The 47819-nt window shown below is 48.5% G+C and carries 40 protein-coding genes and 1 tRNA gene (1 of these 41 cut by a window edge); 24 read left to right on the top strand and 17 right to left on the bottom strand.

What is annotated here, in order from left to right:
* Positions 1 to 1954, top strand: partial view of an SLBB domain-containing protein gene (locus tag U9S71_RS07880; protein ID WP_326326544.1) — the 3' portion only. The gene continues 557 nt to the left of window position 1, outside the view; the window shows 1954 of its 2511 coding nt (coding positions 558-2511); its start codon lies off the left edge, out of view; it ends in the stop codon at positions 1952 to 1954.
* Between the two features lie 15 nt (positions 1955 to 1969).
* The gene (locus tag U9S71_RS07885) at positions 1970 to 3067 is read left to right on the top strand and encodes a Wzz/FepE/Etk N-terminal domain-containing protein (protein WP_326326546.1); all 1098 of its coding nucleotides are present in this window, start codon (positions 1970 to 1972) and stop codon (positions 3065 to 3067) included.
* Here U9S71_RS07885 and U9S71_RS07890 read toward each other — a convergent pair.
* Genes U9S71_RS07890 through U9S71_RS07900 form a run of 3 tightly spaced genes read right to left on the bottom strand, consistent with a single transcriptional unit; the run spans position 3045 to position 6235 of the window.
* Positions 3045 to 4265, bottom strand: coding sequence for a bifunctional 3,4-dihydroxy-2-butanone-4-phosphate synthase/GTP cyclohydrolase II (locus U9S71_RS07890; protein ID WP_326326548.1), 1221 nt, complete (start codon positions 4263 to 4265; stop codon positions 3045 to 3047). The two genes, U9S71_RS07885 and U9S71_RS07890, sit on opposite strands and share 23 nt — an antisense overlap.
* 35 nt (positions 4266 to 4300) lie before the next feature.
* Positions 4301 to 5812 (bottom strand): LptF/LptG family permease, encoded by a 1512-nt coding sequence (locus U9S71_RS07895; protein WP_326326549.1) that lies wholly within the window; start codon positions 5810 to 5812, stop codon positions 4301 to 4303.
* Positions 5813 to 5857: 45 nt separating this feature from the next.
* Positions 5858 to 6235 (bottom strand): START-like domain-containing protein, encoded by a 378-nt coding sequence (locus tag U9S71_RS07900; protein WP_326326550.1) that lies wholly within the window; start codon positions 6233 to 6235, stop codon positions 5858 to 5860.
* Positions 6236 to 6332: 97 nt separating this feature from the next.
* Here U9S71_RS07900 and U9S71_RS07905 point away from each other — a divergent pair.
* The 5 genes from U9S71_RS07905 (at position 6333) to U9S71_RS07925 (ending at position 11672) form a co-directional block, all read left to right on the top strand.
* A tRNA-Met gene (locus U9S71_RS07905) sits at positions 6333 to 6406 on the top strand.
* A 461-nt stretch (positions 6407 to 6867) separates the two neighbouring features.
* Positions 6868 to 7590, top strand: coding sequence for a hypothetical protein (locus U9S71_RS07910; RefSeq protein WP_326326552.1), 723 nt, complete (start codon positions 6868 to 6870; stop codon positions 7588 to 7590).
* 3 nt (positions 7591 to 7593) lie between these two features.
* Positions 7594 to 8355 carry a methyltransferase domain-containing protein gene (locus tag U9S71_RS07915; RefSeq protein ID WP_326326553.1) on the top strand — a complete coding sequence of 254 codons (762 nt, stop codon included), beginning with the start codon at positions 7594 to 7596 and terminating at the stop codon, positions 8353 to 8355.
* Complete coding sequence (locus U9S71_RS07920) at positions 8316 to 10511, top strand: sensor histidine kinase (protein ID WP_326326554.1); 2196 nt, start codon at positions 8316 to 8318, stop codon at positions 10509 to 10511. The genes U9S71_RS07915 and U9S71_RS07920 overlap by 40 nt, the downstream gene beginning before the upstream one ends.
* 75 nt (positions 10512 to 10586) lie before the next feature.
* Positions 10587 to 11672 carry a hybrid sensor histidine kinase/response regulator gene (locus tag U9S71_RS07925; RefSeq protein WP_326326556.1) on the top strand — a complete coding sequence of 362 codons (1086 nt, stop codon included), beginning with the start codon at positions 10587 to 10589 and terminating at the stop codon, positions 11670 to 11672.
* Between the two features lie 26 nt (positions 11673 to 11698).
* On the opposite strand, the gene U9S71_RS07930 is transcribed toward U9S71_RS07925, so the two are convergent.
* The 5 genes from U9S71_RS07930 to rplM all read right to left on the bottom strand — a co-directional run bounded on the left by U9S71_RS07930 (position 11699) and on the right by rplM (position 15144).
* Positions 11699 to 12160 carry a response regulator gene (locus U9S71_RS07930; RefSeq protein WP_326326557.1) on the bottom strand — a complete coding sequence of 154 codons (462 nt, stop codon included), beginning with the start codon at positions 12158 to 12160 and terminating at the stop codon, positions 11699 to 11701.
* A 287-nt stretch (positions 12161 to 12447) separates the two neighbouring features.
* The gene (tsf, locus tag U9S71_RS07935) at positions 12448 to 13287 is read right to left on the bottom strand and encodes a translation elongation factor Ts (protein ID WP_326326558.1); all 840 of its coding nucleotides are present in this window, start codon (positions 13285 to 13287) and stop codon (positions 12448 to 12450) included.
* A 127-nt stretch (positions 13288 to 13414) separates the two neighbouring features.
* The gene (rpsB, locus tag U9S71_RS07940; RefSeq protein WP_326326559.1) at positions 13415 to 14281 is read right to left on the bottom strand and encodes a 30S ribosomal protein S2; all 867 of its coding nucleotides are present in this window, start codon (positions 14279 to 14281) and stop codon (positions 13415 to 13417) included.
* Between the two features lie 21 nt (positions 14282 to 14302).
* The gene (gene rpsI / locus U9S71_RS07945; protein WP_262249355.1) at positions 14303 to 14689 is read right to left on the bottom strand and encodes a 30S ribosomal protein S9; all 387 of its coding nucleotides are present in this window, start codon (positions 14687 to 14689) and stop codon (positions 14303 to 14305) included.
* A gap of 11 nt (positions 14690 to 14700) precedes the next feature.
* Positions 14701 to 15144, bottom strand: coding sequence for a 50S ribosomal protein L13 (gene rplM / locus U9S71_RS07950; RefSeq protein WP_326326560.1), 444 nt, complete (start codon positions 15142 to 15144; stop codon positions 14701 to 14703).
* Positions 15145 to 15236: 92 nt separating this feature from the next.
* On the opposite strand from rplM, the gene U9S71_RS07955 reads away from it, so the two are divergent.
* From U9S71_RS07955 to U9S71_RS07975, 5 genes are all read left to right on the top strand, one after another.
* The gene (locus U9S71_RS07955) at positions 15237 to 16985 is read left to right on the top strand and encodes a tetratricopeptide repeat protein (protein WP_326326561.1); all 1749 of its coding nucleotides are present in this window, start codon (positions 15237 to 15239) and stop codon (positions 16983 to 16985) included.
* On the top strand, positions 16963 to 17754 hold the full coding sequence (lolB1, locus tag U9S71_RS07960; RefSeq protein WP_326326562.1) for a lipoprotein insertase outer membrane protein LolB1: 792 nt from the start codon (positions 16963 to 16965) through the stop codon (positions 17752 to 17754). Before U9S71_RS07955 ends, lolB1 begins: the two co-directional genes overlap by 23 nt.
* 87 nt (positions 17755 to 17841) lie before the next feature.
* Positions 17842 to 19128, top strand: a complete 1287-nt coding sequence (locus tag U9S71_RS07965; protein WP_326326563.1) for a murein hydrolase activator EnvC family protein — start codon at positions 17842 to 17844, stop codon at positions 19126 to 19128.
* Between the two features lie 109 nt (positions 19129 to 19237).
* Positions 19238 to 19447 (top strand): Sec-independent protein translocase subunit TatA/TatB, encoded by a 210-nt coding sequence (locus U9S71_RS07970; RefSeq protein ID WP_326326565.1) that lies wholly within the window; start codon positions 19238 to 19240, stop codon positions 19445 to 19447.
* 243 nt (positions 19448 to 19690) lie between these two features.
* On the top strand, positions 19691 to 21127 hold the full coding sequence (locus U9S71_RS07975) for a LysM peptidoglycan-binding domain-containing protein (protein ID WP_326326566.1): 1437 nt from the start codon (positions 19691 to 19693) through the stop codon (positions 21125 to 21127).
* Between the two features lie 21 nt (positions 21128 to 21148).
* On the opposite strand, the gene U9S71_RS07980 is transcribed toward U9S71_RS07975, so the two are convergent.
* On the bottom strand, positions 21149 to 21661 hold the full coding sequence (locus U9S71_RS07980; protein WP_326326568.1) for a phosphoribosyltransferase family protein: 513 nt from the start codon (positions 21659 to 21661) through the stop codon (positions 21149 to 21151).
* 22 nt (positions 21662 to 21683) lie between these two features.
* Positions 21684 to 22253 (bottom strand): C40 family peptidase, encoded by a 570-nt coding sequence (locus tag U9S71_RS07985; RefSeq protein ID WP_326326570.1) that lies wholly within the window; start codon positions 22251 to 22253, stop codon positions 21684 to 21686.
* Between the two features lie 128 nt (positions 22254 to 22381).
* Here U9S71_RS07985 and U9S71_RS07990 point away from each other — a divergent pair, with 128 nt between their 5' ends.
* Positions 22382 to 23920, top strand: a complete 1539-nt coding sequence (locus U9S71_RS07990) for a sulfatase family protein (RefSeq protein ID WP_326326572.1) — start codon at positions 22382 to 22384, stop codon at positions 23918 to 23920.
* 13 nt (positions 23921 to 23933) lie between these two features.
* Positions 23934 to 24221: a CBU_0592 family membrane protein gene (locus U9S71_RS21010; protein ID WP_436410308.1), complete on the top strand. Its 288-nt coding sequence runs from the start codon at positions 23934 to 23936 to the stop codon at positions 24219 to 24221.
* Here U9S71_RS21010 and U9S71_RS07995 read toward each other — a convergent pair.
* Complete coding sequence (locus U9S71_RS07995; RefSeq protein ID WP_326326574.1) at positions 24177 to 24800, bottom strand: TetR family transcriptional regulator; 624 nt, start codon at positions 24798 to 24800, stop codon at positions 24177 to 24179. The genes U9S71_RS21010 and U9S71_RS07995 overlap by 45 nt on opposite strands.
* 332 nt (positions 24801 to 25132) lie before the next feature.
* Here U9S71_RS07995 and U9S71_RS08000 point away from each other — a divergent pair, with 332 nt between their 5' ends.
* The 4 genes from U9S71_RS08000 to U9S71_RS08015 are packed head-to-tail and all read left to right on the top strand — an operon-like array spanning position 25133 to position 32073.
* Positions 25133 to 28411: a SusC/RagA family TonB-linked outer membrane protein gene (locus U9S71_RS08000; RefSeq protein WP_326326576.1), complete on the top strand. Its 3279-nt coding sequence runs from the start codon at positions 25133 to 25135 to the stop codon at positions 28409 to 28411.
* 19 nt (positions 28412 to 28430) lie between these two features.
* Positions 28431 to 30221, top strand: a complete 1791-nt coding sequence (locus U9S71_RS08005; protein WP_326326578.1) for a RagB/SusD family nutrient uptake outer membrane protein — start codon at positions 28431 to 28433, stop codon at positions 30219 to 30221.
* Positions 30222 to 30253: 32 nt separating this feature from the next.
* A complete protein-coding gene (locus U9S71_RS08010) occupies positions 30254 to 31111 on the top strand; it encodes a metallophosphoesterase family protein (RefSeq protein ID WP_326326580.1) in 858 nt (285 codons plus the stop codon).
* An 11-nt stretch (positions 31112 to 31122) separates the two neighbouring features.
* On the top strand, positions 31123 to 32073 hold the full coding sequence (locus U9S71_RS08015; RefSeq protein ID WP_326326582.1) for an endonuclease/exonuclease/phosphatase family protein: 951 nt from the start codon (positions 31123 to 31125) through the stop codon (positions 32071 to 32073).
* On the opposite strand, the gene U9S71_RS08020 is transcribed toward U9S71_RS08015, so the two are convergent.
* Entirely contained in the window at positions 32070 to 32849 is a 780-nt protein-coding gene (locus U9S71_RS08020) for an MBL fold metallo-hydrolase (RefSeq protein ID WP_326326584.1), read from the bottom strand. The two genes, U9S71_RS08015 and U9S71_RS08020, sit on opposite strands and share 4 nt — an antisense overlap.
* 155 nt (positions 32850 to 33004) lie before the next feature.
* On the opposite strand from U9S71_RS08020, the gene recJ reads away from it, so the two are divergent.
* The 4 genes from recJ to der all read left to right on the top strand — a co-directional run bounded on the left by recJ (position 33005) and on the right by der (position 38437).
* Positions 33005 to 34705, top strand: a complete 1701-nt coding sequence (gene recJ / locus U9S71_RS08025) for a single-stranded-DNA-specific exonuclease RecJ (RefSeq protein ID WP_326326585.1) — start codon at positions 33005 to 33007, stop codon at positions 34703 to 34705.
* 61 nt (positions 34706 to 34766) lie between these two features.
* Positions 34767 to 35501, top strand: a complete 735-nt coding sequence (gene lptB, locus U9S71_RS08030; RefSeq protein WP_326326587.1) for an LPS export ABC transporter ATP-binding protein — start codon at positions 34767 to 34769, stop codon at positions 35499 to 35501.
* Between the two features lie 79 nt (positions 35502 to 35580).
* Positions 35581 to 37098, top strand: coding sequence for a GH3 auxin-responsive promoter family protein (locus U9S71_RS08035; RefSeq protein WP_326326588.1), 1518 nt, complete (start codon positions 35581 to 35583; stop codon positions 37096 to 37098).
* A 37-nt stretch (positions 37099 to 37135) separates the two neighbouring features.
* Complete coding sequence (der, locus tag U9S71_RS08040) at positions 37136 to 38437, top strand: ribosome biogenesis GTPase Der (protein WP_326326590.1); 1302 nt, start codon at positions 37136 to 37138, stop codon at positions 38435 to 38437.
* A 406-nt stretch (positions 38438 to 38843) separates the two neighbouring features.
* Here the strand turns inward: der and U9S71_RS08045 are convergent, their stop codons facing one another.
* The 5 genes from U9S71_RS08045 to U9S71_RS08065 all read right to left on the bottom strand — a co-directional run bounded on the left by U9S71_RS08045 (position 38844) and on the right by U9S71_RS08065 (position 44884).
* Positions 38844 to 39128: an addiction module antidote protein gene (locus U9S71_RS08045; RefSeq protein ID WP_326326592.1), complete on the bottom strand. Its 285-nt coding sequence runs from the start codon at positions 39126 to 39128 to the stop codon at positions 38844 to 38846.
* Positions 39129 to 39133: 5 nt separating this feature from the next.
* A complete protein-coding gene (locus U9S71_RS08050) occupies positions 39134 to 39463 on the bottom strand; it encodes a type II toxin-antitoxin system RelE/ParE family toxin (protein WP_326326594.1) in 330 nt (109 codons plus the stop codon).
* Between the two features lie 198 nt (positions 39464 to 39661).
* Entirely contained in the window at positions 39662 to 42019 is a 2358-nt protein-coding gene (locus U9S71_RS08055) for a PAS domain-containing protein (protein WP_326326595.1), read from the bottom strand.
* 148 nt (positions 42020 to 42167) lie between these two features.
* Entirely contained in the window at positions 42168 to 42809 is a 642-nt protein-coding gene (locus tag U9S71_RS08060) for a response regulator transcription factor (RefSeq protein WP_326326597.1), read from the bottom strand.
* A gap of 137 nt (positions 42810 to 42946) precedes the next feature.
* Positions 42947 to 44884: a sensor histidine kinase gene (locus U9S71_RS08065; RefSeq protein ID WP_326326598.1), complete on the bottom strand. Its 1938-nt coding sequence runs from the start codon at positions 44882 to 44884 to the stop codon at positions 42947 to 42949.
* A gap of 471 nt (positions 44885 to 45355) precedes the next feature.
* Between U9S71_RS08065 and U9S71_RS08070 the strand changes: the two genes are divergently transcribed.
* Both U9S71_RS08070 and U9S71_RS08075 read left to right on the top strand, forming a co-directional pair.
* Entirely contained in the window at positions 45356 to 45775 is a 420-nt protein-coding gene (locus U9S71_RS08070; protein WP_326326600.1) for a hypothetical protein, read from the top strand.
* A gap of 7 nt (positions 45776 to 45782) precedes the next feature.
* A partial coding sequence (locus U9S71_RS08075) for a DUF7507 domain-containing protein (protein ID WP_326326602.1) occupies positions 45783 to 47819 on the top strand: 2037 nt, incomplete at its 3' end.

Here is a 47819-nt window from a genome sequence, read left to right on the forward strand (position 1 = left end):
CCCTGAAGGCACAATTAATATCCCTTATATCGGCGTCATTTCGGTGGCGGGGATGACAATGGAACAGGCGACGGCACGCATAAAGTCATCGCTGGCGACCGTATATTCGGCTATCCGCACCGGCGATACCAAGGTGAGCGTGGCGCTGGGCGACATCAGAAGTATACAGATTACGATTACCGGCGAGGTGGTGCGCCCCGGTTCCTATACACTGCCTTCGGTTGCGAATGCTTTTAATGCACTGTATTTCTCGGGCGGCCCCACGGAGAACGGCTCGTTCCGCGATATCCGGGTGATTCGGAACGGAAAGGAGGTTGCCGTACTCGATATCTACGACGTGCTGATGAATGGCTTTTTTTCGACCAACATCCGATTGGAAGATCAAGACGTGCTCATGGTGCCACCCTATCAAAATAGGGTCTCCATACGCGGGCAGGTGAAGCGCCCTGCCATTTTTGAGCTGAAAGAAGGTGAAACATTCGATGAGCTTTTGGCTTACGCGGGCGGTTTTACGGAAGACGCTTATCGCGCCCGCATCAAGGTGACGAGGCAGACCGACAAGGAACGGCGTATTGAGGATCTCTTGCAAACTCAATTTGCGCATTACACACCGCAACTGGGCGACCGATACGAGGTGGCACCCATATTGAAGCGTTTTGAAAACAGGGTGCGGATTGAAGGGGCAGTATTCCGGCCGGGTGATTACGAGTTGAGCGCCGGACTCACACTGTCTATGTTAATCAAAAAGGCCGATGGGCTGAAAGAAGATGCCTTCTTGAACCGCGGATATATTCTTCGATTGCAGGACGACATGCAAACCGAGCAGTTATCTTTCGACGTAGCTGGGATCGTTGCAGGAACCACGCCCGATGTGGAATTGAAACGTGAAGATGTGGTGACCATCGCTTCAATTTTTGACCTCCGCGAACAATATACGGTGGACATCGATGGTGAAGTGCGGTTCCCCGGGCAATTTTCATTTGCGGAAGGGATGACCCTGCAAGATTTGATTGTCAAAGCTGGCGGCTTCCGCGAAAGCGCCACAAGTAGCCGGATAGCGGTATCCAGGCGTGTAAAAAATGCCGACGCCATGTCGCAGTCTGCTCAAACGGCCGAGGTCTTTCATGTGGCTACCGGGAGCGAATTGAGTAAGGCCGACCAAGATTTTGTGCTGATGCCGTTTGATCAGGTGGTTGTTCGAACAGCTACTGGCTATGAAACCCAAAAAACAGTGTGGGTGGAAGGCGAAGTGCTTTACCCGGGCGAATATACCCTTACGCGAAAAGACGAACGCATTTCTGATATCATTAAACGGGCAGGTGGCTTTACACCTTTTGCCTATGTTGACGGAGCTTCATTGAAACGTGCGGGTGCGCCAGATACATTGAGACCGGCAGAAACGGGTGCTGAAAGAGCCAAGAAGGAACGGGCACAACAAGAGGAGAGTAAGCGGATGCTTACCTTAAGGCAATTGCAGAATGACGAAAGCGCAATCGATGAGTTGGCTATAAATAGGAATACCAATAACGAGTTTGTAGGCATTAACCTGGAACGCATCATTGAGAACCCAGGCTATCGGGGCGACCTGATCCTGCAAGAAGGTGACGTGATTAGGGTGCCCAAAGAGTTGCAGACGGTCAAAATTTCGGGGGAGGTGCTTGCGCCGTCTACGGCCGTATATGCGCCATCTAAGGGCTTTAAGCAGTATATCTCGCAGGCCGGCGGCTTCTCGTCGCGCGCACTGAAGAAAAGCGCTTATGTATTGTACGCCAACGGCTCGGTGAAAAGTACCAACCGATTTTTGTTTTTCAATAATTATCCGCCGATAAAGCCGGGGGCAGAGATTTTTGTTCCCCAGAAGGAAATGAAAGACCCGCTTACTCCGCAGCAATTGCTGGGTATCGGATCGGGCGCTGCCTCGCTTGTAGCGATTATACTAACCATGTTGCGCTGATTATAAAAAAAGTAAATGGGTGATAATAACATGAAAGCCGGGCCGGGGCCGCATAACGGGGTCAGTTTAAGGGAACTGATCATAAAAATGGTTGCGTTAATTCGGTATCTGCTACACAAATGGCTCATCATCGTGGTGGTTGTGCTATTGGGTGCTGTGCTCGGCCTTTGTTATTCCTTGTTTAAAAAGACCAACTATACGGCAACGCTAAGTTTCGTTATGGATGAACCCAGCGGATCCCAGGGCGGTTTAGGAGCAGCTGCGACGATCGCAGAACAGTTTGGATTCAGCTTAGGCGGTATCGGTAGTGTGGGCGGCTTTTTTCAGGGCGACAATATCATTGAGTTTCTGAAATCGCGGTCAATGGTCGATGAGACACTGCTTACGGAAGTAGAGATAGCTGGTGAAAAAGTCTTAATAGTCGACCGATACATTGCGTATAATAATCTTCGGGAAAAATGGGCGTCGAAAGACCCGAAATTGGCTGATTTGCAGTTTCGAGATACCATCGGTGTATTTCGGCAGGACAGTCTGATGGCCACGTTTTACAAAGCCATTTTACGGGAAAACCTGGTTATTGAAAAACTGGATAAGAAGCTTAATGTCATTACCATTGAGGTAGAAACGGCAAGTGAAGTGTTTTCGAAAGTATTTGCCGAGGCGTTAATCAAAAATGCCACGGATTTTTACATTCAAACGCGCACACAAAAGGCAAAGGAGAATTTGGACGTATTGACCCACCAGGTAGATTCGGTGCGGCGGGAGCTCAATGAAGCCATTAGCGGCGTAGCCGCCGCCACGGACGCTAATCCCAATCCGAATAGGGCATTCCAGAGTCTGCGTGTGCGCTCGCAGCTGCATACGGTAGATGTTCAAGCCAATACGGCAATCCTAACCGAGTTGGTGAAGAACCAGGAGCTTGCAAAAATTACCCTCCGCAATGAAAAGCCGGTTATCCAGGTGTTGGATAGGCCGATTCTGCCGTTAGAGAACGACAAACTGGGGAAACTGAAAGCCCTTGTCATTGGTGGCTTCCTTGGTGGTTTCCTGGCCTGTTTGGCATTGGTGTTGATTCGGCTTTACCGTCAAATCATGAGTGGGGATCTCGCATAATGGTATGCCCCATGCGGTCCCGTTTGGCACGGAGATACTGCTCGTTAAAGGGGTTTGCGGCAATTTCAATCGGCACGTTTTCTACGATTTCCAGTCCGTAACCAACCAGCCCTGCCCGCTTCGTTGGGTTATTGCTCATTAAACGCATTTTCGTAATGCCCAGGTCTCTCAATATTTGAGCGCCGATACCGTAATCCCGATGATCGGGTTTAAAACCGAGCTCCAGATTGGCATCCACGGTGTCTAAGCCATTTTCTTGGAGATTATAAGCATGGAGCTTGTTGACCAGGCCAATGCCCCGCCCTTCCTGGTTCATATAGACTACTACGCCCTTACCTTCCGCTTCGATCATTTGCATAGCGCGGTGCAGCTGGGGCCCGCAGTCGCACCGGCAAGATCCAAAAATATCGCCGGTTACACATGAACTGTGCACCCGTACCAATATGGGCTCATCGGGCTCCCACTCGCCCTTATAAAGAGCGATATGCTGCTCATTGGTGTTTTTCTGCGTATACGCCGTCAGGTTGAACTGACCCCATTGGGTAGGTAAATTGACAGATACCTCGCGGGTAATCAACGAGTCTTTCGTGAGCCGGTATTCAATCAGATCTTGGATGGAGATGATTTTCAGGTCAAACCGTTTCGCTACCTCAAGCAGGTCGGGCAACCGGGCCATTTCGCCGTCGTCTTTTAAGATTTCGACCAACACACCAGCCGATTCGAACCCCGCGATCCGGGCCAGATCGACGGCCGCTTCAGTGTGCCCCGCGCGGCGAAGCACGCCACCGTCCTTTGCAATCAACGGAAAGATGTGTCCCGGGCGACCGAACTCTTCGGGTTTGATGTTTGGATTAATAAGCGCTTTGATGGTCTTAGAACGATCCGACGCCGATATCCCCGTTGTGCAGCCATAGCCCTGCAGATCTACCGATACCGTGAAATTCGTTTCGTAAACAGCGGTGTTGTTTCCCACCATGAGATTCAGGTCGAGGGCCTTGCAACGTTCTTCGGTAAGCGGTACACAAACTAAACCGCGCCCGTGGCTGGCCATGAAATTGATCACTTCGGGGGTGGCGTTGCGAGCTGCGGTAACGAAATCCCCTTCATTCTCACGGTCTTCATCGTCTACCACGATAACCACTTTTCCCAGTTGTATATCTTTGATAGCTTCTTCTATGGTATGTAACTCGCTACTCATTTATTTGCTTTTTTACGATACAAAGGTATCTTTTCTTAAGACGACTTCATATAATCGTCATGTAAAGATTTGGGTTGCGCAGGTTGTGCTTTGCCGGCCATGCCAAGCCGCGTCTTGATCCAACCAAATGCTTTGTTTATTTTAAGGCGATACTGCTCAATATCAAATAAAGCCGAATCCGTGGCTGCTTTGTAAGCGAGGAAAATGGCCAATGGCGATAAGACGAAGATGGCCATCCACATTCCCCAAAAGGTATCGATATTGCCCTCTTTGGCCGATTTCTCACTAACCGTGGAAATGATATGGTAAATAAGGAAAAAGATGATGGCAACCACGACGGGTAAGCCTAACCCACCCTTGCGGATTATCGCCCCCAGCGGGGCACCGATGGAAAACAGCAACAAGCACGATACGGCCAGTGTAAATTTGCGCTGAAACTCGACGTTGTACAAGATGTTTTTATTGCTGTAAAAAGCATCTTCATCCGCTTTAAGCACCACGACATCCTTGATGTAGCGTACCTGGCTCAGGGCGCTGGTGATCATCGTGCTGCGCTTTTCTGTTGGGATGGTTGAGATAAAGTCTTTCTGGTAATGTATTGGTTCGGCGAGCGTGATGGTTGTATCTGTCGCTTTATAATAGTCGTTGAAATAATAGTAGTACGATTTGATTTCTGGGAATACCGTATTCCGCAGGCTATCCATCTGCTTCGCGTTGGAATCTGTATAATGCTTTAGTTGCTTCAGGTTCAGCATGGCATGATGGCTTTTGAACAAATTTTCATCGGTTCGTTTCATCTGGAAAGCAGACATGTCAAACTTCTGTTCGGTTTCTTCGAAATAAAATCGGGTAAACTGTTGCCGGGGGTTATATACGCGGGCTTTCTCTGCCCGGCTATCCTCGTAGCGCACACCGTTTTTCAGCTTGAGGATCATCGTATTATTATCTGGCGAATTATAGATGTACCCCTCTTCGGCCAACAGTACATTATTAGCGGTACTGTTCCTGCTGTGGTCGTAAATCATTAAATCGTACAGGATTTTCCCGTCGTCGCTTTTACCCTTGGCACGAATGGAGTACCCCGGAATGGTATTGTTGAAGATGCCGGGTTTGATAAAGAAGTCGGCTTGTTTGATCCGCACATCATAAAGTAGCGACCCCATTTTAAGGTTAGCGACGGGCATGATGTAATCGCTGAATAGGAATCCGCCAACACTGAAGAGGCCAACAAGGACAAATAACGGGGCCATGGCTTTCCGTAGCGATACCCCCGCGGCTTTGATGGCCACCAACTCATAGCTTTCGCCCAAGTTGCCGAAGGTCATGATGGACGACAGTAACATGGAAAGCGGTAGCGCCATGGCTACATTGGTGGCAGCTGCGTACCAAAGCAATTCCAAAATCACATACCATTCGAAGCCTTTGCCGATCAGGTCATCGATATACTTGAAAAGAAAAAGCATAAGGAGGACAAACATCACGATGAAGAACGTGACGATGAATGGCCTGATGAAAGACTTCAGGATGAGAAGATGGATTTTTTTCATTAAAATACGTACCCCAGACTGCCTCAGACGCAAAGGTACGATTTTTTAAGCACCTATAACGCTTTGGAGATATTCGATCTGATTGTCCCAGATGAGCTTGCGGTCATCGAGGGTTTCTTCCCACGAAAAATCGGTGATGGCGAGCGCAACATCGTTGGTGAGTTCATCCTGTACGATTTCCATTTCGAAATGATAAGGCTCATCATCCAGCCATTTGTACTTAACCAACTTATTTTCCCTTAGGCTGATGAGTTTGGCAACGTGCAGTTCATCGTCCCAGCTGAACTCATAAATGCCATCCTTGAAGTTTACATCGTCAGCAAACCACTGAGCCAGCGCATTGGGCTCGTGCAAGAAAGAAAATAGAATTTTCGGGGAGGATTTGATTTCGTATTCCAAATGGAATTTGATTTTTTCTGCCATGCCTATGATGATAATTAAGCGGTTATGTCGTTTCTACAGCTTTAACAACTTTTTTTCTAAAGAAAGGGAAAATAAACTATATTTGCAAACAATTTTTGGCGGGGTAGCTCAGATGGTTAGAGCGCAGGATTCATAACCCTGAGGTCGGCAGTTCGATCCTGCTCCCCGCTACGATAGATAGGATGGGTTGCTTTTTTTGGCAACCCTTTTTCTATAATGAAATGGCTGGGGCTAACTTGTCGGTTAGGGTTCAGGATTACCTAGCTATGATTCAACATTTTCCCGCTTTTACGACGGGAAAATGTTGAATCATATAAGATATGTAGTTAATACACTACATCAAGTGCAGAAAGGGTTTTATTTTCTATTCTTAAATGCTACCTTTATTCCATTGTGGAATTAGCGGTCTCACTCAGTAGTTTACGGAACTTAATGTATGGCATTTACCCGTTGGGTGAAGTTGGTTGACTTGGGTTGATTAATTTGGCAACAGGTATGGTGAAATTATTTCGATGTTATAGCTGTAGAACAAGGGGTGCGCGAAGAAATCTATTTTTAACTTTATGGTCGAAATCTATATATGCTACACTAATCCGATTGACCTGTATGACCCTATTCGTCAATATTGATACATGATTCAGATCCGCACATTTGTAGCTCCACACGATAAGGAAGCTTGCGAGAAGTTTATTATTGGTCATCAAAAGTTGCTGGAAATATTTGGTATCACCAAGATTACCTCAAATCGACAGGATTGGGTAGATGACGAAAATACCATCGTGATATTGGTTGAGCATGTTGAAACTAAGGCTGTATATGGCGGGGCCAGATTGCAGATTGCAACGGGTGAATATGAATTACCTATTGAGATTGCTCTGGGCAAGTATGACCCCCAGATATATGACATGGTGCGGGCCGATCGCGAGCGGGGGGGGACTTGTGAATTGTGCGGGCTTTGGAATTCGAGAGAGGTGGCTGGTATGGGAATAGGCAGCTATATCTTAGCGCGGATTGGTGCAGTTGTGGCCACACAGCTACCGGTGAACAGTATTTTTGTACTTTGTGCGCCCATTACGGTGCGGATGGGTAAACGCGTGGGTGCAGTAGTCGAATCGAGCTTGGGCAATGATGGGCTTTTTTATTACCCCAAAGACGACTTGATCGCGACCGCGATGAGACTGAGGGATATTCATGATTTACAACATGCTGATAGGACGGAACAAGAAAAAATCATGTCGTTACGTGCTAACAACCATCAGAAACTTTTCGAACGCGGACCTCGGGGCACGTTCGAGGTGGAATATGATTTGGAGATTGCTAGCGCTGAAAAATGGAAATCGATTCGTAACCGTTAACTTATGAACACACACCTTTACAATCCGGACTATTTGCGGGAAACGCAAAAATTACTGGAAAACATGAAACGGGATTCGTATAGCCCGTTGCTAAGCCGTTCCGGCAAAATTGCAGACATAGGCTGCGGCGTGGGGGCGGATGTCAATAATATGGCCCAATTAGGTCATAAGGATTGCAAATTTGTTGGCGTTGATGCCGATCAAGGGATGATTGATCAGGCAAACCTCAATAAGGGGGAGCGCGGCAATGTTGAGTTCTTGGTCGGAAATGCCAATGCTCTCCCGTTTGCCGGTGGTGAACTGTCGGGATTGCGGGCGGAGCGCTTGGCGCAGCATTTAGCTAACCCTGCGCAGGTATTTGACGAGTTTCATCGTGTTTTGAAAGATGGTTCGCCGGTAGTGATTGTTGAAACGGACTGGAATAGTGTGTCTTTTTACAACGGCGATAACCAGACCGTTCAGCGGCTCAGGGAATATCTTGTCGCACATCAGGTAAAGAATGGGGGTGCGGCCACTAATTTAATCCATTATTTGGAGACCGCGGGTTTTACTCACGTCAGTATCCGATTATATCCGTTAGCCACGCACATACTTGAGCAGTGCATAGCGACCCTGCGTATAGATTATGCCCTAACAATGATGGAGCAAAATGGCTATATTACCCAAGAAGCACATCGTACATTCCTTAATACCTTGCGGCAGGCCGATAGTAGCGGCTGCTTCGTTTGTTCAATCAATTTAGTTGTCGTTACAGCCCTGAAATAAGACTATCTATGTGGAGATATGTTGGTGCGACTTTCCTTTTCATACAGTTTTTTGCTGTTGGGGTGGCACAGACCATTCATATGAATGGGGTAACGCCACGCATGTTGGAAAGTAACGACTTGCTGGTGTTAAAAACAACTACGCGTATTTCTATCGATTCCGCAACGAAGGCAGCGTTTTTCCGACCCACTGCGAAGATTCCGAATTTAGGTGTAACCAAAGGGGAGGCATGGGTTAAATTTTCGGTAACCAACGCCGGCGGAGGCTCCGACAACTTATTTAAATTGACCAACCCAAATTTTGATGAGGTAACCTTATATTCGTTCTCCGGCCAATCTGTTTTGGTAGATAGTGTATTAATTACCAAAGACAAGCCATTCAGCGATCGGAAGTATCTTGATGTTAATTATTTGTTCGATCTAAACGTGCCATCGGGTGAAACCAGGGATTTCTATGTTCGTATTAAGAGCAAGATGCCCTTAATTATACCGATATATATCGTAACCCCGCAACAGCACGTCAGCTCGGTAACCAGGGAGTATTTGATTTCTGGGATATATATAGGCATCGTATTAATTATGGGGATTTATAATTTTTGTTTATATCTATCTACTCAGGATAAGAACTATCTTTATTATATATGCTATGTTTTCGGGGCCGGGTTTACACAAATGGGAATAAAGGGGATGAGCTTTCAGTTCTTTTGGCCCAATAACCCCGAATTCGAAAATTATAATATCGTACTGTTTGGTTCACTTACGGGGATAGCGGCATTACTTTTCACCATTAATTTTTTGGATGTAAGAAGGAATTTCAAGGGGATTTATTTTATCCTACTTGGATTTATTTCGCTATTTATCGGTGCGCTTATCGCGCTGTTTTTTGATCGCTATATTGCTTTTTCTATTATGCAGTCATCGACGACCCTGTCTTCGGTAGGTGTACTTTTGATTTCAGCATACGTAGTTTACCGGCAGCCAAACATATCGTCGTCAACGATATTCCTTGGCGCGTGGTCGATACTTTTGCTGGGCTCCCTGGTTTTCTTATTTAAAGATTACGGGATCCTCCCTTATAATATGTTTACGGTGTATTCGGTACAAGCCGCGTCGGGAATTGAAATGGCATTGTTGTCCCTTGCGTTGGCAAACAAGATCAATATTTATAAGAAGGAGAAAGAAGAGTCCCGGGCTAGGGAATTGGTGATGATTGAAGAGAATGCAAAACTGGTCCGGGAGCAGAACATAGTTCTTGAACAACGTGTCGAAGAACGTACCCACGCACTGAAAGAATCGAATGAGTCGCTCGAACAAACGTTAACGCATTTAAAAGAAACACAAACGCAATTAGTTGAATCAGAGAAAATGGCTTCCCTGGGCCAATTGACGGCGGGCGTAGCCCACGAAATCAATAACCCCATAAATTTTGTGACATCCAACGTCGCGCCGCTCAAGCGAGACATTAACATGATTTGGAATGTGCTGGACGAAGTGGAACGTATTGCGTTGGCTGATGATATACCGTTTGAAGAAAAAGAACAGCGTATTCAAGCATACAAAGAAGATCTTGATGTGCCTTACCTAAAAACTGAAATAGACTTTCTCCTTAAAGGAATGCATGAGGGGGCTACCCGAACCGCAGAGATCGTTAAAAGCCTGCGCATATTCTCACGTGTGGATGAAGAATCATTGAAATTTGCTGATATCAATGAGGGGCTTGAATCAACATTGGTTATTCTCAACAGCGTTATTAAAGAGGGTATTACAGTTGTAAAGGAATTTGGCGACTTACCACCGGTAGAATGCTATCCGGGGAAATTAAACCAAGTATTCCTGAACATCATTACAAATGGTATTTATGCCATCAATAAGAAATTCGATGGGAATCCGGGCGGTGTTCTGGAAATCCAAACAAGGGTTGATGCTGAAAATGCTTTGATAACGATCCGTGATAACGGGGTAGGTATGCCCGATGAGGTCATAGAGAAAATGTTCGAACCTTTTTTTACCACCAAAGAGGTGGGCGAAGGTACCGGCTTGGGCATGTCGATTGTCTATAATACCATCAAAAAGCACGCGGGTGAAATCAAAGTCGACTCGTCGGTGGGTGAAGGGGTCTCTTTTTTAATCATCATCCCGCTCAAACAACAGATGTAATAAGTTTACGTTATTAAATCAATTATGCTATTTTTGCTAAATAGAACATTCACCATATAGACTTTTCCTTGTGTGATGCTCCAATCTCCGGAAATACTTTACATTGACGACGAAGCCAATAACCTGATTAGTTTCAAGGCGACTTTCAGGTATCGGTATCCAATTCATACGGCAATAAGCACGGATGAGGCCAGGGAAGTGCTGCATTCAAATCCGAATATCCGGGTGATTTTCTGCGACCAGCGCATGCCGGGAGAAACGGGCATTGAATTTTTACACGCCATTAGGAATGATTTCCCGCTGCCTGTACGGATCTTATTAACCGCCTATGCTGATCTGGATACCGTGGTAGATGCCGTAAATAAGGGGCATATTTTCCGGTTTGTGCGCAAGCCGTGGGTAGAAGAAGAGATTATTTCGTCCATTGAGGAGGCCAATAAATTTTTTATTACGGATTCCATGTTGGCGATGCGGAATGAGGAGCTTCAGCAGGCCTATGATGAGCTCGATAAGTTTGCATATAGTGTAAGCCACGACCTACGCGACCCGTTAACAGGTGTATTGTCTGCCATAAAGCTAGGGCTGGAGTTCGATTCAGTAGAGCGGATCCACGAAATCCTTGCGCTGATGGAGAGCTCGGTATTGAGATTGAATACCTACATCAATAGCCTGCACGATTATTACCTGTTGAAGCGGGGCGAACTGACCATTACCGATATTGATTTTGAAAACTTATTCGAGTATTTGAAAAGTTTTTACAGCATTTATACGCAGAATAATAGCGTGGCTTTCTCGATTGCAAGTAATCAAAAAGAAGAATTCAAGAGCGATGAAACGACGTTGAAACTTATTTTGCATAACCTGCTGTCGAATGCGTTCAAGTACCAAAAGAAGGCAAATGATAATAAGACCGTCCGGTTATCGGTGGTTGTGACGGGCGGGAAAGCAACGATCAGTGTAACGGATACGGGGATAGGCATCGCCGCCAAAGACATTACGGATATTTTTAAGCTATTCTTCAGAGGAAGTGATCAGGCCGAAGGTACCGGTTTCGGGCTATATAACGTGAAGAGCGCGTTGGCGAAGCTCCGCGGTGAGATTGAAGTCAAATCGGTAGAAGGAGAGGGGACAACATTTATCGTAACCATCCCCAGTAAGTAGAAACGACAGCACCACCCGATATCAGCTTACGATAGTAATTTTTGCCGAAGCAAGAACTCGAGTTGCTCGTTCGTGATCTCAAGTTGTGAAAATGACTCTTTAATTTTTTTTCGCTCGGAAAATATGCCGTAGGCCCTTTGTATGGTGTCGTCCAGCTCCTCCTCACTCCAAGGCTTGCTCAGGTAGTGAAATATCTTCCCTTTGTTTACCGCTTCTACCACCGCGCTCATATCAGCATAGCCGGTAAGCAATATCCGCATGGGGTCCGGACAAACCTTAATCACCTCTTCAAGAAACTCAACCCCGGTCATTTGTGGCATTCGCTGATCGGTAATGATGATATCTATAGGATGCTGTTCAATGATTTGCATGGCGTCGATACCACTTAAAGCGGTATATATCTTGTATTTCAGACGGAAAGTGGCTTTGAAAGAAATCAAATTGTTCTCTTCATCGTCTACATATAGAACGGAAATTTTCGTTTCCATGTTTCAGCGGATTTAAACCCAGGATGTATTTTTGACAAACAGCATCGTAACACCTTGTCGGATGCCTTTTAAAGGAAATAGTTAGTCATTTCAACAACCCAAGTTAGTAATTTTTACGCGCAAATAGTCAAAAATCAATAATATTTTAAAAAGCCCCGGCCAGCATGGGAGCATCTGGTGGTTAAACCAAAATGCCGCCTCCCGTTATGGAACCGGAGGCGGCATCAATAATGGTATCGGCGGCAACGGCAGAAGGACGTGTTGCAGTCGATCGGATACTGTTGGGATTATGCACCCAATTGAACCCGTTTGAAGACGGTAACCGTCAATCCTTTCGAAACGCTATCCAAGAATTGGGCAATGTTTTTCGAGGAATCCTTCACGAATTCTTGATTCAAGAGGGTGTTTTCCTTATAAAATTTGTTGAGCTTACCTTGGGCAATCTTTTCAACCATCTCTTCCGGCTTGCCTTCTGCACGGATCTGCTCTTTGGCAATCTCCAATTCGCGCTCAATAGTATGGGTGTCTACGCCGCTTTTGTCTATAGCTACCGGATTCATTGCAGCAATCTGCATGGCTACGTCTTTGCCGGCTTCATCTGCGCCGTCGGCTGCATTGCTGAGGCCAACCAATACGCCCAAGCGGTAATTGCCGTGGATATAAGCAACTACTTTTTCTGCTTCCACCGTTTCGAATTTCGATACATCGATTTTTTCACCGATTTTGCCGGTTTGATCAAGCAGTAAGTCGGCGATTTTAACACCGTCTATTTCCAGTTGCTTCAGTGCATCGAGCGATGCCGGCGCATGGGCTACCGCTTGATCCGCAATGCTTTCACCGAAAGCAATGAAATCCGCATTCTTCGCTACGAAGTCGGTTTCGCAGTTGAGTTCGATAACGACGCCTTTTTTTCCATCGGCGGTGGTTTTTGCAATCACAACACCTTCGTTGGAATCGCGGTCCTGGCGGCTGGCGGCCACCTTAGCCCCTTTTTTGCGCAAGTAATCGATGGCAGCTTGGAAGTCGCCATTCGCTTCAATTAGTGCTTTTTTACAATCCATCATGCCGGCACCGGTTTGTTGGCGCAGCTTATTGACATCTGATGCTGAAATTTGTACTGTGGACATACTATTTTCCTTATTTGTTATAAACGATCTATTGGTCTCTAAACCGATAAAAAAACCGGATGGTATATGGGTTGACGGAAGTTGATATCCCTTCCAGCGCCCGCTCCATCCGGCTTTCAATATGCGATTATTCTCCGTCTTGGCTGCCTTCTGCTTCGGCAGTTGCTTCAGCTTTGGCTTTACGAGGGCGTTTTCCGTCGGTATCTGCCTTAGCTTCCTCTTTGCTTTCTGCTTCGGGTTCTTCGCCGTTGTCTATCTTGGCTTTTGCAGCAGCGGCTTCTTTTTCAGCCTCTTCTTCTTTGTCGCGTTTACGCTCCTCGAGTCCTTCCTGAATCGCCTTTCCAATGATTTCCGTAATGAGGGTGATCGATTTCGATGCATCATCGTTGGAAGGAACCGGGAAATCGATGTTCGAAGGGTCCGAATTGGTGTCTACCATAGCAAACGTAGGGATGTTTAGCTTCATGGCCTCACTTACGGCAATGTGCTCTTTCTTCACGTCGATGATGAAAAGGGCAGCCGGCAACCGGTTCAAATCGGCAATACCTCCCAAGAGGTTTTCCAATTTGATACGTTCGCGCTGTATCATCAATTTCTCTTTTTTCGATAATACATCGAATGTGCCGTCCTTGGTCATTTTGTCAATGTTTGACATTTTTTTGATTGACTTGCGGACCGTGGCGAAGTTAGTGAGCATCCCGCCCAGCCAACGTTCGGTCACAAACGGCATGTTTACAGCCTTGGCTTGTTCGGCAACAATTTCTTTTGCCTGCTTTTTGGTGGCTACGAATAGCACCTTTCTTCCCGATTTCACCACCTGCTTGATTGCAGAAGCTGCTTCTTCCAGTTTGGTGAGGGTTTTATTTAAGTCAATGATATGGATGCCATTGCGCTCCATGAAAATGTACTTGGCCATTTTCGGATCCCATTTGCGGGTAAGGTGACCGAAGTGTACACCTGCATCCAATAACTCTTGATATGTAGTTCTTGCCATTTTTTTGTTCTCCTTAAAAGATTAACGTTTACTGAATTGGAACTTCCTACGTGCTTTGCGGCGTCCTGGTTTCTTACGCTCCACCATACGGTCGTCGCGCGTTACCAGTCCTTTTGCACGTAAGGCAGGTTTCACCTCGGGGTCTAGCGTAATCAACGCTTTGGCTATCGCTAGGCGAACAGCTTCCGCTTGCCCTTTGATGCCACCACCGGCTACGTTAACCTTTACATCATAGTTGCCGGTTGCGCCGGCTACTTCTGTACTTTGGGTCACAATGTATTGTAATGGCAAGGTAGGGAAATATTCCTTGTAATCTTTGCCGTTTACGGTTATGTTACCGCTGCCAGCGCTTAGGTAAATGCGGGCTACTGCGGTTTTTCTTCTTCCTGAAGTGTTAGTTGTCGACATTTCTTTGCTCCTTAGAATTTAACAGTTTTTGGATTTTGCGCTGCATGCGGGTGCTCGTTGCCTGCATAGATGTACAGGTTCTTGAACAGGGCCCGACCCAGACGGTTCTTGGGCAGCATGCCGCGAACCGCTTTTTCCACGATACGTGTGGGGTGCTTTGCCAATAATTCTTTCGGAGAACTGAAACGCTGGCCACCCGGATAGCCGGTATACCGCTGGTACACTTTGTCTTCGAGCTTGTTGCCAGTCAACTTTACTTTGTCTGCATTGATCACGATCACGTTGTCGCCGCAGTCTACGTGTGGGGTGTACGAAGGCTTGTGTTTCCCCCGGATCACCTTAGCGATCTGAGATGACAAGCGCCCCAAAATCTCGCCCTCAGCATCAACAACAATCCACTGTTTGTTGACGGTGTTTTTGTTGGCAGAGACAGTTTTGTAACTTAACGTATTCACTTGCTTTGTTTTGAAATAATTAATAAATATATTTAACCCCTTTATTTTAAGGGACTGCAAAGGTACGACAATAAAATTTATTTTTCAAAGTTATGTGGCGAGTAATAGTTAAGATATCCCGGCTTTTAGTTATGGTAGGTGGCGTATGGTGTACGGTAGGGGGCGCTTTCGCCCAGCAAACCACCGTGCCCGCTGCAGGGAGAACCACCGATAGTTTGGCGGTTAAAAGTCTGTTTGATAAAGGGGTGCGGCAAAAGTCGGCCGGCCAGTTGGCATTGGCAGAAAAGACGTTCGAAGCAGTGGTAGGGCTACAGCCGGACGCCGATCAAGCCTACTTCCAACTGGCTCATATCTATATGGATAGCGAAGATTTCACTGCCGCCAGCCGCGCGGCATTGCACGCTGCTGAGCTTGAGCCCGATAACGAAAGCTATTGGAATGTGGTATTGGATGCTTACCGGAAAACGAGAAACGTCAAGGCCATCCCCGTCGTACTGGATGAACTCATCCGGCTCAACCCCGAAAATGCCGCCTTTTATCACGAGAAAGCTTACGCATTATTTTTAGATAAACAGTATAACGCAGCATTAGCTACATGCGATACGATAGGCGCCCGATTCGGGGCGACCGACGACCAATACCTTACCAAGCACCAGATTTACCTGGCCCAAGGCGATACGGCTACGGCTATCAATGAATTGGAAGAGTGGGTGGCTAAGAAACCGCGCGAGAGCAAAGCCTATATCCTGCTGGCCGAAATGTATACCAAGGCAGACGACGCGGAGAAGGCCCTTGACCTCTTAGACGAGGCAGCAGCGATCTTTCCCCATGAACCCCTCGTATGGCTTGGTAAATCCGATGCCTACCTGGCCATGGGGAAGCAAAAGCAGGCCAATCGCTACCTCCGGGAGGCGTTCGGCAGCGACAGCTTGGGTATGGATGCTAAAGCGGGCATACTTTACAACACACTTGCCAATAAGCGACAGCCGCTCGACCAGGGTGACGTGGGCGGGTTGGCTGATTTGTTTGCCCAGACTTATCCGAAGGAGGCTAAAGCACACGCCGTTCGGGGCGACATTTACAGGCAATTGCAGCAACCGGATGTGGCCCGCGATGCCTATCTGGCTGCATTGGATATCAATCAGTATATCGAAGGGGTTTGGCAACAACTGCTGCAGGTGGAACTTCAGTTGGGCCGATATGACGATGTCGAATCCCATGGTAAAGAAGCCTTGGCACTCTTCCCCAACCAGCCGCTTATGCTGTTCTTTACCGGGCATGGCTATCTAGGGAACAAGAAGTACCAAGAGGCTCGTGTAAATCTGGAGGCCGCACTAAATAATGCAAGAGGGGAACATACGCCGCTGTTGACCCAATTGTACAGCAGCTTGGGCGATGTGTATAACGCGATGGATATGCATGCCGAATCAGACGTGGCCTATGAGGAAGCCATAGCGTTAGATAGCACCAATGCATATGCCTTGAATAACTACGCTTATTACTTGGCGCTCCGCAAACAGAAGTTGCCGCTTGCGGCCGAAATGTCAAAACGGTCTAACGAGCTGGCCCCTGATTTCCCGTCGTACCAGGATACGTATGCGTGGGTCCTTTTCCAGCAGGGCGACTATAAAGCAGCGTTGTCGTGGATAGAGAAAGCCATCGATAGTTCCGATACCGCATCCGAAACCTTGCTGGAACACTACGGCGATATCCTCGCGAAATTAGGCCAGGTAGGCAAGGCCGTAACCCAATGGAAAAAGGCCAGAAGCCTTTCCGAAGCGGTTGGCAAGGATATTGATAAACTATCCCAAAAAATTGATGCGAAGCAGTATCTTGATTAGGTTGGTTGGGTGTTCCCTCGTATCGGCATTGCTGTTTTCCTGTGCGCCGAAGAAGCGGATGGTGTCATCGGAAGGTCGTGAAGTAGAAGTCTCCCGCGCAGCGAAGACAGCGGTGCTGGACCAAGTGGCCCAGCAACAGCTACGCTATACCACGTTCAGCGGCCGAGCGAAAAGCAATGTCATCATCAACGGAAAGGACCAGTACGACGTAACCGCCAACATACGCATCGTTCGTGACGAGGCGATCTGGATTTCGCTCACGGCACTCATGGGTATTGAGGTGGCCCGTGTGTTCATTACCCCCGATAGCATCAAGATCATCAATCGCTTGCAGTCCGAATACATCAGAAAACCTTTCGCTTACCTCCGTAATTTTACCGGTAGCGGATTGCGCTTTTCAAGTTTGGAGCAGCTCCTCGTAGGCGATGTGCTTGACCAAATCACGGAAGATGGTCTGGCGGTTTGGCAGCGTGCCGAAGGTTACCTGTTGCATAAACAAATGGACGATTTGCAGTACAAGGTGCACGTGGGTGCCGACTATCAAAATAATTACACACGGATAGCATCCCCGGCAAGTAACCAGCAACTGGAGGCGGTTTATTCCGACTACCAGGTCATCGCAGGAAATTCGTTTCCCAACCATATGGAAATTTCAATTGCAACACCTCATTTGACCCTTCAATCCGACATGAGATACAGTAAGGTGGTTTACGATGGGGAGGTTGAACTGCCTTTCACCGTTCCGTCGAGGTATAAGGAAGTTCAATAATACAGAACGATGCATAATTATCGAGGTAGATTTATTACTTTCGCAGACAATAATGGGCGGGGAGCTGAGGTTATAAGTGGTATATAGATGAGTTATCTAAAAGGGGCATTAAGCGTAATCGTATTCTTTTTAACACTGGCTGCCGTCCATGCGCAGAGCAGTGCCGAGCTGAGAAAGCAGCGCGAGCAGTTGAATAAGGAGATCGAGCGCCTCAACCAAAGCCTGAAAACCACCTCAAGCGATCGGAGCCTGTCGCTCAAACAGGTAAACGCCCTGAATACCCAACTCCGCCTGCGGGAAAAGAAAATCAGCACCATCAGTAGCGAAATCAAGCTGATCAATAACCAGATTTCCTCCCATAACAAAACCATTCAAAACCTTCGTGACCAGCTGGAAAAGTTGCGCGAAGATTACGAGAGCATGATCATGTTTGCCTTCCGCAACCGGAACGCATATAATAAGATCATGTTTATTTTTGCCTCTAAAGATTTCAACCAGGCGTTCAAACGTGTCAAGTACCTCCAGCAATTCAATGATTCGCGAAAGCTGCGTGCCGCAGAGATTGAAGAAACCCAAAAAGAAATTGCTTTGAAAGTAGCGCAACTGGAGGCCAGCAAAAAAGAGCAAGCTTCCTTGCTTGCCGAGCAAGAGCGTGAACGGAAGACGATATCCCAAGAACAGGGTGCCCAATCTAAAGTGTTGCAGGCGCTTACCCAGCAAGAGAAAAAATTCCAGCAAGAGTTGCGTAAAAAACAACAGGAAGACGAGCGTTTGGCACGTGCCATCCGAACCACTATCCAACGCGAAATTGCCGAGCAGCGCCGACTGGAAGAAGAGGCGCGCAGGGTCGCATTGGCACTTGAAGCTAAGCGGACCGGGAAGACTGTGGCGGAGGTAGAGGCCGAAAAGCCCGCTGTCCGCAAAAGCGATACGGAGGTGCTGGCCAATACGCCGGCTGCGGCCAAGCTTTCTGCCGATTTTGCGGGTAATCGCGGGCGCCTGCCATGGCCTGTGCAGCAAGGCGTCATTACCCAGCGCTTCGGGCGGCATACCATCGGAAGGAACGTGACCGTCGAAAACGCCGGAATCACGATTCGAACGAACAACCATGCACAGGTGCAGGCCATTTTCGATGGCACCATCATCCAGGTGGCCAACATGGCCGGTTCGTATGCGATTATCATGCAACACGGTAAATACTTCACGGTTTATACGAAACTAGGAAGCCCTACGGTAAAGCGTGGGCAAACCGTGCAGCGGGGACAGACACTGGGAACCGCATTGGTAGACCCCCAGGATGGCACATCAGAAGTGCATTTTGAAATATGGGAAGGCGCTGCCCCAATAAATCCAGAGCCATGGTTAGCAAAATAACCGCCGCCATCGATGGTGATTTATATAACAAATTAAATATTATACGTACATTTGCAGAATCATCCGGTCTTTGAAGGCCGGTTGAGTTTAAAAATTTAAAACAACGGTTATGGTAGATTCAGTGTTGTTATTTCTTGGTGCTCAAGAGATTATCCTGATTGTTTTAGCACTCCTCTTATTGTTTGGTGGTCGGAAAATCCCCGAATTGATGCGTGGGATGGGACGTGGTATCCGGGAGTTCAAAGAAGGACAAAAGGAAAGCCCGAAAGAGGAGAACCCGAACGTCCCGAAAGAGGAGCTCCAAGAAAACAAACAATAGCATACACGTATCCAATACGGAGAAGGACTTTACACCGGATTTCTGTCTGGGTGTAAAGTCCATTTATTTTAACGGCTATTCGTCCGATAGTTGATTTTTACCGGTCAGCCGTACAATAAAAATGAGATCCTTGCGTTTTTCACGTAAATATATACTTATCCAGTATAGCATTTGGTAATCACTAACAAGCTAACCTATAGCTGGGCGTGAAATTTATGGCGTATACATACCAACTAGCAAAACATGGTGTTAAATAAGATTTCGGCAGTGGCCGTAGGTAGTATGTTGTGTGTCCAGGTGGCACTTTCTGAAACCCTCCCCGCTGATCTGCCGTCTGATACCTTAACCACAGCACATCGTGCCGATCGGACGATCGACATACAGCTCGAACTGATAGCGGATAGCATCAATTTTGTCGACCTCAAAGACGAAGTAGAATTGTCTCCCATGTTCACGTTCGTTCCCGCCACCGTAGCAGGGCGTTTGGCATACCTCCAGAAAGATGTTCCGCTTACCTATAACGCTCAGGTACAGTCTTACATCGACGCATACAGCACCGAGCGGTACAAACGGCACCTCGAGCAAATGATGGGGTTATCCCAGTATTACTTCCCGATATATGAGCGGTCGTTTATGGAAGCGGGCGTTCCTGAAGAGATTAAATACCTATCCATCATCGAATCGGCATTAAACCCCCATGCGGTATCGCGGGTTGGGGCTACGGGGTTGTGGCAGTTTATGTACGCCACCGCCCGGATGTACGATCTTGTTATCGATAGTTACGTAGACGAACGAAAAGATCCCATCGCCGCGAGCCGTGCCGCCGCCGCCTATTTAGCAGACGCATACAACGAATTCGGCGATTGGTTGCTGGCCATTGCGTCTTACAATTGCGGTCAAGGGAACGTACTGCGGGCTATGCGACGAACTGGGCTGGCCAATCCCAACTACTGGGATATCAGCCCTTTCCTCCCACGCGAGACCCGTAACTATGTGCCGGCTTTAATTGCGATTACATACATGCTGGAATACGCCGAGGAGCATGATATCACCCCGGCAGCGACTACTATTCCCGTGCAAACCGAAATGGTATGGGTGCAGAAACATGTGCCCTTGCGTGGCGTGGCCAAAGCCTTAGACGTGGAGGAGGAGGTGATCAAATCGCTAAACCCAGCCTATAAGCGAGGGGTGGTGAACGGTACGGCAGACATGCCGAAACGCTTGATATTGCCGGAGGCCCCTCCGCAAACATACCCGGCATTGTATGCGGTGTTGAATACGCCGAATAAGATGCAGGCATTTTACGCGGCAAATGAGGGCACTCGTAACGCGGAGACCACGGCGACCACTCACCGGGTACGGAGGGGCGAAACATTGGGTAAAATAGCGAATCGCTACCATGTAAGCGTGCAGGACTTAAAGGTATGGAACGGTCTCAAGAACCATACGATTGTGCCGGGGCAACCGCTTCGCATCATGAGCGCTGGCGGCGGTCAAGCCGCTCAACCCGCATCATCCACCAATGCTTCATATATCTCTTACCGCGTAAAAAAAGGAGACACGTTGTCGGGTATTGCCCAACGGTACCGCAAAGCCAATGTGTTCACCATTAAATCAGACAACGGGTTGCGCGGCAGCCGGATTAAGCCGGGGATGACATTGAAGATAAAAGTGAAATAGTTCCAGGTTTTCGGTGCACGACTAGATGAGCCATGCGGCATCCTCACCGCCATCGCATTCGCGAAGCTGGACCGTAACGTGCTCTTTCAGGATGGTGGAGAGTTTTAAACCCGAGAAGTCGCTGAAGATCGGGAATTTATGGTGGCTCCGGTCAATCAATACCGCGGTACGCATTTTCTTTAGCGGCACATCGAAAAATACACCGATACCATAGGCTAGTGTACGCCCGCTGTTCAATACGTCGTCTACCAATACCACGACTTTGTCTTTTGCCTGTTCAACGGGAGTGTCTGTCTCCGCATGCAGCGTGCTGCTTGTTTTGTCGAGGGTAACTTTTATAAGCGTGATATCAAAAGCAGAAATCCGTTCCAGTTCTGCTTTCAGTCGATGCGCAAACACATAACCCCGGTCGGCAATTCCTACCAAAACCAGCGCGGTCTCTTCAAAATTGTCCTCCATCAATTGATAAGCAATGCGGGTGATTTTGTTCGCAATCTGCTCCTGGTTGAGGATTAATACTTTTTTTGTAGACATATCCCTAGTTGTCATGCGACGATTACAACGCGTCCTCTACACCACCAGATCCACCGTTGGTTACAGCGGCCAGCATTCGGCCACCATTGTAATAGTAACGCTTCCAATAGGCATCGTTCAAGTCGCTTATCATCACACCCCTGCTTGAAGAAGCATGCGCAAATTTATCATCGCCGATATAAACACCTACGTGGGTGATGCTACGGCTGCGTATTTTAAAAAACACCAAATCGCCCGGCATGAGTTTATCTTTGGCAATGGGGTCTACCTGTGTGTATATGTTACGGCTATTTTGGCCAAGCGTCGTGTTGAAGACTTTATCGTAAAGCTCGTATGCGAATTTCGAGCAGTCGACGCCCCGCTTGGTCTTTCCGCCCAACCGATAGGGGGTACCTATCCACTCATAGATAAACTGGTATAGTTGCGTATTGGTAGAAGCCGATACCGCGACGCCCATTATTTGGGAGAAGTAGTCTTTGGCTAGATTATCAGGATCTGAAGGATTTACAGGCTGGTCGGCGGATGTTTGTGCCTGCGATACAGCAAATAGGCAAGCAAATAGCAGGCAGGCTACTGATGTTTTCCTCTTCATGAAATTGCCTTTTTATGAAACATGCAAACGTTGATCGGTTACAACTTTATTGCACATGCAAACCGTTAGCGCGCAAATCTATGCTAAAAATTCCATTGATGCAAAGAAAAAAGTGCTTATAATTGAACATGTTTCAAATCATTCGTTTTTTACTGGTTATAAGTCTGTTCGGAGTTGTCTATAGAGTGCGTGCGCAGGAGCCTTCTCCAGTACAGCGTCCCAATATCCTACTCATCGTTTCAGACGACCATGCGTTTCAGGCCATAGGCGCTTATGGCCGTGGTTTGGTGGAGACGCCAAATATGGACCGGATTGCCAATGAAGGTGCCCGATTCAGTCGCGCATATGTAACCAACTCCATCTGCGGACCGAGTCGTGCAACGTTGCTCACGGGGAAGTATAGCCACAAAAACGGCTTCAAAGATAACGAGACGTCTACGTTTGACCACGGGCAGGACCTGTTTGTGAAAGGCCTGCAAAATGTGGGCTACCAAACGGCATGGATTGGCAAGCAACACCTCGGGAATAGTCCGCAGGGATTGGATTATTACAGCATTCTACCCGGCCAGGGAGCGTATTATAATCCCGATTTCATCAACACGGGCGGTGAGCGGGAACACGTAGAGGGCTATGTAACCAACATCATTACCGATAAGGCCGAAGCATGGCTGGATGGCCGCGATCATAGTGAGCCCTTCTGCCTGGTTATTGGTCATAAAGCAACGCACCGGGTGTGGTTGCCCGATACGGCCGACTTCGGTCGTTACGACCACGTTGATTTTCCATTGCCCGAAACGTTTTATGACGATTATACCGGTCGGCAAGCAGCAGCTGTGCAAGAAATGAACATCGCCAAGGATATCCGGATGGGCTACGACCTGAAGATGGAACCGGTCGCTGCGGCCGACCGCGAAAGGGCAATCAAACGAATGACGCCCGAACAACGGCGTAAATTCGATGCATATTACCAGCCAATATTTGCCGATTTCAATGCCCGGAATCTTGCCGGCCAGGCATTGGCCGAATGGAAATACCAGCGTTATATGCGTGACTACCTCAGTACCGCAGCATCGCTGGATCGCAATATCGGGCGGATATTGGACTACCTCGACGAAAACGGACTGGCCGATAATACGTTGGTGATATACCTTTCCGACCAGGGGTTTTATTTGGGTGAGCACGGATGGTTCGATAAGCGGTTTATGTACGAAGAATCCTTCCGCACCCCGATGCTGGCCCGCTTCCCGGGCACGATCGAACCCGGCTCGGTGGTCAACGGGTTTGTGGTGAATACCGATATTGCACCCACCCTCCTGCAGCTGGCCGGTGCGGAGATACCGCAAGATGTGCAAGGAAAGTCGCTGTTGCCCTTATTCCGGAATCCCGATACGACCATCCGGGATGCGGTTTATTACCATTATTACGAAAATGGCGAACATGCCGTATCACCACATTTCGGTGTGCGCAATGCGCGGTATAAACTGATCCGCTTCTATAAGCGGGTGGATGCATGGGAGCTTTTCGACCTCAAGGAAGACCCCAACGAAATGCATAATTTATACGGCAAAGAAGGCTATGAAGCCATTACTGCCGAGATGAAGCAGCTGCTGCAATCGCAGGTCGAGAAGTTTGAGGATGGTGAAGCGGCTGCGCTATTGGCAATCTGAAAGCACAAAGGAGATGACAGAAACAACGGTGACCATTATCGGATGGCTTGGGTTTATTTTTTGCTCATTAGCATACTTACTCCTCAACCTTAAAATATTACGGTTTGATAACCCACTTTACCAAATTTTGAATGTAATCGGAGGGGTCGGTTTGGTGATCAGTGCGTGGTATTTTAAGGATTCGCCCAATCTCGCTGCCAATGGCATATGGGTTCTTATTGCCCTATTTGGCATCATCCGGTATTCGCGGCAACGCTCAAGCATGAGGCGACGAGACGGCCAAGTCGTCAAGCCCGAGTAAGCGGTAAGCCTCTATTTTATATTCCGTTATTTTTTCGTCGAAAGTCTTCGGGCTAGCTGAGAGGCTCAGGTAAAAATAGGAGCCGTCAATCAGGGCAAAAATGAGTTCAGCAACAAGGGAAGGGCTATTAACGGTAGTTATACCGGCAGCATTGCAACGTTCGATCAGGGTTGAAAGCTGTGTTCTCAGTGAATCCGTTAGCTTCTTGTATTTGGTTTTAACTTTTTTATCGCGGAACGTCAATGCATAACAGCTGTAAAACAGACCATCGTCGAATAATTTGTTCCATTTCCGAGAAAACAAATCGTCAATTACCGTAACTAAAGCATCACCTAAGGGGATATCGTGGTTTCTTCCCACGCGGTATATAAGCAAGTATTTTTCCAGTATATAGTCAATCAACGCATATGTAAGGTCATCCTTGGTTTGGAAATAATGGATGATCAGGCTGGGGTTGACGTCCATCACTTTCGCAATTTTTGCTATGGATGTGTTTTCGAGTCCTTCCTTCTTGGCAACTTTATAAAAAACCTTGATGATTTCCAGCTGCCTGACTTCTTTTAAACTTTTTCTTCCCATGGGTATGCGTAAATAATGGATTACGAAATTAATAAAATTATATTAACAAATTGATTATATTTTATTAATTGTATGTTCATTCAATTTTTTGTTACAAACAATCGATTAACGCAACCGGTTGATTGATAGTTTACAATCGATTGCGTGATTTTTTTTCTTGCATAATCAATTAAAAGACAATAATATTGCACAAACAAACAGGTACCCGCGTACCGACCAATAATAACGCGCTAACAAATAGAACATATGAATATAAAACTAGGACTTAAGTAACTAAACAGTATTATTTTTTTGACTAAATGTTCAATTAATAAACCAATTAAAATTCGATTATGAAAGGACAACGACAACAAAGCAGGGCCCATCGGTGGGGCGTTTGGGGTTGCATCGGCGTTATATTTGTTTTGGCGCAAACCGTAGCTTTCGATGCTATGGCGCAAAACCGTCTGGTGGGCAAAGTGACGGATCAAGCAGGGCAGGCGCTGGTCGGCGCGAGTGTGGTCGTGCAAGGTACACCATTAGGCACCGCAACTGATGATGGAGGGCAATACGCACTCGTAGGCTTGGAGAATGGCGCCACGCTGGTATTCCGTATGGTGGGGTACAAATCCCAGGAACGCCAATATACTGGCCAGACCGAGTTGGAAGTGGTCTTGGAAACAGATGCCGGTAATCTCGACGAGGTCATCGTGGTAGGCTTTGGAACACAACGGAAAAGCAATCTGACTGGTGCGGTAGACCAGATTTCTGGCGCACAATTAGAGTCGAGACCGGTATCCAATATCATGCAGGGTTTGCAAGGAGTCAGTCCAGGCTTGAATATCACCTATGGCAATGGTTCACCCGGTGAGATACCGGATATCAATATTAGGGGAACAACGTCTATAAACGGCGGATCACCCCTCATTGTCATCGATGGAATACCCGTATCTGACACCTATGACATGATTCGGTTAAGCCCCAACGATATTGCCTCCTACACTGTATTGCGCGATGCCTCATCGGCGGCCATCTACGGTGCCCGGGCGGCCTACGGCGTGATTTTGATTACTACCAAGCAAGGCCGCCAGGGGACGCAAAGCATCAGCTACAACCTCACAACCTCCTTCGGCAGGCCCACGGAAATGCCCGACCCGGTAACCGATCCCTATATTTTCTCGCGCGTGTTGGAAAATTCCACGCTTAATACGCCCTGGAACGGACCCAGTTACGTGCAATTCAGTGAAGCGTATTACCAATGGGCCAAAGAACGGTCGGAAGATCCCTCGCTAGCCGATGTACGGATTAACCCCAATAACCCCACTGAATGGGAATATATGGGGAACAACAATTGGAATGATTATTTTTTTAAGAAGGCTACCGTTTCCCAATCACACAATGTAGCGCTTTCGGGTGGCTCTACGATCAACGAAAAGCCGCTTTCGTATTATCTGTCGGCCGATTACACCAAAGATAATGGGTTAAACAGGATGGCGGAAGATTACTGGCAACGCAAGGGAATCCGGGGAAGGCTGACGTTCAGTCCGCTACAATGGTTGAAACTGGATAATAACATGAACGTTTACCAAACGGATATCGCCAAGCCAAATGCCAACATCACTGACATCTATTACCTACAGCCCACCAACGTGGCCAAAAACCCGGATGGTACGTGGGGCAATAACGCTGCCGGACGACTCGCCGCACGGTTAGTAGACGGGGGGAATAGCAATGAACACATGTTTGGCTTCCAGAATATCTTCAATGCGGTGGGCACGTTCCTAGATGGCGACCTGACTGTAACCGGCGACGCCAGTTTCAAGCGAGAGTATTGGCGATATCCGAGGCATTCGAAAAAGTACAAAGTGGGTTATGGCCCCGATGATATCCGGGAGGAAGGCGGCAACGGCTTCGTGTACGACCGACGTGGAGAAATCCAAAACAACGTATTTAACCTTTATGCAAATTACAACAAAAGCTTCGGTATACACGACTTCAGCTTAACGGCGGGCTATAACCAAGAAGACTATGTGTGGGAAACCACCATTGCTCAACGCGATCAGCTAATTTCATCAACGCTGCCCTACCTGGAGCTGACCACCGGCGAAGCGCGCATTAATGCGGAGTATAGTTCATACGCCACTCAGAGTGTATTCGGCCGGTTGAACTATACCATCAACGACCGATATATCCTCGAAGGTACGGGGCGCTACGATGGCTCGTCCCGGTTCCCAGCGTCCAATCGCTGGGGCTTCTTCCCGTCCATATCGGGAGCTTGGATTGTGAGCAATGAGCCGTTCTTCGAAGACTTAAAGCCCGCCTTTTCCAATTTAAAGTTGCGCGCATCATACGGTAGCCTCGGTAATCAAAACGTGGGCGATTTTTCCTATATCCAAACCATGGGCACCGCATTATCGAGCTATCTCATCGATGGTGCGCAAAGGCAAATCGTCACGGGAGCACCTTCACTAACCATAAACCCGGCAAATTACAGCTGGGAAAATGTTGCCACCATCAACTTCGGCACGGATATCGGGTTGGTGAATGACCGGATTTTTGCCGGCTTCGATTACTTTATCCGTGAAACTACAGGAATGCTAGTTGCGGGTGAACAGCTGCCATCGGTGCTGGGGACTGGAGTGCCTAAGCAAAATTCGGCGGATCTCCGCGGAAAAGGCTGGGAGCTTTCCCTCACCTACCGGGATAATTTTACCGTAGCGGCTAAGCCCTTCCGGTTGGAAACCAAATTGGTGCTATCTGATTCGCGGGCGTATATCACCAAATTCAAGAACGACCAACGATTGATATCGCAGTACTTTGAAGGTTACGAATTTGGTACGTTGTATGGTTTGATTGGTGATGGCTTCTTCCAATCGACAGATGAAATCGATGCATTAGACCAGACAGCCCTCATCCCTTGGGGGGCGCTCGATATTGTGCCCGGATGGCCGAAATTCAAAGATATAGATGGCGACGGGAAGATCGAACTCGGCCAAACCGTTGATGATATGAAAGACAGGGCCATCATCGGCAATACATCCGATCGGTATCGCCTCGGGTTTAACCTCAATGCTGATTGGAACGGGTTTGATGCGCAGGTCTTTTTGCAAGGGGTGTTGATGCGCGATTACTATCCGCGGCATTACCTCTTTTGGGGACCTTACCAACAGCCCTACGCCAACGTGTATCCGTGGCACCTGGATCACTATCGAGCAACCGATGATACACCTGAACAACGAGCCAAGCATTCGGCAGCTTATATAGCAGCTGGTCTTGCTGACCAGAATTTGGATGCGAGTTATCCCGTGTTGCAGTCTTGGTTGGCCGACTATAATTACAGGGATGGTAATGGAGACCGATCGGGGCTGGACCAACCGAATACCACCTATCTGCTCAATGGTGCCTATTTACGCGTGAAAAATATCACACTGGGCTATTCGCTGCCCTATGAAACGGTTCAACGGTGGGGAATGAGCCGCTTGCGCTTTTTCGTTACGGGAGAGAATATTTTCGAGTTTTCCGAGGTCAAACGGTTTGTAGACCCCGAATCAATCAACTGGGGTACGGATAGCAGCGCTTGGGCTTATCCGTTCCAACGAAGGTTTGCATTTGGATTGAATATTGGTTTTTGACAAAGAAATGAACGACATCATGAAAAGATACAAAATACTGTTCTTAGTGGCATTGGCTGCTGTAGCAACGTCCTGTCAGAAGGATTTTCTCGATCGTTACCCGCAGACGTCCGTTACGCCTGAAGTATTTTTCAATACGGAAGAGGATTTAGCCCTGTACATCAATGGCATGTTAAGCCTTTCGGGTCACGGCATGTACCTTTCCGACCAAAGTACAGATAACTTGGCAACGACGGCGGCCGTCGAGGTCAAAAATATCATGACCGGCGATCCTTCTTCGCAAAACATTTCCGGCGGGTGGTCGTGGGGCAGGCTGCGTACCATCAACTACTTTCTGGAGAATTACGATCGGGCTGCTGTGACCGATGATGTGAAGAACCATTACGCGGGCCTGGCCCGTTACTACCGCGCCATTTTCTATCACGATAAGGTGAAACGGTTTTCCGATGTGCCCTGGTATTCGGGTACCCTTAATCCCGGCGATGAGGAACTCTTCAAAGCACAGGATCCGCGGGAATTGGTGATGGGTAATGTAATGGCCGATTTGGAGTTCGCCATGGCAAACGTACGTGACGATGTGCCAACCGGTACGCCAGACAGATGGGCCGTAGCGACTATGGCGGCCAAAATCGCACTCTATGAGGGTACCTATCGGAAATACCATCCCGAATTGGGGTTGCAGGGTACGGCAGATGCCTTTTTGGTAAGGGCGGTAGCAATCACCGAACAGATTATTGCCGAAGGAGGCTTCAGCATTCACAATACCGGAAATCCGGAATCGGATTATGCAGACTTGTTTGGCAACCAAGACTTGACGGGTAATAGCGAGATGATTTTGGTGAACAGCTACGACCAAACCAAGAATAGAAGCGGAAACCAAAACACGGGTATATTCGGTAACTATGAACAATCGCCGGCGCGCGATCTGGTGCAAGCGTACTTGCGGACCGATGGCTCGCGTTTTACGGACCAATCCGCATATGAAACACTGGGTTTTGTAAAAGAATTTGAAAACCGTGATCCCAGGCTGGCCCAGACCATCGCCTATCCCGGTTGGCAGCGTGCACAAGACAGCGCCCCATACGTGCAATTTCTCGCTCGGAATTTTACGGGGTACCACCAGCTGAAAGGCTACGCCAATAGTACCGATCAAGTCATACTGAATAGTACAGATGTACCTGTACACCGTTACGCTGAAGTATTGTTGATACTGGCAGAGGCAAAAGCCGAACTAGGCACCTTAACCCAGACGGATCTGGATAATACCGTGAATCTGTTGCGTGATCGTGTGGCCATGCCACATCTTAATCTGGCCGCCTCAAACGCGGACCCCGACCCCGTACTGGTGGCTAAATTCGCAGATGTCGTTGGCGCAAACCAAGGTGTCATACTCGAAATCCGGCGCGAGCGACGGGTGGAGTTGGTATTTGAAAATAGCCGTTATGATGATTTGATGCGCTGGCATGCGGGTAAGCTATTGGAGAATATCCCTGTGGGCATGTATTTTCCGGGCGTGGGCGATTACGACCTAACCGGAGACGACGTACCCGATATCCGGCTGATACCGGAAGGACAGACTATTCCCGCGGAACGCGAACAAAATTCACTCGGTGTGCAGTTGGCCTATTATTCCATAGGTACGATAGGTGGCGGAGCGTCCATTTATCTCGAAAATGGTGTAAACGGTGGCGTTTTGGTCACTGACGATCGGGAACGCACCTTTATGGAGCCCAAATATTATTACCGTCCCGTGCCAAATGCCGAAACGATATTGAACCCCAATTTGTATCAGTTGTTTGATTGGGAATAATCAAGATATTATTCAGATATAATAAAAAGACGATGTTGAAAAGAATTTTAGGTACGGCATGTATCGGTTTCCTAACGCTATTCTCGGCACAGGCCCAAGAGGCTTTCTCATTGGCTTTCCTGACGGATATCCATACCAACACGAACCCTGAATCCGGAAGTTTGGAGGGTTTCAAACAAGCCATCCAATCCGCCGAAAATAAAAACGTGGACTTTATCCTGACCGGTGGTGACAACGCCGATGTCGATGCGATGAAAAGCGACCAACGCAACACAGCAGTCAAACTATTCAGCGACTACAAAGCAATTGCCGATCAATCGTCACTCCCTTTTTATTACACCATCGGCAATCATGACCGTTACTGGGGCGATGGGGAAAAAAGTGGTGCGTACGGCGAAAAACTGTTCGAGTCTTTTTTCGGGAAGACCTATTACGCCTTTGAACACAAAGGGTGGTTGTTCATCGTGTTGAACTCCACGCAAATCTGTAATGGGCAATATTGCATAGATACGCAACAGCAACAGTGGCTCAGCAGCCTTCTCGCCCAAACGCCGAGAGAACGGCCTATAGTCGTCTCAACCCATGTACCGTTCCTGTCTTTGTATTATCCCGTACTTGAGGGCCGTTATACATCAGCAGACACCTTTGACAATCAAAAGGAGACCTTTGATTTATTTGGCAGTCATAACCTAAAGTTGGTACTGCAGGGCCATCAGCATCTATACGAAGAGATTAAAGTTAAAGGTGTGCAATTCATTACCGCCGGAGCGGTGTGTGCAAATTGGTGGTCCGGGGCATTTCATGGCACCGAAGAAGGATTTTTGGTGGTAAAGACGGATGGCGATGAGTTTACCTGGGAGTATGTAGACTACGGATGGGAAGTAAAGTAATAAAACACAACATGAGCAGACCGATGATGACGATCTTGGGACTTATTATTGCCCTATTTGCAATTTCATGCCAGCCCGCCAGTACTGGCAAAGGAGCGGACGAGCAGGCCAGTTTACGGGTGATGACCTTCAACCTCTGGCATGGCGGCGATGCGGTGAAACTGCCGCGCGATACCACCATCAAATATCAGTTAGCGGCTATTCGTAGCGCAAATGCCGATGTGGTCGGCCTCCAGGAGCAAACCAACAACAAAAGTGACAATGCATCGCGGGCCCAATTATTAGCAGACAGCTTGGGGTGGCACTGCCACCTCATCGATGGCAGTCGTGCGGTCATTTCAAAATACAACTTCCGGCCGGTGGACACCACCACCGTATCCCAAGCGGTGGTGTTACAACTGCCCGATGGGCAGGACATCGTCTTCGGGGTTATGCACCTCATGTATACACCGTATGAACCTTATGACGTAGCCGATGGAAAGTTGTTGGACGCTGCAGCTGCCGAGGCCTCCGCGAGAAAGGCGCGGCTCCACCAAGTTCAGGATATGCTGGATGAAATTGCCGCGTATAGCGATTACCCAACCGTATTGGTGGGCGATTTCAATGAACCGAGCTGCCTCGACTGGACAGCAGAAGCCATCAAAGATCGGGGCGACACGTTATTGCCTTTTGCCGTTAATTGGCCGGCCACAGCGCTATTGATTGAAAAGGGATTCAAGGATGCATACCGGGAAGTGTATCCCGATGTGAAGCAGCGGCCGGCTTATACCTGGACATCCGTCGAAGGGCTTTGGCGCGATCCCGAAATCCACGACCGGATAGATTTGATTTATGTCAGTAAGGATCGCTTCACCGTTCGGGAGGCCGCCATTGTTGGCGAACCGTCGCCGATGACCGATATCGTTATTCAGCCCTGGCCTTCCGACCACCGGGCGGTGGTGGTAGAGTTGGTTGTGCGTTAACCCCCTGCATCTACCAGCCGCCAGTCGCCATTTTCTTTTCGCTCGGGCCGGCCGATAGCGATATTGGTCGAGTGGTACATCAGAAACACCCAGTCTTCGGCACACCCGCGCTCCCAGTACGCCTGTCGCAGTTCCATGGATCTACGGCCGTCGTAATCGTACTTAGCAGCAAACTGGCGGAAAAATTGCTCCGGTTCGGGTGCCTCATCGCCGCCATAGAAGAAGTGCTCACCACCCGTTTGGATATGGAAAACCTGGTGGTGGGGCGTGTGCCCCCCCGAAACCTCATAGCTGATCTCGTTGTTAATCGAGCCGTCGCCCTCTACCAACACAAGATTGCCGCTGCGTTGGAGTACATCGAAGATCTCCGTTCGGTAAGAATCGGACATGCCGGCATATGCGTCTTCCCACTCGCCCCGCTGCACAATGTATTCGGCATCCGGAAAAGCAACGCGAAACGTGCCATTGCGATCGACCACCGTGCCGCCTACATGGTCTTTATGCAAGTGCGATAGCAGTACGTACCGCACATCATGCGGTTCGAAACCCGCTTTCCGGATATTGTAATGCAGTTGAAGGTCGCCATCGTTGTCTCCAAACCCAATGCCGGTATCGAGGAGCAGCAGGCCGTTTGCCGATTCGATCAAAAACGGATGTACATGGATAAATAGCGAACCGGGTCGGTCTTTTTTGCGGTCTTTGGCCGCGTCAAAAGGAACGAATTTTTTGGAAGAATCGACGGAAAATGAACCTTCGAATAAGGAATGTGCCTGCATGTTTTTATCTTTACCCTTTCGTAGTGTACAAACTTAGCTAAATTTGCCCTCTTTGCAAACCTTGTTGGTTGCTTAAAAGGTAGTGTTACCGATCTACTCGGCAGACATGGAGAGCGGCAAAGTCCTCTCGAGAAATACGGTTTATAGATAAATATATGCAAAAAAGATGGACAATCGCTTCCTGCAGTGACGAAGCTGCCGCACGGCAGCTGGGTGAAGCGCTTGGTATTCATAAGGTATTGGTCGAGTTATTGATAAATAGGGGGGTGGCTAACTTTGACGATGCACGGTGTTTTTTTCGCCCCGACCTGTCGTCGCTTCATGATCCGTTCCTCATGAAAGACATGGACAAGGCCATAGCCCGTATTGAAAAAGCCATCGGAAATAAGGAAAAGGTACTGATCTATGGCGATTACGATGTAGACGGTACCACCGCGGTGGCTGTCGTCTATAGCTTTTTCAGACAGTTCCATTCGGGCCTGGAATTTTACCTACCCGATCGGTATGCCGAAGGGTATGGCATTTCAAAACAAGGTATCGACTATGCCGCCGAAAACGGCTTCACGTTAGTAATCGCATTAGATTGCGGCATCAAAGCGCTAGACAAAGTGGCTTATGCCCGCGAGCGGGGGATTGATTTCATTATCGGCGACCATCACCTGCCGGGCGACAAGCTGCCCGATGCGGTGGCGGTGTTAGACCCGAAGCGCAACGACTGCCCATACCCTTATAAAGAGCTGCCCGGGTGCGGCATCGGGTTCAAGCTCGTCCAAGCGTTTGTTCAAAAAAACAACATGGACATCAACCGTTGCTATCAGTACCTCGATCTGGTAGCTGTGGGCATCGCGTCGGATATCGTGCCCATCTCGGGCGAGAACCGGATATTGGCCCATTACGGGCTCATCAAACTGAACACCAATCCCTGTTGCGGACTGCAGTCGCTGATCGATTTGTCTACCCATCGTAGCGGTCATTTTACGGTGAATGACATCATCTTCCAGATCGGACCGCGTATCAATGCTGCGGGACGGATAGACCATGCAAAGGATGCAGTGAAGCTTTTGATTTCCAAATCGCTGCAAGAAGCCGGCGAGTACAGTAAGAGCATCGATGTTCAGAATACCCAACGGAAAGATTTCGACCTTCGGATCACCGAGGAGGCCCTTGCCATCATCGATGGCGACGAAGCACTCAAAAAACGGAAGACAACGGTCGTGTTTCAGCCCGATTGGCATAAAGGCGTTATCGGTATCGTAGCCACGCGGCTCACCGAGAAATATTACCGGCCCACCGTGGTGCTCACACAAACCAATGGGCATGTCTCGGGCTCTGCCCGGTCGGTATTGGGCTTCGATCTGTACGAAGCGTTGAGCGCGTGCAGCGACCTGCTCGATCAATTCGGGGGGCATAAATATGCCGCCGGGCTCACCATGAAGCCGGAGAACATCGAACAGTTCCAACAGCGTTTCGAAGACGTCGTTGAGGCGAGCATCCTCCCAGGCATGCTGCAGCGTGAAATGGCTGTTGATGCAGAGCTGGGATTTACGGAGATCGACGCGAAATTTTTTCGTATTTTACGCCGCTTTGAGCCGTTCGGGCCCCAGAACGAGGCGCCGCTTTTCATGAGTAAACAAGTAACGGTGCTGGGCGTGGCCACCATCGTGGGCGGCAGCCACCTTAAAATGACGGTGATGCAACCGGGGTCCCCGCGATTCGACTGTATCGGTTTCGGCTTGGCAGACTATGCCGAAGCCATCAATACGCAACGTTCATTTGATATGTGCTATACGATTGAAGAAAATATATGGCGCGATAAGCGGAACTTGCAATTGAATATAAAAGATATAAGGATTTGAGGTTTAGGATTACGATGTCTACTATCTAGTGTCTGATGTCTAGTGTCTAAAGTCTAACAATATGATATTAAAAGCAGAACATCTCATCAAGAAATACCGCCAACGTACGGTAGTAAATGATGTTTCTTTCGAAGTGGCCCAAGGTGAAATTGTGGGTTTGTTAGGTCCCAACGGTGCCGGTAAAACCACATCGTTCTACATGATCGTCGGATTGATAAAGCCCAATGAGGGGCACGTATACCTGGATGGCGAGGAAATCACCGAAGACCCCATGTACCGGCGGGCACAGAAAGGAATAGGTTATCTGGCGCAAGAAGCATCGGTGTTCCGCAAGTTGTCGGTAGAAGACAATATCATGGCCGTGTTGGAAATCCATCACCCCGACCGTGAAACGCGCAACGAAAAGCTGGAGGAGCTCCTGGCCGAGTTCAGCCTGAACCGGGTGCGGAAAAATCGTGGCGATTTATTGTCGGGTGGCGAACGCCGCCGTACCGAGATTGCACGGGCGCTGGCAGCCAAGCCGAATTTCATCCTTCTCGATGAACCATTCGCCGGCGTAGACCCCATCGCGGTAGAAGAGATCCAAACGATTGTATCCAAATTGAAACACCGAAATATCGGTATCCTAATCACCGACCACAACGTGCAGGAAACATTGTCGATTACCGACCGTGCTTACCTGCTCACCGAAGGTAGGATTATGCTTGCCGGTACGCCAGAAGAAATTGCGGTCAATGAAATGGCCCGTAAGTTTTACCTCGGCCGGAATTTTGAGTTGCGCCGGAAGAAATTATAGTACTGAGTACCGGAAAGTAATGTCTAACTACTAAAGACTAAGTACTAACTACTAGGTACTAAAGACTAAAAGCTAAAAAATGGCCATCATCAACTCGATATTCACATGGATCATGAAAAAGCGCATTCATCAGATTGAGCTTTTCATGAAATACCCGCATGAGGTGCAAGACGAATGGTTCCAAAGCCTGATCTCCACTGCGGAGGCCACCGAGTGGGGTAAGCAATACGACTACAATTCCATATTGACGGCCGAAACCTATAAGGAACGCGTACCTATACAAGATTACAACAGCCTTAAGCCATACATCGATCGGATGATCAAAGGCGAGCAGAACATCCTCTGGCCATCGGATGTCAAATGGTTCGCCAAATCATCGGGCACCACGGCCGATCGGAGTAAGTTTATCCCGGTGAGTGAAGAAGCATTGGAAGACTGTCACTACCAAGGTGGAAAAGATATGCTCTCCGTATACTGCCACAACCGACCGGATGCCAAGATACTGACCGGCAAATCCATGGTACTGGGCGGAAGCTCCCAAATCAATAATTTCCAATCCGATTCGTATTACGGCGACCTCTCATCGATTATTCTCCGTAACCTGCCTTTTTGGGCGGAAACGCACCGTACCCCCGACCTGGAGACTGCCCTCAACCCCGATTTCGAAGAGAAAATCGAAATTGTAGCCCAACGGTCCATCCACGAAAACGTAACCAGCCTATCGGGCGTACCCACATGGTACGTGGTGCTGGCCAAGCGAATGCTGGAACTCACCGGCAAAGATAACCTCCTGGAGATTTGGCCCAATCTGGAGTTTTACAGCCACGGCGGTGTTAGTTTTAAACCCTACCGTGAGCTTTTCAGGAAGCTCATCCCATCCGAGAGCATGTATTACCTCGAGAATTACAACGCGTCGGAGGGGTATTTTGCGTTGCAGGATCAATCCGATTCCGACGACTTGCTGCTGATGCTCGATTATGGCATTTACTATGAATTCCTACCCATCGAAAACGTGGCTGATGAGCACCCGAAAACATTGGGTCTCGATGAGGTAGAACTGGATAAGAACTATGCGTTGATTATTTCGACCAATGCCGGGTTGTGGCGTTATATGGTGGGCGATACGATTAAGTTTACCACCCTACATCCCTACCGGATCCAGATTACCGGGCGCACCAAGCAGTTCATCAATGCATTTGGCGAAGAAGTCATCGTAGATAATGCCGACGAAGCCTTGAGGCAGGCCTGTGCAGCAACCGGGGCCGGCGTACGCGACTATACCGCGGGGCCGATTTATTTTAGCGATGGGAAAGCAGGTGCGCACGAGTGGATTATCGAGTTTGAAGAGCCACCGCGCGATTTCGATCGGTTTTGCAACGTGCTCGATGCCACATTGCGCGAGGTCAATTCAGATTACGATGCCAAGCGATTCAACGACCTGGCCCTGCGTTTTCCGGTTATCCACAACGCGGCCGAGGGCACGTTCTACCGGTGGATGAAGGCCCGGGGCAAGCTCGGTGGACAGAATAAGGTGCCGCGGCTGGCCAACGACCGGGCTTACCTCGACGATATTTTGGAGCAACTGCAAGCAAACTAATCCGTTTACCATTCCTTATCCTTACCTTTGTGGGCTTATGGCAAATATCATCGCAATAGTAGGACGGCCAAATGTCGGCAAATCGACGTTGTATAACCGATTGACAGAAAGCCGGCGGGCGATTGTCGACGATTTCAGCGGCGTCACGCGCGACCGGCATTACGGGCAGGGCGACTGGACGGGCAATAAGTTTACCGTCATCGATACGGGTGGCTATGTGCATGGCTCCGATGATGTGTTCGAGTCGGCCATCCGCGAGCAGGTGATGATTGCCATTGAAGAAGCCTCGGTTATCCTCTTTATGGTAGACGTAACCACCGGTATCACCGATTTGGACGATGCCATTGCCGATGTGCTTCGCCGCAGTAAAAAGCCGGTATTTGTGGTGGTCAACAAAGTCGACCACCCGCTGTTGCAGCAAGAAGCCAGTATCTTCTATAGTTTCGGACTGGGCGAAATATACCCACTCTCTTCCATGACCGGATCCGGCACCGGCGAGTTGCTGGATGAGGTGGTGAAGCATTTCGAACCGGAAGAAGAGGAAGACGAAGACCGTCCGAAATACACCATCGTGGGCAGGCCCAACGTGGGCAAATCGTCGCTCATCAATGCCTTGGTAGGCAAAGAGCGCAATATCGTAACGGCGGTCGCAGGAACCACGCGAGACTCCATCCGCATCGATTACAATCAATACGGCCATGATTTCGTATTGATCGACACGGCCGGACTTCGGCGCAAAACCAAGGTGAAAGAGAATATCGAATTCTATTCGGTGATGCGCACCATCAAGGCACTTGAAGAGTCGGATGTGGTTATTCTCATGTTGGATGCCACCGAAGGCATCGAAGCCCAGGATATCAATATTTTCCACCTGGCCGAAAAGAACCGGAAGGGTGTGGTTGTGTTGGTCAACAAGTGGGACCTGATTGAAAAAAACAACAAAACCACCAAGGTCTTTGAAGAGCTCATCCGTGAGAAAATAGCACCCTTCACCGATGTGCCGATCATTTTCACATCGGTAACCGAAAAGCAGCGTATTTTCAAGGCATTAGAAGCAGCATCGCAAGTCTATAAAAACAAGGTAAAGAAAATACCCACTTCGAAGCTGAACGACGTGATGCTGCCGATTATCGAGAGCTACCCACCCCCGGCCACCAAAGGCAAATACATCAAGATCAAGTACGTTACGCAGGTCGGCGATAAATCACCCATGTTTGCCTTCTTCTGTAACCTGCCGCAATATATCAAAGAGCCTTACAAGCGATTCGTAGAAAATAAGCTGCGCGAGAACTTTGATTTTGAAGGCGTGCCTATCGAGGTGTATTTCCGGCAGAAGTAACTTTTTATACTCTCTAGATTTGCCTAACCCCTACATGGATTAGCCCAAACCCTATATGGATTCGGCCAAACCCAACATGTGCCAGTCCAAACCGGAGCACGGGAGCCTTAACCCCTACATGGATTTACCTAACCCCTACATGGATTCGGCCAAACCCAACATGTGCCAGCCCAAACCGGAGTACGGGAGCCTTAACCCCTATATGGATTTACCTAACCCCTATATGGATTCGGCCAACCCCAACATGTGCCAGCCCAAACCGGAGTACGGAAGCCTTAACCCCTATATGGATTCGGCCAACCCCAACATGTGCCAGCCCAAACCGGAGTACGGAAGCCTTAACCTCTATATGGATTCGGCCGAACATTTACCGTTTCACAAGGATGGTTACGTTGATCTCCGGGTATTATACCGATACCGGACTTATTCTGATTTGCCCACCGATTGCTCTCAATACTTTTATAATGGTCTCAAACTGTGGTCTTGCTCCCTCTGATAATGCTTTGTATAAACTTGGTCGGCTCATTCCTGTTTCTTGGGCTATTTTAGTCATTCCGACAGCTTTGGCAATATGCCCAATTGCAGTAATTACATCGGCGTCATTACCCTCTTCCAAAACAGCATTAAGGTATTCAGCAATCATTTCATTGCTGTCCAAATAGTCTGCAATGTCAAATTTTGAAGTATTCATTTTCCTTACTTTTTTAACCGGGCTTTAGCGAGTTCATCTTTAGCTAATTTTTTCCAAATTTCCTTTGCTTTTTCGATGTCTTGCTGTTGTGTGGATTTGTCGCCCCCTATGAGCAAAAGGATTATTTTGTTGTCCTTCTCTTTGAAATAAACCCGATACCCCTTTGCATAGTTTACTCTCAACTCGTTAATTCCGTCTCCAACAGGTTTACTGTCGCCAAAATGCTCGTCATTTTCAATTTTCTGTATCCTGAAAATGATTTTAGCTTTGGCTCTTAAATCGTTTAGTTTTCTAAACCACTTGTCAAATTCTGTTGTTTTTTCAATAAAGAACATCTAAAAATGTATCCGTTTGGATACAAATTTACGAAATAATTTTAGTTGGAGAGCATTTTTCACGCGATTATTTTGCGTTCCGCTATTGGCTATTGGTCATTATTCGTGGTTACGGATTTTCACAGGGATAGTGACGATAATCTCCGTGCCATTTCCATCAGACCTGGCATCTAAGGCACCGTTCAACAGTTAGGCCAACTAGGCACTGTCCTTATCGAGCGGCAAGGTGAAATGGAATAACGATCCGTGCCCAATGTTGCTTTCCACGCCGATTTCTCCCTGGTGCTCGTTGATGATCTGTGCGGCGATGAACAGTCCCAATCCGAAGCCTGATGGAGAGGCCTCCCCGGAGTCGCCTGCGCGGTAAAAGCGTTCAAAAATCCGATGTTGATTTTCAACAGCAACACCTATTCCATCATCCCGAACGCTTATCTTTATGGTTAGCCCGTCGCTTTGGCAGGCTACGGTCACCCGACTTCCATCCGGAGAATATTTAAAGGCGTTTACGATCAAGTTGGCCAGTACTTGGCCGATGCGATCACGGTCTGCAGTAACCAAGGGCAAATCGCAAGGAACAAAATGGAGGTCATGTTTCAGTCCACTCAACCTGATTTCTGCCAGGCACTCGCCGATAAGTGCATTCATATCAAACGTTTCTTTCTGGAGGGCGAGCTTCCCGCCGGAAACCAGGCCAGTATCCAAGAGCATGTATACCAACTTCACCATCCGATCCACCTGCCTATTCAATCTCGATACCACCCGGGAGGCGGGCGTATTCTCGGCTTCGAGATGCCTGCTGATGATTTGCCCATAAGCCTTGATGCCGGTTAGGGGTGTTTTGAGTTCATGGCTCGCCGTAGAGATGAACTCATCCTTCAGCCGGTCGATTGCTTTTTGCTCGGTAATATCCACAGAAACAATAACCGCTGCCTGGGGCTCTCCTTTACCATCAAAAAGGGGCGATACCTGGTTATTCACCCAGATAAACGACCCATCTTTGCGAAGCATACGCTTTTCGATACTATAGGCCTCTCCCTCGTTAACCAATCGTTCGAACAGGATGCCGTTGCGGGCGATATCGTCTGGATGAACGATATCGGCAACCGTCTGCTGCGCCATTTCCGATAGGTCGTATCCCAGCATCTCCGCCAGTTTTTCATTAGAAAACGTAACGCGCCCCGTAAAGTCCACTTTCAGGATACCGGCAATGCTTTGGTTAACGATGGCGCGGTAGCTTTCTTCCGACTTGGCCAACGCCCCCTCATTGTGCACCCGGGCGATGAAATCGATGGCTTGGCGCACATAGAGATCCAGCTTGAGTAATTCGGTATCGGATGGCCTGTGTGGGAGGCGGAAGTGCGTGGAAAGCACCGCCAGCAGGTTCCCTTTATTGTCGAAGAGGGGGGTCGACTGCACGGCACGGAAGCCCGATTTTTTCGCTTCGGCCACATATGGGGCAAATGGCCCATCCAATTCCACGTCCTCAATAATTACGCGTTTCCCACTCGCGATAGCGCGGCCACAAGCCGTGTGATCACCACAGTCTACGAATTGGAAGATATCTGCGAATTCATTGTCGAAACCCCGGTGCACAATAAGCTCCAATTTGTCGTTCAGCGTATTGTATAACTGGATATTACCGAAATCGGCACCAAGCAGCGCAATGGACGAATCCAAAATCTCTGCCAATGCCGTATTCAAATCCGTTATGGCCATCAGTCGGTTACCCGAATCGTACAACCCACGCATGGTATTCGATTCCGTCATTAACATGGCTTCCGATTTTTGCAGTGCCTTTTCGGCGACCTTACGTTCCGTGATGTCCATGGCAAAGCCGATCAGCTCCACAGGCGTCCCGCTATCATCGCGTTTTACAGTGGCCCGTGCGGAGATCCAGCGGATACCGCCATTGGGAGCATGGATGCGGAATTCGGTTTGGTAGTTTTCCGCGCCATTCACGGCTTTCATCAGCGATCGGTAGACACCCTGACGGTCTTCCGGCAGGATTGCCGGCAGCACATCCCGCAAGGGGAGACCATCTGTCAGCACCCTATCGGGCAGTGAAAGGTAGTATTTGATGTTTTCGTCGAGAATAACCCGGTTCCGTTGCACCTCCCAATAAAATGCGCCCGCCAGGCCGATGTCTAGGGATGGGTACAGGGGCTCCCTGATGCTGGGGACGTATTTGGTAACTCGCTTTGATGCGCGGATGCCACTCAGTACCAAGGCGTAATGGCCGCTTTGCGGACCGTCGAACTCCGATACGTGTATATCAAAATAACGGTTGTTGAACGTTGCCTCGGCGTGGTGGGATGCGTCTGCGATACCCGATTCGTTGGCCAAATCGGGTTGGATGGTTGTAAAAATAGACGGACACACCGCTTGGATCGTTTCACCGCATATCGCGTTGTCCGCACCCATGATATCACAGAAAATCCCGTTGGCTTCCCTAATGATGTAAACGGGTGCCTTACGTCCTTCGGACCCACTGCGTTCCAGCAGGCACCATCCATAATTCAGCATATCCATTGCCGAGCGAGCGTTGTCTAAAAGCATAGCTTGTCGTTAACTCGTGCTGACGACCCGCTTTCATCGTATCTGAACGTTGCCGGCCACCTGTTAGTACAAATCTAGGTAAAGTTGAATTTATATGCAACCAGCCGCCTTTGCGACCGCGCTTTTGGCGACCGAAAAGTTGGAATAATCAAAGCAACTCTTTGTTTCGCGCATAAGCAAGTAATTCTGTTATAGAGTTAACTTGCGCCTTCGTCATCATCTTGCGGCGGTGAGCCACAATGGTGTGTTTGCTGAGGTGGGTTTTAGTGGCCGTTTCAATAATTGATAAGCCCTGGGCGAAATAGTGGAGCATCTCAAGCTCCCGGGCGGTGAACGGTATGTCGTCTGCAGGAAATAGCTTGGCGTCTATCACTGCCTTGACTTGGGGGCAAATATACGACTCATTTTGGCCAATGGAGCGCAAGCACTCGATAACGATATCGACCCCGGAGGATTTGCTCAGAAACCCGTTGGGCTTGTAGGTTAAGATATGACTAACGATTGCCGGGGTGGAGACGCTGCTTACCACAATGATCTTTGCCTTTTTGTTGATCCGCCGCGTCTCGTTGATGAGTGTCAGCGCATTTTTTTGCGGCAGGTAGTAATCGAGAAATAAACAGATCGGCTCATCGAAATGTTTTACCAAGAATTGTAGATACGCCGATTCATCATTTACAAATATGTGTGTCGATTTGAAAAGAGTAAGCCTTTCCAGAACCGCAGAAAAGGATTCCGCAAATAGCAGATGGTCATCATAGACAACGGCAATTGGGTTTCCTAATGAGTGCATGGGTATATTTGCATGTAACGATGGGACATTATGATGGCAACAAAGCTAACAATTAGTCTAATGACGAGAAAACCTCAAACCTAACAAAAAAACGTTATTTGCTTCGTTAAATATAGCAATAATTAGTTGCGGATAAATCACGATGCCGCGATTTGTAAAGCCAGTGGGATAGACGCGGTAATCTGCGTGCCGTTTGGATTGGATTCTACGCGAAGCGTACCACCATGTTGCTCCGCCCTGTCCCGCATCGATTGCACACCGATGCCGGTCCGGGATGTATTTTTCGATTTTGTTCCTTTTCCATCATCAGCCACTGAGAGCACCACCGCGGGGTCCTCGCGGTATAATAATACAGCGACATGCCGCGCATTCGCATGCTTGAGGGTATTCGTTATGGCTTCTTGAACAATCCGGAGCAAATCAATCCGGGCGTCTAGTGGTAGATGGGACAACGTATCATCATCCACATGGATTTCTTTCGTGTAATGGCCATCGGCAAGCGCGCTATCCAATAGCTGCTGGATGCGTTGTGCAAAATCAGCCTCTGCTGATCCATCCGCCATATCATACCACTGATGGCTTTTGCCGCGGGCGATGGTATACGCTTGCTCGATTTGGTTTTGAATATCGGTGAGTATTCCAGCCGTTTTGGGCACACTGTCTAACGCTAATAATTCGAGTTGGAGTTTTGCGCCCGCCAAGGTGGAAGATAGCCCATCGTGCAGGTCGCGTGCCAACCGCTTTTGCTCATCGCGCACGGCTTGAGTCTTGATTTCTTCCATGGCGGCTATCTGGATATTGGCAGCGTTATTAAGGTTTTCTATCTGCGCTTGCGTCTTTTTTTCGCGGCGACGTATTATCAGATAAACGATGGCTACGGCGGCAACAGCAAAAACAGATACAGCGATCAGCCACGCCGTGCGTCGACCCTTCTCCTGTTCGGCGGTCTGCAATGCCTGTCGGTTAAACTCCGCTTCGGTATGCGCATAGAGCAACTCATCAATATCATTAATCAAGATGGATTGTATAGAATCGATATCATGCACGGCATCCGTAGCCCGCTCAAACGCCAGTTGGTATTTCCCTTGGTTGGCCAATAACTCCGATTCAAACCGGCTCAGCGCAAAATCGTGGTCGGTGAATACGCCGGGGGTGGCTTTCAGCTTGGCGATATAGAATGCCGCGCTATCGTTTTGTTTATAGGTAAGGAAATAGTCGATCAATTTGGTCTCCAATACGGGTACCAGTTGCCCCACCAGCCCCGCGGCTATGGTCGTATCGGTATAAAGTGCCGTCCGCATTGTGTTTAAGGCATCCAGCGACTTTTGTTGATGGTGCTCCGCCGTGAAGTATTTGTGGTAATAGAGGTTTTTCATGTAGAAATGAACCGTGAAAGCCGTGTGTGACGTCGGTTTCATCTGTTTTTCCAACTCGCTATAAATGGCCTCGGCCAGGGCGATGGTTTCATTGAGGCTCGTGGTGTCACCCAGCGTGGCATACGCAATGGCCGTCGGATTCAACACATTGATAAAACTCGCGGCGATGTTCAAATTAATCGCTTTTGATTGGAGTAATTCAGGGAATTGTTCAATATAATCACGCTCTTCATTGTACGTAGCGACAACTTTCTTATAGTTCCGTTTGTCGACATACATATTGCATTTCCGCCCGGCCACCAACAGCGGTTTTTCCCCGTGTGCAGCTAAAATTTCTTGTTCGGCTTTTTCCAGGAAATAAATACCCTCGCCTTCCCGGTTTCCGTAGTTCGCATTGTTGCTCAAGTTAATGTAGTAGTTGATACGACTCGCGCTCAACGAATCGGCGCTCCAAGCAAGCTCGCGGAACGTGGAAAGCCGCTGGATGAGTGTATCGCGATGGAAATGGACACCCGCTGTAAACTCGAGGTTGATCCAATCGTTGACGGCTCTGGTATACTCGCGGGTACTTAACTCACCTTGTTTCCACTGCGCATCTAATTGCTGAATGGTTGGAGACTCATCGGCTATTAATGCTGTGGTAGGTGCAACGGCGGTAAGCATGCTGATAAATAAACATGTCAGGGTTTTTCTTTGCATATACTTATAACTGATCGGGTGAGCGGCACGTGGGCGTAAAGCTACGCATTCTGTCCCACGGAAAATGTCCACGTTCGAGCAATTTATGACGAATAGCAAGAAAATGCTATTTGATATGTTTTAATAACATAAATAACATAATAATGTTATTTTTGCATGAGACCGAAACGAACTAAACAGAAAGCTTCTACTTTTGCGCTCATCTGATTTAGCTATTGGTTTAATTGCTTGATATTAAGTTAGTTTTACAATAGTTTGTTGGAAGAAAATTACGCGTTTATATTGAAGGAATTTTTACGACTACCATAAGACATCATGCTATCATCTACTGTTATGGGAAGCCCTCGTTAGGGTCGACCACGTTGACTATGAAAAATTTACGTGAATCAGTTTTCAATAATTTTCCGGGTGTTATCCTAAATAAAGTATAGGTCTTTAACAAGATGATAAGTGACTTAATCTGTATTATAGATGAATAATTTAGTGCGATTTGCCGTATTGACTTTTCCCAAGCGAAGCGTAAGGGCTAGGTGTTTTTTAATGTCATGCGTGTGTGCATGTTTGCTGTCGGGCATCACATGCTCGGTATGGGCCAACCCGAGGATTGAGTGGAACAATGCAGACTCAACACCTGTACAGCGTGCCGAACGTGACCTTTCCGACTTAAAGAAACATGTACAGCTTTCAAAAGTGCAGGAAGACCACCTTTATAATATGTTTCTCGGCAAGTACCAGTACTTGGAACAGCACGAGGCGTCAGGTCCACGCTGGGAATTGCAGGTGGAAGTCAATAAGCGCAAACTGCGCGAATTACTAGGTAAGGAAGCTTATCTCCGCCTGGATAAAGCGGGTTTAATCGGACAATGGTTTGGTGTCACGCAAGAAAAATAAGGAATCTATGAATAATTTTTATGATCGTTCCATGCGAGTTGCAAAATGTTTATCGAGCTTGGTAGCTCTCTTTCTTGTACTTAGCTCGAGCGCCTATGGGCAGGCTACTATTAATCCAGGAGGCACTCCTAATGATGCCAGAATAATCGAACGACTGACAGGAGACGGCTTAGGTATCTCTAATCCTACGCTGGAACGCGGGGTACTCAATACCCAAATCGCTACCTTTACCAACGGTATAGCCGGTGCCGGGTTTGGCATCGATGATGGGGTGTTGTTCTCGACTGGTAATGCCGTTAATGATTTAACTACACGAAATGTGCGTGCCGTCACGTCTGTTAGCCCTACCAATACGGGTACAGACCCAAACCTTATTGCTATCAATCCGAGTGCGGCGTTCAATACAGTAGCCTATTCTTTTGATATCACTTTAGCACCTGAGGTGACTGGTATACGGATTGTCTTCCAGTTTGGCTCCGAGGAGTACCCCGATTATGTAGGTTCCGTGTTTAATGACTTATTCGGATTCTTTGTATCCGGACCGGGCATTGGAAACGGAACCACGATGGAAAACTTTGCGAAGTTACCATCCAATGGGGACATTGCGGTTAACTCCGTAAACGGGGGAGTGGCGGGAGATCAAGGGGAGGCCAATTATGAAGGCCTGAACCTAAACCAAACGGAGTTTTATATTATTAATGGCCATCGGAATGATGGTGGACCAAATACGAATCCCCAACCCGGGCCATTCCCAGTCCATATTGAGTATAATGGGATTACCAAGGCGATAACACGGGATATTGGTGGGCTCGTTGGTGGCCAAACCTACCGGTTTAAGGTTGCCATTGCAGATGTGGGTGACGGGAGTTATGACTCCGGCGTATTGCTGCACCAGATTATCGGATTACGGGAAACAGATTTATCCATCGAAAAAACCGTAAGCAATCCGACACCCCTTTTCGGGGAAGTCGTGACCTTCAACCTCAAGGCGACAAACCAGGATATTCAACAGGCCGATAGTGTATTTCAAGTGCAGGCCACTGATTTGTTGCCCTCAGGGTATACATTTATATCCGCGATCCCGTCACAGGGTACCTATAACCCGACGACCGGCCTGTGGGATATCGGTCCCATGGCTATAGGCGGTGAAGAAGAATTGGTAATCCAGGCTAGGGTTAACCCGAGTGGAGACTACCGGAATTTAGTCAGTATCCAGGCCAATGATGCGGTTGACATAGACCAAACCGACAACTTTGACGAGGCGTCTGTCACGCCTATTCCGCCCGACCCGGGACTGTCCTTTGCCAAGACGGGTGTACTGTCTGCCGACGGCAACACGGTGGTATACACCTTCATCGTGTCCAACATCGGTAACATGACGATGACGGGGGTGGAGGTGACCGACCCAAAGATCACCGACCCGATCATACTTGGGGCAACGACACTCGCCCCGGGCGAAAGTACCACGGGTACGGCCAGCTATACGGTAACCCAGGCGGACAAAGATGCCGGCGTGGTGGAGAACCTGGCCACAACGACAGGTACGCCGCCGTTTGACCCAGCCGATCCGGAAGAACCCGGCCAACCGATAACGCCTGTTCCGTCCACCCCTGATCCGGACAACCCCGGCACACCGGGCGGCCCGGGCGTACCGACCGAAGTGGTTGTGCCTGCCGATCCGTCCCTTTCCTTTGCCAAAACGGGCGTGCTGTCGGCCGATGGCAACACGATAGAATACACGTTCACGGTAACCAACATCGGCAACGTGACGATGACAGATGTGGTGGTGACCGATCCGAAGATCACCGACCCGATCGTACTCGACGCAACGACACTTGCTCCGGGCGAAAGCACGACGGGCACGGCGACCTATACGATCACTCAGGCAGAGAAAGATGCCGGTGTTGTTGAGAACACTGCAACAACGACAGGCACACCACCATTTGACCCTACCGATCCGGACGAACCCGGCCAGCCGATCACGCCTGTTCCCTCAACCCCCGACACGGATAATCCCGGCACACCGGGCGACCCGGGTGTACCG

Source organism: Parapedobacter flavus (assembly GCF_035818675.1).
Taxonomy (GTDB): Bacteria; Bacteroidota; Bacteroidia; order Sphingobacteriales; family Sphingobacteriaceae; genus Parapedobacter; species Parapedobacter flavus.

What these genes read in the sequence shown, in the direction of transcription:
- U9S71_RS07885 (WP_326326546.1), top strand. Translation starts at nt 1,970, where the DNA reads ATGGGTGATAATAACATGAAAGCCGGGCCGGGGCCGCATAACGGGGTC.
- U9S71_RS07890 (WP_326326548.1), bottom strand. Translation starts at nt 4,265, where the DNA reads ATGAGTAGCGAGTTACATACCATAGAAGAAGCTATCAAAGATATACAA.
- U9S71_RS07895 (WP_326326549.1), bottom strand. Translation starts at nt 5,812, where the DNA reads ATGAAAAAAATCCATCTTCTCATCCTGAAGTCTTTCATCAGGCCATTC.
- U9S71_RS07900 (WP_326326550.1), bottom strand. Translation starts at nt 6,235, where the DNA reads ATGGCAGAAAAAATCAAATTCCATTTGGAATACGAAATCAAATCCTCC.
- U9S71_RS07910 (WP_326326552.1), top strand. Translation starts at nt 6,868, where the DNA reads ATGATTCAGATCCGCACATTTGTAGCTCCACACGATAAGGAAGCTTGC.
- U9S71_RS07915 (WP_326326553.1), top strand. Translation starts at nt 7,594, where the DNA reads ATGAACACACACCTTTACAATCCGGACTATTTGCGGGAAACGCAAAAA.
- U9S71_RS07925 (WP_326326556.1), top strand. Translation starts at nt 10,587, where the DNA reads ATGCTCCAATCTCCGGAAATACTTTACATTGACGACGAAGCCAATAAC.
- U9S71_RS07930 (WP_326326557.1), bottom strand. Translation starts at nt 12,160, where the DNA reads ATGGAAACGAAAATTTCCGTTCTATATGTAGACGATGAAGAGAACAAT.
- tsf (WP_326326558.1), bottom strand. Translation starts at nt 13,287, where the DNA reads ATGTCCACAGTACAAATTTCAGCATCAGATGTCAATAAGCTGCGCCAA.
- rpsB (WP_326326559.1), bottom strand. Translation starts at nt 14,281, where the DNA reads ATGGCAAGAACTACATATCAAGAGTTATTGGATGCAGGTGTACACTTC.
- rpsI (WP_262249355.1), bottom strand. Translation starts at nt 14,689, where the DNA reads ATGTCGACAACTAACACTTCAGGAAGAAGAAAAACCGCAGTAGCCCGC.
- U9S71_RS07955 (WP_326326561.1), top strand. Translation starts at nt 15,237, where the DNA reads ATGTGGCGAGTAATAGTTAAGATATCCCGGCTTTTAGTTATGGTAGGT.
- lolB1 (WP_326326562.1), top strand. Translation starts at nt 16,963, where the DNA reads ATGCGAAGCAGTATCTTGATTAGGTTGGTTGGGTGTTCCCTCGTATCG.
- U9S71_RS07965 (WP_326326563.1), top strand. Translation starts at nt 17,842, where the DNA reads ATGAGTTATCTAAAAGGGGCATTAAGCGTAATCGTATTCTTTTTAACA.
- U9S71_RS07970 (WP_326326565.1), top strand. Translation starts at nt 19,238, where the DNA reads ATGGTAGATTCAGTGTTGTTATTTCTTGGTGCTCAAGAGATTATCCTG.
- U9S71_RS07975 (WP_326326566.1), top strand. Translation starts at nt 19,691, where the DNA reads ATGGTGTTAAATAAGATTTCGGCAGTGGCCGTAGGTAGTATGTTGTGT.
- U9S71_RS07980 (WP_326326568.1), bottom strand. Translation starts at nt 21,661, where the DNA reads ATGTCTACAAAAAAAGTATTAATCCTCAACCAGGAGCAGATTGCGAAC.
- U9S71_RS07985 (WP_326326570.1), bottom strand. Translation starts at nt 22,253, where the DNA reads ATGAAGAGGAAAACATCAGTAGCCTGCCTGCTATTTGCTTGCCTATTT.
- U9S71_RS07990 (WP_326326572.1), top strand. Translation starts at nt 22,382, where the DNA reads ATGTTTCAAATCATTCGTTTTTTACTGGTTATAAGTCTGTTCGGAGTT.
- U9S71_RS21010 (WP_436410308.1), top strand. Translation starts at nt 23,934, where the DNA reads ATGACAGAAACAACGGTGACCATTATCGGATGGCTTGGGTTTATTTTT.
- U9S71_RS07995 (WP_326326574.1), bottom strand. Translation starts at nt 24,800, where the DNA reads ATGGGAAGAAAAAGTTTAAAAGAAGTCAGGCAGCTGGAAATCATCAAG.
- U9S71_RS08000 (WP_326326576.1), top strand. Translation starts at nt 25,133, where the DNA reads ATGAAAGGACAACGACAACAAAGCAGGGCCCATCGGTGGGGCGTTTGG.
- U9S71_RS08005 (WP_326326578.1), top strand. Translation starts at nt 28,431, where the DNA reads ATGAAAAGATACAAAATACTGTTCTTAGTGGCATTGGCTGCTGTAGCA.
- U9S71_RS08010 (WP_326326580.1), top strand. Translation starts at nt 30,254, where the DNA reads ATGTTGAAAAGAATTTTAGGTACGGCATGTATCGGTTTCCTAACGCTA.
- U9S71_RS08015 (WP_326326582.1), top strand. Translation starts at nt 31,123, where the DNA reads ATGAGCAGACCGATGATGACGATCTTGGGACTTATTATTGCCCTATTT.
- U9S71_RS08020 (WP_326326584.1), bottom strand. Translation starts at nt 32,849, where the DNA reads ATGCAGGCACATTCCTTATTCGAAGGTTCATTTTCCGTCGATTCTTCC.
- recJ (WP_326326585.1), top strand. Translation starts at nt 33,005, where the DNA reads ATGCAAAAAAGATGGACAATCGCTTCCTGCAGTGACGAAGCTGCCGCA.
- lptB (WP_326326587.1), top strand. Translation starts at nt 34,767, where the DNA reads ATGATATTAAAAGCAGAACATCTCATCAAGAAATACCGCCAACGTACG.
- U9S71_RS08035 (WP_326326588.1), top strand. Translation starts at nt 35,581, where the DNA reads ATGGCCATCATCAACTCGATATTCACATGGATCATGAAAAAGCGCATT.
- der (WP_326326590.1), top strand. Translation starts at nt 37,136, where the DNA reads ATGGCAAATATCATCGCAATAGTAGGACGGCCAAATGTCGGCAAATCG.
- U9S71_RS08045 (WP_326326592.1), bottom strand. Translation starts at nt 39,128, where the DNA reads ATGAATACTTCAAAATTTGACATTGCAGACTATTTGGACAGCAATGAA.
- U9S71_RS08050 (WP_326326594.1), bottom strand. Translation starts at nt 39,463, where the DNA reads ATGTTCTTTATTGAAAAAACAACAGAATTTGACAAGTGGTTTAGAAAA.
- U9S71_RS08055 (WP_326326595.1), bottom strand. Translation starts at nt 42,019, where the DNA reads ATGCTTTTAGACAACGCTCGCTCGGCAATGGATATGCTGAATTATGGA.
- U9S71_RS08060 (WP_326326597.1), bottom strand. Translation starts at nt 42,809, where the DNA reads ATGCACTCATTAGGAAACCCAATTGCCGTTGTCTATGATGACCATCTG.
- U9S71_RS08065 (WP_326326598.1), bottom strand. Translation starts at nt 44,884, where the DNA reads ATGCAAAGAAAAACCCTGACATGTTTATTTATCAGCATGCTTACCGCC.
- U9S71_RS08070 (WP_326326600.1), top strand. Translation starts at nt 45,356, where the DNA reads ATGAATAATTTAGTGCGATTTGCCGTATTGACTTTTCCCAAGCGAAGC.